Annotated in this window: 55 protein-coding genes and 1 tRNA gene (2 of these 56 running past the window's edge); 3 read left to right on the forward strand and 53 right to left on the reverse strand. The window is 34.4% G+C overall.

The features are described from left to right. The 14 genes from nadD to H8S00_RS08690 all read right to left on the reverse strand — a co-directional run. Positions 1–960, reverse strand: the 5' portion of a protein-coding gene (gene nadD, locus H8S00_RS13850; protein WP_118588607.1) for a nicotinate-nucleotide adenylyltransferase. Its footprint begins 243 nt before the window's first position; 960 of the gene's 1203 nt are visible here — the first part of the coding sequence; it begins with the start codon at positions 958–960; its stop codon lies beyond the left edge, outside the window. 15 nt (positions 961–975) lie between these two features. Next, on the reverse strand, positions 976–1269 hold the full coding sequence (yhbY, locus tag H8S00_RS08630; RefSeq protein WP_021953044.1) for a ribosome assembly RNA-binding protein YhbY: 294 nt from the start codon (positions 1267–1269) through the stop codon (positions 976–978). 12 nt (positions 1270–1281) lie between these two features. Continuing rightward, on the reverse strand, positions 1282–2565 hold the full coding sequence (gene obgE, locus H8S00_RS08635; RefSeq protein ID WP_118588606.1) for a GTPase ObgE: 1284 nt from the start codon (positions 2563–2565) through the stop codon (positions 1282–1284). 74 nt (positions 2566–2639) lie between these two features. Beyond that, a complete protein-coding gene (gene rpmA / locus H8S00_RS08640) occupies positions 2640–2924 on the reverse strand; it encodes a 50S ribosomal protein L27 (protein WP_118588605.1) in 285 nt (94 codons plus the stop codon). A 2-nt stretch (positions 2925–2926) separates the two neighbouring features. Continuing rightward, positions 2927–3250, reverse strand: coding sequence for a ribosomal-processing cysteine protease Prp (locus H8S00_RS08645; RefSeq protein WP_021953041.1), 324 nt, complete (start codon positions 3248–3250; stop codon positions 2927–2929). A gap of 14 nt (positions 3251–3264) precedes the next feature. Continuing rightward, positions 3265–3573 carry a 50S ribosomal protein L21 gene (gene rplU / locus H8S00_RS08650; protein ID WP_021953040.1) on the reverse strand — a complete coding sequence of 103 codons (309 nt, stop codon included), beginning with the start codon at positions 3571–3573 and terminating at the stop codon, positions 3265–3267. A gap of 151 nt (positions 3574–3724) precedes the next feature. After that, the gene (locus H8S00_RS08655) at positions 3725–4900 is read right to left on the reverse strand and encodes a DUF4317 domain-containing protein (protein ID WP_021953039.1); all 1176 of its coding nucleotides are present in this window, start codon (positions 4898–4900) and stop codon (positions 3725–3727) included. A 25-nt stretch (positions 4901–4925) separates the two neighbouring features. Continuing rightward, positions 4926–5657 (reverse strand): SanA/YdcF family protein, encoded by a 732-nt coding sequence (locus H8S00_RS08660; protein WP_243052978.1) that lies wholly within the window; start codon positions 5655–5657, stop codon positions 4926–4928. 19 nt (positions 5658–5676) lie between these two features. Next, positions 5677–7122, reverse strand: a complete 1446-nt coding sequence (locus H8S00_RS08665) for a response regulator transcription factor (RefSeq protein ID WP_021953037.1) — start codon at positions 7120–7122, stop codon at positions 5677–5679. Beyond that, entirely contained in the window at positions 7122–8798 is a 1677-nt protein-coding gene (locus H8S00_RS08670; RefSeq protein WP_158576781.1) for a sensor histidine kinase, read from the reverse strand. Before H8S00_RS08670 ends, H8S00_RS08665 begins: the two co-directional genes overlap by 1 nt. 117 nt (positions 8799–8915) lie before the next feature. Continuing rightward, entirely contained in the window at positions 8916–10496 is a 1581-nt protein-coding gene (locus tag H8S00_RS08675) for an extracellular solute-binding protein (RefSeq protein ID WP_118588603.1), read from the reverse strand. Next, a complete protein-coding gene (locus H8S00_RS08680; protein ID WP_118588602.1) occupies positions 10496–11623 on the reverse strand; it encodes a ribonuclease E/G in 1128 nt (375 codons plus the stop codon). Before H8S00_RS08680 ends, H8S00_RS08675 begins: the two co-directional genes overlap by 1 nt. Continuing rightward, the gene (locus tag H8S00_RS08685) at positions 11616–12296 is read right to left on the reverse strand and encodes a TIGR03936 family radical SAM-associated protein (RefSeq protein WP_118588601.1); all 681 of its coding nucleotides are present in this window, start codon (positions 12294–12296) and stop codon (positions 11616–11618) included. Before H8S00_RS08685 ends, H8S00_RS08680 begins: the two co-directional genes overlap by 8 nt. Next, positions 12286–14148, reverse strand: a complete 1863-nt coding sequence (locus H8S00_RS08690) for a TIGR03960 family B12-binding radical SAM protein (RefSeq protein ID WP_118588600.1) — start codon at positions 14146–14148, stop codon at positions 12286–12288. Before H8S00_RS08690 ends, H8S00_RS08685 begins: the two co-directional genes overlap by 11 nt. Before the next feature lie 180 nt (positions 14149–14328). Between H8S00_RS08690 and H8S00_RS08695 the strand changes: the two genes are divergently transcribed. Beyond that, the gene (locus tag H8S00_RS08695) at positions 14329–15000 is read left to right on the forward strand and encodes a PHP-associated domain-containing protein (protein ID WP_021953030.1); all 672 of its coding nucleotides are present in this window, start codon (positions 14329–14331) and stop codon (positions 14998–15000) included. Here H8S00_RS08695 and tnpB read toward each other — a convergent pair. The 21 genes from tnpB to H8S00_RS08800 form a co-directional block, all read right to left on the reverse strand. Further along, on the reverse strand, positions 14993–16015 hold the full coding sequence (gene tnpB / locus H8S00_RS08700; protein WP_243169568.1) for an IS200/IS605 family element RNA-guided endonuclease TnpB: 1023 nt from the start codon (positions 16013–16015) through the stop codon (positions 14993–14995). The two genes, H8S00_RS08695 and tnpB, sit on opposite strands and share 8 nt — an antisense overlap. Continuing rightward, positions 16015–16437: an IS200/IS605 family transposase gene (tnpA, locus tag H8S00_RS08705; protein WP_021953028.1), complete on the reverse strand. Its 423-nt coding sequence runs from the start codon at positions 16435–16437 to the stop codon at positions 16015–16017. Before tnpA ends, tnpB begins: the two co-directional genes overlap by 1 nt. 137 nt (positions 16438–16574) lie before the next feature. Further along, positions 16575–17807 (reverse strand): bifunctional phosphoribosyl-AMP cyclohydrolase/phosphoribosyl-ATP diphosphatase HisIE, encoded by a 1233-nt coding sequence (gene hisIE, locus H8S00_RS08710; protein ID WP_186840406.1) that lies wholly within the window; start codon positions 17805–17807, stop codon positions 16575–16577. Further along, positions 17807–18394 (reverse strand): imidazoleglycerol-phosphate dehydratase HisB, encoded by a 588-nt coding sequence (gene hisB / locus H8S00_RS08715; RefSeq protein WP_021953026.1) that lies wholly within the window; start codon positions 18392–18394, stop codon positions 17807–17809. Before hisB ends, hisIE begins: the two co-directional genes overlap by 1 nt. 13 nt (positions 18395–18407) lie before the next feature. Then, on the reverse strand, positions 18408–19721 hold the full coding sequence (hisD, locus tag H8S00_RS08720) for a histidinol dehydrogenase (protein ID WP_021953025.1): 1314 nt from the start codon (positions 19719–19721) through the stop codon (positions 18408–18410). A gap of 9 nt (positions 19722–19730) precedes the next feature. Continuing rightward, positions 19731–20372, reverse strand: coding sequence for an ATP phosphoribosyltransferase (hisG, locus tag H8S00_RS08725; RefSeq protein ID WP_021953024.1), 642 nt, complete (start codon positions 20370–20372; stop codon positions 19731–19733). Positions 20373–20380: 8 nt separating this feature from the next. Next, positions 20381–21586 (reverse strand): ATP phosphoribosyltransferase regulatory subunit, encoded by a 1206-nt coding sequence (gene hisZ, locus H8S00_RS08730; RefSeq protein ID WP_118588598.1) that lies wholly within the window; start codon positions 21584–21586, stop codon positions 20381–20383. 115 nt (positions 21587–21701) lie between these two features. Continuing rightward, the gene (locus H8S00_RS08735; protein ID WP_021953022.1) at positions 21702–22232 is read right to left on the reverse strand and encodes a Holliday junction resolvase RecU; all 531 of its coding nucleotides are present in this window, start codon (positions 22230–22232) and stop codon (positions 21702–21704) included. Continuing rightward, positions 22233–23222, reverse strand: coding sequence for an RluA family pseudouridine synthase (locus tag H8S00_RS08740; protein ID WP_186840407.1), 990 nt, complete (start codon positions 23220–23222; stop codon positions 22233–22235). An 18-nt stretch (positions 23223–23240) separates the two neighbouring features. Beyond that, positions 23241–23942: a pseudouridine synthase gene (locus H8S00_RS08745; RefSeq protein WP_118588596.1), complete on the reverse strand. Its 702-nt coding sequence runs from the start codon at positions 23940–23942 to the stop codon at positions 23241–23243. A gap of 16 nt (positions 23943–23958) precedes the next feature. Further along, positions 23959–24390, reverse strand: coding sequence for a cupin domain-containing protein (locus H8S00_RS08750; protein ID WP_021953019.1), 432 nt, complete (start codon positions 24388–24390; stop codon positions 23959–23961). Between the two features lie 16 nt (positions 24391–24406). Then, positions 24407–24778: a RidA family protein gene (locus tag H8S00_RS08755; protein ID WP_186840408.1), complete on the reverse strand. Its 372-nt coding sequence runs from the start codon at positions 24776–24778 to the stop codon at positions 24407–24409. A 68-nt stretch (positions 24779–24846) separates the two neighbouring features. Then, positions 24847–25686 carry a M23 family metallopeptidase gene (locus H8S00_RS08760; protein ID WP_243052977.1) on the reverse strand — a complete coding sequence of 280 codons (840 nt, stop codon included), beginning with the start codon at positions 25684–25686 and terminating at the stop codon, positions 24847–24849. A gap of 58 nt (positions 25687–25744) precedes the next feature. Further along, positions 25745–27667: an ABC transporter ATP-binding protein gene (locus H8S00_RS08765; protein ID WP_118588594.1), complete on the reverse strand. Its 1923-nt coding sequence runs from the start codon at positions 27665–27667 to the stop codon at positions 25745–25747. Further along, the gene (locus H8S00_RS08770; RefSeq protein WP_118588593.1) at positions 27667–29451 is read right to left on the reverse strand and encodes an ABC transporter ATP-binding protein; all 1785 of its coding nucleotides are present in this window, start codon (positions 29449–29451) and stop codon (positions 27667–27669) included. The genes H8S00_RS08765 and H8S00_RS08770 overlap by 1 nt, the downstream gene beginning before the upstream one ends. Next, complete coding sequence (locus tag H8S00_RS08775; protein WP_118588592.1) at positions 29444–29932, reverse strand: MarR family winged helix-turn-helix transcriptional regulator; 489 nt, start codon at positions 29930–29932, stop codon at positions 29444–29446. The genes H8S00_RS08770 and H8S00_RS08775 overlap by 8 nt, the downstream gene beginning before the upstream one ends. A 167-nt stretch (positions 29933–30099) precedes the next feature. Beyond that, positions 30100–30678, reverse strand: coding sequence for a dephospho-CoA kinase (coaE, locus tag H8S00_RS08780; RefSeq protein ID WP_158576780.1), 579 nt, complete (start codon positions 30676–30678; stop codon positions 30100–30102). Between the two features lie 19 nt (positions 30679–30697). Further along, the gene (polA, locus tag H8S00_RS08785; RefSeq protein WP_118588590.1) at positions 30698–33346 is read right to left on the reverse strand and encodes a DNA polymerase I; all 2649 of its coding nucleotides are present in this window, start codon (positions 33344–33346) and stop codon (positions 30698–30700) included. Between the two features lie 13 nt (positions 33347–33359). Continuing rightward, positions 33360–33713, reverse strand: coding sequence for a zf-HC2 domain-containing protein (locus tag H8S00_RS08790; protein ID WP_021953011.1), 354 nt, complete (start codon positions 33711–33713; stop codon positions 33360–33362). Positions 33714–33805: 92 nt separating this feature from the next. Continuing rightward, a complete protein-coding gene (locus H8S00_RS08795) occupies positions 33806–36331 on the reverse strand; it encodes a heavy metal translocating P-type ATPase (protein ID WP_186840409.1) in 2526 nt (841 codons plus the stop codon). 19 nt (positions 36332–36350) lie between these two features. Continuing rightward, positions 36351–36650 (reverse strand): metal-sensing transcriptional repressor, encoded by a 300-nt coding sequence (locus H8S00_RS08800; protein ID WP_021953009.1) that lies wholly within the window; start codon positions 36648–36650, stop codon positions 36351–36353. Between the two features lie 124 nt (positions 36651–36774). Here H8S00_RS08800 and H8S00_RS08805 point away from each other — a divergent pair. Next, positions 36775–36856 (forward strand) — tRNA-Leu (locus H8S00_RS08805). Between the two features lie 126 nt (positions 36857–36982). On the opposite strand, the gene H8S00_RS08810 is transcribed toward H8S00_RS08805, so the two are convergent. The 9 genes from H8S00_RS08810 to ruvA form a co-directional block, all read right to left on the reverse strand. Then, positions 36983–38584, reverse strand: a complete 1602-nt coding sequence (locus H8S00_RS08810; protein ID WP_186840410.1) for a chitobiase/beta-hexosaminidase C-terminal domain-containing protein — start codon at positions 38582–38584, stop codon at positions 36983–36985. A 1-nt stretch (position 38585) separates the two neighbouring features. Beyond that, positions 38586–39215 carry an epoxyqueuosine reductase QueH gene (locus H8S00_RS08815; RefSeq protein WP_186840411.1) on the reverse strand — a complete coding sequence of 210 codons (630 nt, stop codon included), beginning with the start codon at positions 39213–39215 and terminating at the stop codon, positions 38586–38588. Positions 39216–39280: 65 nt separating this feature from the next. After that, positions 39281–39703 carry an NUDIX hydrolase gene (locus H8S00_RS08820; protein ID WP_118588586.1) on the reverse strand — a complete coding sequence of 141 codons (423 nt, stop codon included), beginning with the start codon at positions 39701–39703 and terminating at the stop codon, positions 39281–39283. Positions 39704–39781: 78 nt separating this feature from the next. Further along, positions 39782–41137, reverse strand: a complete 1356-nt coding sequence (locus H8S00_RS08825) for a peptidoglycan D,D-transpeptidase FtsI family protein (RefSeq protein ID WP_186840412.1) — start codon at positions 41135–41137, stop codon at positions 39782–39784. 64 nt (positions 41138–41201) lie between these two features. Further along, the gene (locus tag H8S00_RS08830) at positions 41202–42659 is read right to left on the reverse strand and encodes an FtsW/RodA/SpoVE family cell cycle protein (protein ID WP_118588584.1); all 1458 of its coding nucleotides are present in this window, start codon (positions 42657–42659) and stop codon (positions 41202–41204) included. Between the two features lie 9 nt (positions 42660–42668). Next, positions 42669–44849, reverse strand: coding sequence for a U32 family peptidase (locus H8S00_RS08835; RefSeq protein WP_186840413.1), 2181 nt, complete (start codon positions 44847–44849; stop codon positions 42669–42671). Between the two features lie 64 nt (positions 44850–44913). After that, positions 44914–45312, reverse strand: a complete 399-nt coding sequence (locus H8S00_RS08840) for a cell division protein ZapA (protein ID WP_207721417.1) — start codon at positions 45310–45312, stop codon at positions 44914–44916. Positions 45313–45440: 128 nt separating this feature from the next. Then, positions 45441–46439, reverse strand: a complete 999-nt coding sequence (gene ruvB / locus H8S00_RS08845; RefSeq protein WP_118588581.1) for a Holliday junction branch migration DNA helicase RuvB — start codon at positions 46437–46439, stop codon at positions 45441–45443. 12 nt (positions 46440–46451) lie between these two features. Next, positions 46452–47042, reverse strand: coding sequence for a Holliday junction branch migration protein RuvA (ruvA, locus tag H8S00_RS08850; protein WP_186840414.1), 591 nt, complete (start codon positions 47040–47042; stop codon positions 46452–46454). Positions 47043–47219: 177 nt separating this feature from the next. Here ruvA and H8S00_RS08855 point away from each other — a divergent pair, with 177 nt between their 5' ends. Beyond that, positions 47220–48335, forward strand: a complete 1116-nt coding sequence (locus tag H8S00_RS08855; protein WP_186840415.1) for an FAD:protein FMN transferase — start codon at positions 47220–47222, stop codon at positions 48333–48335. A gap of 13 nt (positions 48336–48348) precedes the next feature. Here the strand turns inward: H8S00_RS08855 and H8S00_RS08860 are convergent, their stop codons facing one another. The 9 genes from H8S00_RS08860 to H8S00_RS08900 all read right to left on the reverse strand — a co-directional run. Then, on the reverse strand, positions 48349–49761 hold the full coding sequence (locus H8S00_RS08860; RefSeq protein ID WP_021952998.1) for a spore germination protein: 1413 nt from the start codon (positions 49759–49761) through the stop codon (positions 48349–48351). Positions 49762–49819: 58 nt separating this feature from the next. Continuing rightward, on the reverse strand, positions 49820–50635 hold the full coding sequence (locus H8S00_RS08865) for an RnfABCDGE type electron transport complex subunit B (protein WP_021952997.1): 816 nt from the start codon (positions 50633–50635) through the stop codon (positions 49820–49822). A gap of 10 nt (positions 50636–50645) precedes the next feature. After that, positions 50646–51221 (reverse strand): electron transport complex protein RnfA, encoded by a 576-nt coding sequence (locus H8S00_RS08870; protein ID WP_186840416.1) that lies wholly within the window; start codon positions 51219–51221, stop codon positions 50646–50648. Further along, positions 51222–51911 (reverse strand): electron transport complex subunit RsxE, encoded by a 690-nt coding sequence (gene rsxE, locus H8S00_RS08875; RefSeq protein ID WP_186840417.1) that lies wholly within the window; start codon positions 51909–51911, stop codon positions 51222–51224. Then, the gene (locus H8S00_RS08880; protein WP_186840418.1) at positions 51911–52552 is read right to left on the reverse strand and encodes an RnfABCDGE type electron transport complex subunit G; all 642 of its coding nucleotides are present in this window, start codon (positions 52550–52552) and stop codon (positions 51911–51913) included. Before H8S00_RS08880 ends, rsxE begins: the two co-directional genes overlap by 1 nt. A 1-nt stretch (position 52553) precedes the next feature. Further along, a complete protein-coding gene (locus tag H8S00_RS08885) occupies positions 52554–53528 on the reverse strand; it encodes an RnfABCDGE type electron transport complex subunit D (protein ID WP_186840419.1) in 975 nt (324 codons plus the stop codon). Between the two features lie 12 nt (positions 53529–53540). After that, positions 53541–54854, reverse strand: coding sequence for an electron transport complex subunit RsxC (gene rsxC, locus H8S00_RS08890; protein ID WP_186840420.1), 1314 nt, complete (start codon positions 54852–54854; stop codon positions 53541–53543). A gap of 154 nt (positions 54855–55008) precedes the next feature. Next, complete coding sequence (locus H8S00_RS08895; RefSeq protein ID WP_186840421.1) at positions 55009–55407, reverse strand: hypothetical protein; 399 nt, start codon at positions 55405–55407, stop codon at positions 55009–55011. Between the two features lie 139 nt (positions 55408–55546). Further along, a protein-coding gene (locus H8S00_RS08900; protein ID WP_186840422.1) for an autotransporter outer membrane beta-barrel domain-containing protein crosses the window boundary here: on the reverse strand, positions 55547–57671 show its 3' portion. It continues 812 nt past the right edge of the window; 2125 of the gene's 2937 nt are visible here — the last part of the coding sequence; its start codon lies beyond the right edge, outside the window; the stop codon is at positions 55547–55549.

Consider the following 57671-nt stretch of genomic DNA (forward strand, 5'->3'; position numbering starts at 1 on the left):
TTCCCTGCCTGTAGTATGCCAACGGATGGCAGATAATATTTCAGGGTCGGTAATATTATACTTCTTTTGGGCAATAAAAGCTCCTACCTTAGCATGTAACAAATCAGGCTTTTTCTTTTCTGAATCAGATACTTCTATATTGTTTTCATAACATATATTTAAAAGCTCAGAATCACTCATGTATTTGGCACAATCATGAAGAATACCTGCAAAATAAGCTTTGTTAGGGTTTAACTTAAAATGTTCCGCCATGGTTTTGGCTGTGTCTGCAACTCCTAAAATATGTTTAAAACGGGAAGGTTTCAATAAACTTTCCAAATCTTCCTTGATTTTATTAATGGACCATGCCTTATTTACATTGTTATTGTTGTTGTATAAATTATTTTCTACAATATATTCGTATACAGGTTCAGGGACCATGGATTTTATGGCTTCATAACTGTTGCAGCGGATATAACTTGAAGAAATATCAACTGCAGGCATGGAAAGAATACCAATATGAGTATTGTACTCCTTCTCTATTTCAGAAATATTAACATCCATTTTTTTTGAACTTTCGTCGTCACGCTTAACGGCAATAAGCTTAGCAAACTTTAATATAACGTCAGGTCTGTACCAGCTTTTAAAAGAGGCAATGGAATCACTTCCCATAATAAAATAATATTCATTTTCAGGGTGAAGCTCCTTTAACATATGAAGAGTGTCTGCTGTATATGTTACATCATGACTGTTAAGCTCAAAATCGGAAAATCTGATTTTGTCCAGTGAACCAATGGCAAGCTTAATCATATTTGCCCTGTGAAAATTGCCTGTTATTTTGTTCTTATCCTTATGAGGAGGATAAGGAGTTGGCATAATTAATATTTCATCAAGATTAAATTGCTTAAGCGCTTCTTTTGCAATTGTAATATGAGCATTATGAATGGGATCAAAAGTTCCTCCCAGTATACCGACTTTCATTACGCACTCCTTTAATTACGGTAAAATGATTTTTCTGTTCTTTTCTTCTTTTGCAGGTCTGTATAATACAATTTTACGACCAATAACATGAACCACTTCTGACTTTGTTCTTTCAGCTAAAACCTGAGCAACCTGATGGCAGTCATCAAAGCAGTTCTTTAATATGTTTATTTTAATTAATTCTCTTTTTTCCAAGGCTTCATCAATGGCTGATGTAAGTTCCGGTGTTACGGAGGACTTACCAACCTGAAATATAGGCTGTTCCATTGCTGAAATTTTTCTTAAATATGCTCGCTGTTTACTATTCATTTTTTTCTCCATTTATTTGTAATAATCAAACTGGTGACCATAAATTTTTACTGTATCACCGTCTTCTATACCGAGATTTTCCAATTCTTCCAATATGCCATTATCCTTCATAAAGTTCTGGAAGAACATAAATCCTTTTTCCGAATCAATATTTGTATAACCAAGCATACGTTCAATTCTAGGTCCCTCAACAGAATAAAGTCCGTCTTCGATTTTTTCTACCGTGTATGGTAATTCAATTCCTAACTGGTAATCTTCAGGGTTATATTCCTGTTCATATACTGTTGGGGCATCATCAAACTGATCAAGCATTTCCCTTACATAGAATAATAATTCTTTAAGTCCCTTACCGCTTACGGCAGATATTGGAAATACTTTAATTTCCGGTTCAAATTCTGCCTTGATTTTATCGATAACCTCGTTAGTGTCACCATATATAGCATCGATTTTGTTGGCAGCTATAACCTGAGGACGGGTAAGAAGTTCAGGGTTGTATGCTTCAAGCTCCTTATTAATAGCCTTAATATCAGCTATAGGATCACGTCCCTCTACGGAAGCTGCGTCTATCATATGAATGATTACTTTGGTTCTTTCAATATGCTTTAAGAATTTGTGACCTAATCCTACTCCTTCAGATGCCCCTTCAATTAATCCTGGAATATCTGCGATTACAAAACCCCTTCCACCATCTAAATCCACAACACCAAGGTTAGGATTTAATGTTGTAAAGTGATAGTTGGCAATTTTCGGGTCTGCATTGGTAACTCTTGATAAAAGAGTTGATTTACCTACATTTGGAAAACCTACAAGTCCTACATCGGCAATACTCTTTAATTCAAGGGTAACATTTAATTCCATGCTTTTCTGACCCGGCTGGGCATACTTTGGAACCTGCATTGTAGCTGTGGCGTAATGCTGATTTCCCTTACCACCACGTCCGCCTTTAAGTACAATGACACGTTGATTTTTGCCACTCATATCTGCAACAATTTTGCCGGTTTCAGCTTCTCTTATAATGGTACCTTCAGGAACTCTTATAATAAGGTCTGCACCATTCTTACCTGTTTTATTCTGTTTTCCGCCTTCCTGTCCCGGTTCCGCTTTGTAGTTATGTTTATGTCTGAATTCATAAAGAGTATTAAGTCCTTTATCAACTTCAAATATTACATCTCCACCTTTTCCGCCGTCGCCACCGTTTGGGCCACCGTTTGGTATATATAATTCTCTTCTAAATGAGACGTGTCCGTCTCCACCTTTTCCGGATTGGATAAAAATTTTAGCAAAATCTGCAAACATGATAAATCCTCCATTATTTAAAATAGGCTCCAAATCAAAACCTGATTTGAAGCCCAATACTGTTCGTGTATAAATTATTCAGCTACCGGATAAACAGAAACCTGTTTCTTGTCTCTGCCTTTTCTTTCAAATCTTACGATTCCATCAGCTGTAGCAAATAATGTATCGTCACCACCACGTCCTACGTTAACGCCCGGGTGAATCTTTGTTCCACGCTGTCTGTAAAGAATGTTTCCTGCTAAAACAAACTGTCCGTCTGCTCTTTTAGCACCAAGTCTCTTTGACTCTGAGTCTCTACCGTTCTTTGTAGAACCCATACCTTTTTTATGAGCGAAGAACTGAAGGTTCATCTTCATCATAGCTATACCTCCTTATAATCTAATGATATAAAATCTTTGTATTCTTTTTCCAAATCCCTAAGTCCTAAAACAAGAGATTTAAGTAAAATTTCTGCTTCCATGCCGGGCTTGTCGTCTAGCATATAATCAATAACGCCGTCATCCTCATGTTGAAAAACACTGAATCTTTCTTCAGTAAGTTCTTCAATGGAATTCATGCAGTTAATGGTTAAAGCAGAAATGCCTGCACATACAATGTCATATCCGGCTTCCGAATATCCGCTGTGTCCGCTTACACGAAAACCAACATAATCATTATTACTGCAATAAATAGTAATGTTTGTCATATCTTATACCTTCACTATGCATTGATCTTGTCAATCTTAAGCTCTGTATACTGCTGTCTATGACCATTCTTTTTATGATATCCGGTTTTTCTCTTGTACTTGTAAACGATAACTTTCTTAGCCTTGCCATCGCCAACAACTGTAGCTTCAACTGATGCACCGTCAACTGTTGGGTTACCAACCTTAACATCATCACCGCTAACCAAAAGAACCTGATCAAAAGTAAACTTGTTTCCAGCTTCAACGCCGAGCTTTTCAACTCTAACTGTTTCGCCTTCAGAAACCTTATACTGTTTACCACCTGTTGCTATAACTGCGTACATTATGGGCACCTCCTATTACTCATTACTCGCCAGCTTCGGTGACTGCATATGCAGTACTTATAACCACACTGAGCGGCATACCATTGTATAATAACATCATAAGATGTAGATGTCAATTGATTTTTGACGATATATTACATGATTTAGGTTATTAATTTATTTTTATACTGTCATTTTGAGATATTGGAATAACTAAATAGGTTTCACCGTCAATATCTTCCTGGCGTATAAGTTCACGCTTCTCATCGTTTACCTTAATTATTATATCACTTCCCTCTGTATCATAGGCCTGGGCAATTTTTCTGTTAAGCTCTTTTATTTCTTCTTTTAAAAGCACTTTTTCGTTATTGTCCTTTACTGCCTTTACTGCTTTATTAGGAATAATATCTCCTAAAAGAGGCAGTTCGTCTTTATCTATTGCAGTAATATATTCTTTACCGATTTTGTCGGCTTTATTCTCTTCTATTCCTGCATAAGTCAGGGCACTTTTTATATTTTCTTCGTTTACTACTGTTTCAGGCTCTGAATCAGAAATCTGCGCCAGTTCAATATTAACTGATTCCATAACCTCTTTTAAATCATCCTCAGAAGTTACATCAGATACCATATCGCAAAGTACGTTCTGCTTCTGGACAAAGGTAAGTTTCTCACGGCATCCCAGTATATCCTGAATTAACTCATTATGAGGATTCTTGCTGTCAGCCGTGTACATTAATACTGAATGAATGTCACTGCTTCTTTCGTTAAATGCCGGGAAAATAAATCCTGTTTCAGGCATTCCAACCATCCACTCCCTGTTAAGGGTTCCAATGCGCATATCGCTTTTGTTATATCCAAGTCCCGGCTTTGATAAAATCATAGGACAAATGGCACATATTATGTACTCATACACTTCTTCTGATTCATCAAGCTTGTTATTATCTGTTGTTTTAGTCATAACGTCATATACATCATGGAACAGTAAAATAAGATAGTTGCCTAAAGAGTCATATTTTTCTATAACCATGTCATAGAAAGCATCCAATAATCCCTGATCCTTTAAACCGCTTTTCTTAATTCCTAAAAGGAACTGCTGATGGCCTCCCGGCTGTTCTTCTTCAAGTGGGAAATCCAGTTCAAGTATATTATTTCCAACATTTGTGGATAAAACTTTTTTTGCAATTTCTAAATATTTATAATATTCTTCATCTTCCAAATTTAAAAATGTTTCATCTAATTTTATAACTTTATTTTTTGAATCATTTACATAACATCCACACATTTTTGTAAATGTGCAGCTGTCTTTCTTTAGTCTTCTTCGTAATTCACCAATAGATTTTTTATCCATTATAGCCTCCCTTGGTTGTTGTAGTTTATTTGTCGTTAGTTATGTCACCGCTACCCTTTAAGTCTATTTTATCACCTAAATATTTAGGTTCCGGACGGGCAATGCACTTGCCAAATGCCTTTATCCTTGCAATATATTCCCTAAACTGCCAATATATCATTTTTTTGCTGTAGTACCGTAAATCCGATGATACACCATAGGCATCAAGTCCTAAGCTTTTGGCAATATAAAGAGCCCTGTACAAATGATATTTCTGGGTAACAATAATCACTTTTCTGGCACCAAAAATTTCCTTTGCACGATACATTGAATCGTAGGTTTCAAAACCTGCGTGATCCATAAATATATCCTCTGAAGGAACACCTTCGTTAATTGCGTAATTTTTCATGGTATTTACTTCGTCATAATTTTCTCTGCCATGATCCCCTGACATAAGTATTTTACCGGCTGCATTGTCCTTATATAATCTGTCACCGATTATAATTCTATCTTCAAGCATATTAGTAGGTGAGCCGTCTTTTCTCACTCCGGCACCTAAAACAATAATGCAGTCAGCATCCATATCTTTAGCATCCTCTAATGAAATGACATTTTCGGATACAGAGTTAGTCATGTACAGATTTATACCAACAACTGCTAACAGTGTTACGAGACAAATAAAAAGTATCCATAGGAAAATTTTTATCAGCATTTTTTTAAATCCACCTTTTTGTTTCTTGTCCACTTTAGTACCTTTTTGGTCTTTGCACTTTTTCATTCTGCTTTCTCCTTTAGATTTAACCTAAATTATTACGGTACTGTGAAGGAGTAAGACCTGTAATACTTTTGAAGGTTTTCATAAAGTGTTTTTCATGGTCGTATCCTACAGCCTGAGAAATTTCATTTATTTTCATATCTGTTTCAGTAAGAAGTTTTTTTGCTTCTCCAACACGGATGTTTTTTAAGTAGTTGACAAAATTAGTTCCGGTATACTGCTTAAATGTATAAGAAAATAATGAATAATTCATGGATATATAATTAGAAACAACAGCCATATTCAAGTCTGTAGCATATTTTTCCTTTATATATTCAATAGCTTTTTGCATTTTTATATTAGTTTTGTGTTCGTCTATATCCTGACCTACAAGTTCGTTAAAATGGTTAATCCATTCTTTTATCACATCCATGTATACATCAATGGTTTCAAAGGCATATATATCAGCTAATTCATTAATGTCCTCTTCTTTGTTGGCTAAAACATTTTTATAAACCTTCATTGTGGTTCTTATAATTATTTTCATTTGCTCCTGAAACTCATTAATGTTGTATTTGCCGGACTTTACACCTTCTGAAAATGCAGTAAGCTGTGATATAGCTTCCTCTAACTTGTTTGAACAAATAAGATTGGCTGTCTGCATCATATATTTAACACCATATTCAAAGTCTTTAGGAAGTTCTTTGAAACCATCTGCATCTACTAACTTTTCGCATTTTTCAAAGGAAAATCTTCTCATTTGGGCAGCTTCGCAAAAAGCCTGTTTAACGTCAAAGAAATTTTCATATACTAAACTTACACCAACATAGTAATGCTGAAGTTTGGCTTTAACATCGTTAAAATATTGGGCATCAGTAATAATAAAGTTAAGAGAGTCACGCCCCTGAACATAGAAATACTTATCCTTTTCCGTAAATTCATTATCGTCTTCCTTTGCACTAAAACAAAATACTGCATACTTATCAAAAGGAATGTATTTGTGTATTATATGGCATGTGTTTTCAAGTTCTGCCACGGTAATATCATCGCAGAAAATCATATATTTAAGCTGCTGGAAGGCTACGTTACGCTCCTGCATGTATTTTTCCTGTTCTGCTTCATAGATGTCTTCAAACTTAACTAATGTTTCCGTGATTTTTTTTCTATCTACAGGTTTTAAAATATATTCCTGAACTCCGTTTTTAAGCATACCTACCGCATAGTCGAAATCATCAAATCCACTTACTGCGGCTATTAAAGGCTTCTTCTTAAATTCTGAAGCTTTGCTTACTAATGTAATTCCATCCATTTTAGGCATTCTAATATCTGTAAACATTACGTCCACTTCCTGATTTTTTAGAATTTCAAGAGCAGCTTCACCGTTGTTACATTCAATAATATTTTCTATTTCCACACCGCTTCTCTCAATCATAGAGCGAACGCCCTGCCTTATTAATTTCTCATCTTCAACTAAAAGTAAAGTTTTCATTATTGATTCTCCTTGTCAAGTGGTATTTTTATAAGCACTTTTGTGTATACGCCTTCTTTTGAAAAAATCTGTAAACCGTATTCGGCTCCAAAATACATTTTTAGTCGTTTAGAAACGTTATATAAAGCACGTCCGTGTTCCTTAGATTCATCAACTCCATCAGCGGCATTTATACGTTCTCTAAGTTCCTGTAATTTCTCTTCGGACATACCTGCACCGGCATCGGATACTTCTATATTGACTACATTATTTTCTTCAAATGCCTTAATATAAATATAAGTGTCTTCTGCCATATTTTCAATACCGTGGTATACGGAATTTTCTACTAAAGGCTGTAGAGACATTTTAGGTATTCTAAGTTTCATATATTTATCAGGTATATTAAGAGACAAATATATTTCGTAGTCAAATCTTAAATTTAGAAGATTTAAATAATTTTGTATGTAATGAATCTCCTCGCTTAATTCTACCATACCTGAGGTCCATTTCATACTATATCTGAACATTTGCCCCAGGGATGTAATGGCATCTGATATTTCAAACTCAGACTTAATTTCAGCCATCATTTTTATTGTTTCAAGAACATTATACATAAAATGAGCATTTATCTGATTTTGTAGGGATTTAATCTCTGCATTTTTTACCAGCAGCTGTTTTTGGGTATTTTCCCGGTTTAACTCATCAAGGGAAACAACCATTTTGTTTATTTGTTTACCAAGCTCTGATATTTCATCATTTCCTGATTCTGTAAGTTTAATGTTCTCGCCATTTTCAATTTGGGCAACTTCACTGGTTAGAATATTAAATCTTCTAAAAATATTTCTTATCATAAAAAATACAATAATTATGAATATTGCCGTTGAAATAAGCATAACGTACAAGTAAGGTATCTGGCTCATATAAAAGGAGTCAACGGTATCTTTTATTCCTTTTATATGTACAAAACATCCATTCATGGAAGGTAAATCAGATACAGAAACAATACAGCTTTGATTGTTAAAAGTTGCAAAAACTGACTTGTTTTTTAATTTATATGTAAATTCAAACAGTTTTTTTCTGTTTTTATCAAAAATCTTTTTGTTTTTGTCTGAAGAATAAATGCCACCGTTATTGTCCACAAAACAGCATAGTTCACTGTTATTTTCGTCAAAATATCCTGAAAACATATTTTCAAGAGGCGTTGATATTTCTAAAATAGCAAGGAGTCTGCCGTTGTCATCTTTTATCTGGCTTACTAAACCTATCAGGTGAGAGTTTTTATTTACACTATCAGGAAACACCTTATCTAAATAATCTATCTGCCATGGACTGTATTTATAAGTATCTGCCCAGTCCATATTTGAAAGACGGCTTATTTTGTAAAATGATGGTTTTTTCTCTGTAATGTCAGCGTTTACAAAAAGCCGCACCTGATATATGTAAGGATTAATAGTGGTCATGGTTTCAAGGGCAGACAGTTCTTTTTTGTAAAAATTGATTTTTTCAGAAGAACTTAATTCCTCACCTTTTTGTCTTAACTTTATATAATCCTTAATGGAGTCATTTTGTTCTATTGTCTGTTTGGCTAAATTACAAACTTCCTGTATATCATTGGCATTTTGCAAAAAAGTTTTCATATAAATTTTTTCGTCTTTTAATGCAATATCTTTGGCATTGCCGCTCATGTTTATAAACATAATAATAGTCCAGGAAACGGCACATAAAATTATAAATGTGGTAATTATAATAATTACTTTGCCGCTTAGGGAGTTTATATGCATTTTAAATTTGATTTTATTAGAAACACGTTTCATTTATTTATCTAAACCTAACTTTTCTATATTTTCCTGTATTTTTAATGTAAGGGCACTTAACACCCTTTCGTATCCCATCTGATATCTTTCTTTCATATAGTTGTTATAAATTTTATCAAATTCCCTGTCGGATTTTGATAGTAATAAAAGAGGTAAAACGTCACCCCATTTTTTTTCGGCTTTGTTTTTAATTTTTCCAACATCTGTTGAAGTGTCAAAAACAATGGTATATTGCCCAACGTATGTGGTATAAGGATATGACCATTTTTTTAGCTGGGTAACGGGATTATCAGGATCATCCTTAATCCACTGGGATGCCATGGCATCATTTTGCATCATCCAGTAACAGGAATCACCTCCATATATACTGTTGTATTTTTTACGGTCAGTGTATAGAAGCTTTCTAACGTCATCCTTTATTTCAGGAACACCATCTTTGTTGTAGTCCCACATCTCACCCTGGGTTCCTAACCATGTCATTTTCTGCCCTTCTTCACTTAAAAGGTATGTGAGAAGTTTTATGGCAGCCTTAGGGTTTTGGCACTTCTTTGAAATCATGGTTACAGTCCAGCCATTTACGCTTGTTCCCGGAAGAGTGTAGTCGTCACCGGAAAGATTTTTCGGACCGTCAACGGCAATGTATATGCTATCGGGATTGTTTTTATAAAGATTTTTTTCCTGATCAGATAAATCCGTATATTGATATATCATGCAGAAGTATTGTCCGTTATTAATTTTTTCAGATTTCTGGGTTCGACTCTCAACAAAAATTTCATCCTTTAAAAGACCTTCTCCGCCAAGTTTTCTAAAGGCTTTAAGCCATGTAATATAGTCCTTGTTTTTTAAACGGTCAATGGCATTCCCTTTTTTGTCAACGTAAGGAACTGCTAAGAAATCCAAAAGATAATTATCAAAGGAATCACAGCCTATATCGTTAAATTCAGTACAACCTACAGGAATCATTTCATTTCCGTCAATTGTAGGAAACATTTTGGCTGCTTTTTCTACTGCTTTAACAAAGCCTTCAGGTGTAGTCATATCAGGACTTCCAATGGCTTCGTAAATATCCTTTCTTACAAGAAAGGCTTCATTGGAAGCTAAATTATCATATTTTTCGTAATCTGACGGAGAACAGGCTGAATTTGGATAGCCGTATAAATGTCCGTTAGGTCGTGAGTGCCACTTTACAACCTGCTCATTTACAACGTTATAAAAGTAAGTATCGTATTCATCTGCAAGTTTATCCAGAGCATATACTTTCTTATCGTTTATCATTTCACTTATTTCAGGTTCCCACCATCCCAGAGTTATTAAATCAGGAAGGGAATCAGAGGCAATCATTGAATCCAGCTTCTCATTGGGATTGCCGGTTGGTGTAATAAAGCTGATGTTACACTTGGTTTTCCTGGTAATGGCCTTTGATACAATGTTATTACCCCAGTCTGTATTAAACCACGAAAAATTTATATACCATGACAAATCTGTATATTTTTCTGCTTTTTCTTTTTTTCCACAACTGCAAAACAGCGATAATGCCAGTGCAATGCATAACAATACACTAATTATCTGTTTATTTTTCATTACTTATCACCTACTATTTCCTTTAATGGCTTTTCTTTTTTTTGGCGGGAAATTTCCATTAAGCCTAAATGTGTCATTCCCCATATATTACATTTAACGTAATCACAGTCAACATATGATTTTAAGATATCTTCAAGATTTTGGCAACTTTCTTTTTTAGACATATTTATAAAATCTACAATTATAATTCCTGAAATATTACGAATCCTAAGCTGCTTAGAAATTTCAAGGGCTGCCTCAAGATTGATTTTTTCAAATGTTTTTTCTTTGTTATTATGAAATTCTGCTTTTCCCGTATTTACATCTATTACAGTTAACGCTTCTGTAACTTCAATTACCAGATAAGCTCCTGACTTAAGCCATACTTTTTTTGATAATGCATTTTTCAAATGTTTTCCTAAAGCATATTTGTTACATAAGCTTATGGAAGTATCTGTAAAATAAGTTGCAGATATCCGGCTATTTGTAAGAAATTTATAAACATTTTCATTGTCTGTTTTTATTTCTCCTGAATATTTATTTATAAATTCATTACATGCATTAACAATTTTGTTGTTTTCAAAAAGCAAAGCTTTAGAAGTTGAAAAATTAAATTTCCTTAATATATCTTCATATTGTTTCTTTAATAAATCAGCCTGAGCTAATATATCCTCCATGGAACAATCGGCTCCGGAAGTTCGTAAAATAAATCCATATTCCCCGGTGTCAAGAGAGGAAAGGGACGACTTTAACCGGTTGCGTGTGTCATTATCCGTGATTTTTCTTGATATGCTTATTCCACTGCCACCTACTACCATTACCAAATTATCAGAAGAAAGGTTTAGCTTTAAGGTAAGGGCATAGTCCTTGGTTTTTATTTTGTCTCCTGCAACCTGAACTAAAATTTTGCCCCCGGACTTTGGCTTTTTCTCTATATTTTTAAGGGAAAGAAATCCTTTTAAATTGTCCCCGAATTCCACGAAAGCTGCATCAATATTTTTTACAACATCCTTAACATATCCGCAATAGATATTACCTATTAATGAATTGTCACTGAAATTTTGAATACGATACAATTCATCATTAATAAAATAAAATCCAAGTAATATGTTATTATAAAAATCACTTATAATCAGCCTGTTATCCAATGTTTTCTCCTATATCACTACCAATATTATCTAAGGAAATGAGCTTGCCATCCTCAGTGCAATACATATCAAGACGCTCATAAATATATGAGGTATCACTTTTTTGTGTGAAATTTTCAAGGGCTGTAACTACTAATTCTGGTTTCAGATTTTGAGCACTTCCCTGGGCAAGCTTTATAAAAATGCCATTATCCTCTTTTTTGATGGAATATATCAATGGCTTTATATCTACTTCCTTCTCACTTTTCTTAGTCTTCTTAATTACATTGATGGAATCCTGATTTATAAAACCGGTAATATCATCGTCTGTAAATATATCTGTATATACAAAATAATCTGCAGCAGACATAACAGCCATGGCATTTTTGGCATTATCAGGAAGTAATTTATAGCTTAAAACTTTTACTCCTTCAACGTTTTGCTCGTTTATTCTTTCTATTGCCTCTTTAGTGGAAAGGGTGGAGTTTACTTCCATATCAAAGTATTCACCTTTACTTAAAACACCTACACTAAGAGGTGCTGCAAAAGACATTTTCTGGTGAGGTGAAAAACCTTCCGAATATGCCACATCAATTTCACCACGGCGCATTACTTTTTGAAAATATCTAACCATATCCAAATGACCTATAAATTTCATTTGTTCCTGTTTTGAAAAACGCACTCTAATTTTCATGGCAAATACCTCCTCCAAAAGATGCTGCTCCACATCCGGAACATTTCATACGACAGTTAGGAGTTACGGTTTCATTATGGGCATTATGCCATTCTCTAAGTAAGAAATTTTTAGTTACTCCTGTATCAATGAAATCCCAAGGGAAAATTTCATCTTCTTTTCTTTCTCTTGTTACATAAAAATCAACATCTATATTTGTTTCTTTAATGGCTTCCTGCCATAATTCTTCATTATGAAATTCTGACCAGGCATCATATATTCCACCTTTTTCATATACATAAAGAATGGTTTTTGCCAGTTTTCTGTCGCCTCTTGCCAGTAAACCTTCAAGTACACTTATATCTGACTCATGCCAATGATATTTAATACTTTTTCTGTTTAACAGAGTTTTTAATTTGTCATTAATTCTTCGTGCCTTATCCAGAAAATCTTTGGAGGTACACATAGGTGCCCACTGAAATGGTGTAAAAGGCTTAGGCACAAAGAAAGATGTGCTGGCAGTAATCTGGCATTTTCCGTTTCTCTTTTCTTTTGGCACTGTTTCATAATATAATTCAGCTATTTTTTCGCATAAATCCATTATTCCGTCAACATCGTCGTTAGTTTCAGTTGGCTGACCTAACATAAAATAAAGCTTTACTTTATTCCAGCCACCTTTAAATGCCTGTTCACATCCATTTAAAATATCCTCTTCCGTAAGTCCTTTATTAATAACGTTACGCATTCTTTGGGTACCTGCTTCCGGGGCAAAGGTTATGGAGCTTTTCTTTACATCCTGTACCTTGCTCATTACGTCTAAAGAAAAGGCATCAATTCTAAGAGAAGGCAGGGAAATATTTATATGTCGTGATTTACACTCTTCTATTAAGAAATCAATAAGCTCTTTTAAATGACTGTAGTCACTGGTGCTTAAGGAACTTAAGGAAATTTCTTCCTGCCCTGTGGTTTTTAGCATGGTTGTAGCTAAATATTTTAATTTTTCAAGGCTTTTTTCCCTTAACGGCTTATATACTGAACCTGCCTGACAAAAACGACACTCTCTTATACAGCCTCTTTGTACTTCAAGAACACATCTGTCCTGTGTTACCTTAATAAAGGGAACAAGAGGCTTTTCAGGGTATTCTACTTTGTCAAAATCAAGTACAATATCTTTTCTTACGCCACCTTTGGCATGAGGGTTATTAGGAACCATTTCTTTAATGGTGCAGTCTTCATTGTATATCACATCATAAAATGCCGGGACATACATACATGGAATTTCCGCAGCCATTTCCAAAAACTCTTTCCTTGTACCACCGTTTTTCTTGTTTTCTTTATATAAATCAAGGAGGTGATAAAATTCAGTTTCCCCTTCGCCCATATAAAAAATATCAAAAAAATCTGCTACCGGTTCCGGATTGTAAGAACATGGACCGCCACCCATAACAATAGGCTCATCCTCACCTCTGTCCTTTGAAAGTAAGGTCACCTGACTTAAATCAAGAAGCTGTAATATGTTAGTGTAACACATTTCGTATTGTAATGTTATGCCGATAAAATCAAAGTCCTTTACACTATCCTGGGATTCTAGGGCAAATAATGGGATATTTTTCTCACGCATTATTTTATCTAAATCAACCCATGGGGAGTATACTCTTTCACAGTACACATCATCTCTTTTATTTAATAAGTCATAAATAATCTGTATACCTAAATGGGACATACCTATATCATATACATCAGGAAAGCACATGGCGTATCTGATATCTACACTTTCAGGGTCTTTAACTACCATGTTTACTTCATTTCCAATGTAACGTGCAGGCTTTTCTATATTTAACAATATTTCATCTGATAAAGCTAATTTTCTCATATTTCTCCTAGACTTTTATATTAATTCTGTAGTTTTTGTGATATTAATGTGTTATACTATTTAGCTGTAAAAATAAGTTTCACATATGCTTTAATTTAGTATTATACCATTCCTTATAATACTATATAGAAATGTTTTTTACAATAAAAGCGAAATATTAACCCGGGAGATTTTAATAAAATGTACAAATACGAAACACACTTACATACAAAACACGGAAGCGCATGTGCTACTATTTCAGGAAAGGGACAGGCTTTAGAATACAAGCATGCAGGCTATACCGGAATTATTATTACCGAACATTTTTTTAGGGGAAATACCTGTATACCAAAGGATTTGCCATGGGAAGAAAGAATTAATCTGTTTTGCAGAGGATATGAGGAGGCAAAATACTATGGAGATAAAATAGGTCTTCAGGTATTCTTCGGATGGGAAGAAACATATGATGGACAGGATTTCTTAGTTTATGGACTTGATAAGGAATGGCTGCTTAATCACCCTGAAGTTGAACATTGGACAATAAAGGAGCAGTTTTTGGAGGTTTCAAAATATGGTGGAATGGTTATACATGCTCATCCTTTCAGAGACAGACCATATATACCAAAAATCAGACTTTTTCCTAAGCAGGTACACGGGGTGGAGGTGTACAATGCAGGAAATTATAACGAAGAAAATGAAAGAGCATATATGTATGCAAAACAATATAATCTTCCAATTACTGCCGGGGGTGACAGCCACCATCATGATATTACCTGCTCCGGCATTGGCGTGGAGGAAAGGTTTGAAAGTATTGTGGACTACATTAAATGTATTAAAGAAAATAAGCCAAAACAGTTGCTTTACATTAATTAAAAAATGGGGCTATCGCACAGCCCCATTTTTTTATTAATGGGTTTTTATACCCACAGCAAGAACAGGTCTGGCTGCTCGGGTAAAGTGTTGGCACTTTGATTACATCATTCCCATACCAGACAGACTTGTATGCAAGCATATCAAAAAACTTACTCCATGATGCTGAACCGATGTGCTGTGCCAGTTTATGATTACGCATCATATTTTTTACTTTCAAATCTTCGATGCAGATTGTTTGGTTTTCACGAATCAGCATGGTAGACTGTTTCTGCAGGAAGTCATTTCTCTGGTTTGTAATCCTTTCGTGGACTAAGGCAACCTTAATACGCTGTCTGTTGCGGTTATTGGAGTTTTTCTGTTTTCTTGACAGCTTACGCTGTTCACGGATCAGTTTACGCATTGATTTTTCAAGATATTTCGGATTTGACACACTACTTCCGTTACTGTCTGAGTAAAACTCTTTAATACCTACATCAATGCCTATGCAACCACCATTGTTCGGTCTTGGCTGTGGTTCAAATTCCACGTTAAGAACCGCAAAATACCTGCCTGCAGGAGTATGCTCAATCGTTACATTTTTGATTTTTCCAACTTCCATGGACTGACGTATTCTGACATAGCCAAGTTTAGGGAGTTTGATGTATTTACCTGCAATACGGATTTTACCACCCTGGTTTACGGTCCTGTATGACTGGTGGTGATTGTGTTTACTTTTGAATGTTGGGTGTGCTGCACGTTTCTGAAAAAAGTTTACAAACCCTCTGTCGAGGTCACGCAAAGACTGTTGTAACGCAATAGAATCCACCACTTTCAGGAAAGCAAAATCTTCACACTTTTTAAGTTCCGTCAGCATTGCGGAAGTCTGGGAATAGCCTATTTTACTTCCGTTCCTAAAGGCTTCATTACGCATGGCAAGTCCCTTGTTGTAGATTAGTCTGCAACAGCCAAGAGTCTGATTGATTAAATTCTGCTGTTCCCTGTTAGGGTAGATTCTAAATTTGATACCTTTTTGCATTATCCCATTTTACCTTTTTGTCTTTGCGATGTTTTCTGATTTTCAATATACTGCCTGATTATTTCCAGTGGAGCACCACCCACTGTAGATACAAAATAGCTGTTTGTCCAAAGAGTTGGCATTTTTGTTCTGAGATACGGAAATTCTTCTCTTAAAATTCTGGAAGTATATCCTTTTAAGGACTTTACTGCTTTGTGGATACCAAATTGCGGGTCTACTTCCATCAGTATGTGTACATGATCTGGCATTATTTCCATTTCCAGAATGTCTACAGAAAGATTTATGGCATGCTCAAGGAGTAATTCCTTTAATCTGACATCCACACCATTAATTAATACTTTTCGCCTATACTTTGGACACCATACCACATGGTATTTGCAGGAATAGACGACATTGTTATTGGATTTATATGTTGTATTCATGCCTGTATTATACTACCATTTTAAAGTTAATACAATCATATATTTGTCCATCTTCATTTACTTGCGTAAATTCGATGGACATGTCTTATATCCCCATAGCTAAAGCAAGGGGTTTTACGACACATTTGGATAAATTTTTATCGTCTGGAAAGTTCCTTTGTAATTTCTTTCCAGGTTACGCCTTTTTCTGCCATTAATACCATTACATGGTACAAAAAGTCAGAAATTTCATATTTAACTTCCTGTGGATCAGGATTTTTGGCGGCTATTACTATTTCAGTGGCCTCTTCTCCTACTTTTTTAAGAATTTTATCTATTCCTTTATCAAAAAGATAGTTGGTATAGGAGCCTTCCTTTGGATTTTTCTTTCTGTCAAGAATTACTTTATACACATCCTCAAAAACTTTTATGGGATTTGTGTTGTCATATTCTTTTTTTACAAGATTGTTAAAGAAGCAGGTATCTGCCCCTGTGTGGCACGGAACACCTATTTGTCTTACTTTAGCAAGCATTGTATCTAAATCACAATCCATGGATAATTCTTTTACAAACTGATAATGTCCGGAGGTTTCACCTTTAACCCACAGTTCATTACGGCTTCTGCTAAAATATGTCATACGACCGGTTTTTATGGTTAAATTAAAGGCTTCTTCGTTCATGTATGCTAACATAAGAACCTGACTGGTTTCGTAATCCTGAACAATAACAGGAATCATTCCGTCACTGTTGGTTTTAAAATCAGAAAACTTCATGTCAGTTTCAAAAGTGTTTACAGCTAATCCACTCTCCTTTAGCTTGTGCTTTAATTCCATAAAGTCAAAGTTTTCATTAAAGATATCTGAAGAAACACCATAGAGTGAATTATCAGGTGTAAGATTATATACATCATTACAATTAGTAAGTAATACTTTGTCATCTGTAGCTATTACTTTGTCTGAAATCACTAAAGAATAAAGTCCTTTGTTGCATGATAATTTTTCAATATCAGTATCTAGCAAAATTGATATATTTTCACTGCCAAAGCGCTCAGAGGCCTCTTTAATAAGCTCCTGATTATTTTTTAATGATAATATTGCTTTTTTAGCTCCTGTATATATATATTTCTTTACATCTTCTAATCTTTTTACATTTCCGCCTACAAGCATTGGAATGTCAACATTGTCTGCAATGTTAATTATGGTACTGATATTGGCTTCATGTTCCCTGTCGGTAGAGGAAATATCATAAATAAGAATTTCGTCAGCTCCGTTACTGTCAAAGCATAAGGCAATTCTTACGGCATCTCCGTCGCCTAACAGCGTTGCACCGCCTTCATCTACGGCTTTTCCTTTATATAAATATATTGTTGGTATTAATTTTATTTGGTTCATTATAGTGTTCCTTTCGTGGATAAAACATCATTTATTCTGCTATCGGTTAATGTTGCCTGATCAAGGGCTTTAGCGAAAGCCTTAAAAATACCTTCAATCATATGGTGGTTATTACCACTTTCAAGCATTTTTATATGAAGATTCATTCCTACGGCATAGGTAATTGCGTGGAAAAATTCCTTAACCATTTCAGTGTCAAAATATCCTACCCTGTCAGTTGTAAAATCTACATTAAAAACAAGATAAGGTCTTCCTGACAAATCAAGGGCACACAATACAAGGGACTCATCCATTGGAAGAATGGTATGTCCGTATCTTCTTATGGATTTTTTGTCTCCTAATGCCTTTCTAATGGCTATACCAAGGGCAATGCCGGTATCTTCTATTGTATGGTGACAATCCACATATAAATCTCCTGTAACTTTAACAGTTAAATCAAATAATCCGTGTTTTGCAAAGCTAATAAGCATATGGTCAAAGAAACCAATGCCTGTGTTGACTTCAGATTTTCCAGTACCATCAAGATTTATGGATACTTCTATCTGGGTTTCGCTGGTATTTCTTACACAATCGCCTGTTCTTGTCATAATATCCTCCCTTTTACTGACAGTTGTTGTCATCTTCCTCAAATCTTACTCTTATGGAGTTAGCATGAGCTGTAAGTCCTTCAGCCTTGGCAAATTTTTGAATATCATCACTAAGAGGCATAAGGGCTTCTCTTGAAAAACTGATTATGCTTGATTTTTTTATGAAATCATCAACACTAAGTGGTGAGAAGAATTTTGCCGTACCATTAGTTGGAAGTACGTGGTTTGGACCTGCAAAATAGTCTCCAAGAGGTTCGGAACTGTATTCTCCAAGGAAAATAGCTCCTGCATTTCTAACTCTTGTCATTGTGTCAAATGGATTTGTTGTTAAAATCTCTAAATGCTCAGATGCAATTTCATTAGCGATATCTATCACATCTTCCATATTATCTGCAACAAGTATATATCCGTAATTTTCTAATGATTTAGTTAAAATTTCATTTCTTTTTAATTTTGAAACAAAGAAGTCAACCCACTTTGAAACTTCATTAGCAAGTTCAGTGCTGGTAGTTACTAAAATAGCTGAAGCAAGTTCGTCATGTTCTGCCTGAGATAAAAGATCAGCAGCCACATATCGTGGATTGGCACTTTCATCAGCTATAACCATTATTTCACTTGGACCTGCAACAGAATCAATGCTTACATAACCAAAAACAGCTTTTTTGGCAAGGGCTACGTAAATATTTCCCGGTCCTACAATCTTGTCTACTTTCTTGATGGATTCGGTTCCGTAAGCAAGAGCTGCAATTGCCTGAGCACCGCCTACTTTATATATTACATCTACTCCTGCTTCGTTAGCTGCAACTAATGTATTAGGATTAACTTTTCCATCCTTTCCCGGAGGTGTAACCATAACTATTTCATCTACCCCTGCAACCTTTGCCGGAATAACGTTCATAAGTACAGATGACGGATAAGCAGCCTTACCTCCCGGTACATAAACACCAACACGGGCTAAGGCAGTAACCTTCTGACCTAAAATTGAACCATCTGTTTTGGAATCAAACCAGCTGTACTGCTTTTGTTTTTCATGATAGTCTTTAATATTTTTTAGGGATTTTTTAATAATATCCACTAATTCAGGGTTTTCTAAAGAATTATAAGCTTCTTCAATTTCTTCCTTAGTAACTTTAATGTTTTCTGCTGAAATGTCAGCTTTGTCAAATTTTAATGTGTAATCAAATAATGCCTTGTTACCGTTTTCCTTAACATTTTGAAGGATTTCATTTACACTGTCGGCATATTTATCATAATTATTTGGGCTCCTTTTTAAAAGGTCGTTTAAAATATTCTTTTTTGATGTGTCATCTAATTTAACTATTCTCATGGTTGCCTCCTAAAGATTTATATTTTGCTTTAAATCTGAAATAATTTTTCTGATTCGTTCGTCTTCCATTTTCATGCTTACCTGATTTACTACCATTCTGGCTGATAATGGACAAACTTCTTCTAATACTTCAAGACCGTTTTCTTTTAAGGTAGTTCCTGTTTCCACAATATCAACAATAACCTCTGATAAACCTACAATAGGAGCTAACTCAACAGAACCGTTTAATTTAATTATTTCAACAGTCTGATATTTTTTGTTATAGAAATAATCCTTTGCAATTTTGGGATACTTTGAAGCCACACGTATCATTTCGTGGTCTTTTAAAAGCTCCCTGGCAGATTTAGGACCACATACACACATGCGGCACTTTCCAAATCCTAAATCAAGTACTTCATATAATTTTCTGTCTTCTTCTAAAATTGTGTCTTTTCCTACAATTCCAATATCGGCAGCACCGTATTCCACATAAGTTGGAACATCACTTGCCTTGGCAAGGAAAAAGCGAAGCTTTAAATCTTCATTTACAAAAATAAGCTTTCGTGTTTTTTCATCTTTCATCTCCTCACATTCAATCCCAATATCTTCAAACATTTTCATGGCTGTTTTTGCCAGACGTCCTTTAGCTAATGCAAATGTTAAATATCTCATGTTGTCACCTACAATTCCACGGCACCATCATTAGAAACATATGTAATCTTTGATGCACCGTCCTCTTTCTTGAAATTAACGTATTCCTCAATGGCAATATCCGGCTTTTTTGGAATAAGCTCTGTTTTTATGCCGTTATTTCTTAAAACCTCTGCTAAAGATAGTGCAGATTTTCTAAATGCCGGTTCATATATAATAACCTGATATTCATAATCGGTTTTTCCGGTATATGATTTGGCATTTAATGCTACCATTATCTGGTCCATATAAATGGCAAAACCAATGGAAGCTGCATTTTTTCCAAACTGTGACAGTAATTTGTCATATCGGCCTCCCGCAACGATTTTGTCGCCGGTTCCATAGGTATATCCTTTAAAAATAATTCCGGTATAGTATCCGTAATTGCTGGATGTACCTAAATCAAAGCTTATATATTTTGATACCCCATAATCTTCTAAAATAGAATAAAGGGATTTAAGACGCTTAATGGCATCTAAAGCAGTTTTATTTGAAGTGAGCTGCTGTGCCTTATCTAATACTTCCACAGAACCAAACAGCTCCGGTAATTTAAGCATTGCTTCCTTTGCTTCACCTGTTACACCCTCACGGTTTAAAATTTCTTCAACACCAAAATCATTTTTGTTTTGAATGTAGTTATTAATTTCATTTTCCGTTTCTGCATCCAAACCACAGTCCTGAAGTATTCCGTTATAGAAATCCACATGACCGATTTCAACTAAAAACTCCTCTAATCCAGCGGCTTTTAAGGATTCCACAACTAAGGCAATCATTTCTGCATCCGCCTCTACGGAATCATCATTTATCAGCTCACAGCCAAGCTGTGTAATTTCTTTTAACTTTCCCTGAAGTTCGGAATTGTTAATGTATGTGTTGGCATTGTAGCACAATTTAATTGGAACATTAACATCCATATAATACTTTGCTGCAAGTCTTGCAATGGAAGGAGTAACGTCAGGTCTTAATACAAGAGTGTTTCCTTCCCTGTCAAAAAACTTGTACATATTTTTAGAGGCAACAGATCCTCTCTCCTTACTAAATATATCAAAAAATTCAAAGGTTGGTGTTTGAATATTATGAAATCCATATAAATTAAATAAATTGTTTATTTTGTTTTCAACTGTCATTTTTATGGCACATTCCTTACTGTAAATGTCCCTGACTCCCACCGGTGTATGTAATAATACCTTTTCCATAGTACCTCCTAAAATATTTAGTCAATCGCTTTAACGAATTAAAGTAGTAATTCACTACCTTATTATCAGAATGAAATTATATTACACTAATTTACATTTCTTGTCAATATTTGGATTATCTGTTTTGTAAATCTCTTTTTATTCCTTCAAGATAATGAACAACAGCTCCTGATGTGGAATTAATTTTGTAATTTTTATCTATTTCATCATATGTAAAACTTTTCCTGCCACCGTTTAAGCTTCTTTCATAGAAAAATTTGATATCTTTAAAGGGTATATAGTAAGTTTCATTTAAACTACTAAAAAATAACAGAATAAAGGAAATTCCACCCTGTTTTTCAAAATCTTCCATGAATTTAACCTGATGTTCATGAATGTTCATTATAGGAAAGGTTTTAACGGCACATTCCTTTGCATCAAAACAAACAGGTATTCCCTGTACGGCTCCTATGTAATCAACGGTACTTTGCTTCTCAAAATATGCCAATGTAATATGCCTTGTGCTTTGGTCAATTTCAACAGGAGTAATGGGTGTGGGAATTTTCTGAATTAATGCAAGCTTCTGCTGTCTGTAGTGTTCATTTGTCATATTTATCATATCTTCAAGGGTTGAGCCACGAAGCCCTCTTGACGACCATGTTCCCATTTAAACCTCCGTTGGTGTTTGAATATTTTCATCAATTATTTTTTTGAAAATTTCAGGAACAGCTGCCTTTATCGTTTGCTGGGATAAATCACATAAAGCTCCTTTGATTTCGGGAAAACTCATTATCCATGAATGTAGAAGCTGATCCTTTAATCCGTATTTTTCTTTGTATATATCATTAATTTTTTTATTTCCATATTTGTAATCACCAATGATTCCGTGACCAATTGAAGATAAATGGGCACGTATCTGGTGGGCGCGTCCTGTTACAAGTTTTACTTTTAATAATGTAAGGTTTTCTCCAAAACCAATAGGCTCATACTTTGTTTCAATATACTTTCCATCAGGTGTTTCTTTGTTTGAAATAGTAACCTTGTTAGTTTTTTTGTCTTTTTTTAAATAACCCTTTATAGTTGTGGTTTTATCAAGGTAACCTGAAACCAGTGTTAAATAAAACTTGTCCATGGAACGTTTTTTTATAATTTCAGACATTGTCTGTAGCCCGATTAAAGATTTTCCGGCTATAATTAATCCGCTGGTATTGCGGTCAAGACGGTTACAGACTCCCGGTTTAAAGGTCTTTAGTTGGGTAGCCGACAGACTTTTAGTTTCAACAAGGTACGAAATAATATATTCATTAATTGAAATGTCGTCTTTTTGGGCTTTTTGGCTTAAAATTCCTGATGGCTTATTTACAATGATAATATTTTCATCTTCATATACAACATCTAATGAAAAATGGGGAAGAGTTAAAACACTGCTGTTTCCTTTCCCTGTAAACTTATCAATGGTGTCATCTGTCATATAGATTTTCACACTGTCGTTAATATTTAATTTCTCTTTACCATTAGCTTTTTTGTTATTTAAAACTATATTTTTTTTACGAAGCATTTTATAAATGAAACTTCCCGGTGCTTCTTTGAAAAATTTAAAAAGAAACTTATCAAATCGCTGTCCGACTTCATTTTTGCCAATAATAATTTCCTGCATACATTCTTACCTATTGTTTTAGTTTGATTTTAAGTTGCTAATTTCTTCTTCAGTTAGTTTCCTGTATCCTCCGGACTTTAAGTTTTTATCCAATATAAGAGAACCCATGGAAATTCTTTTTAGGAATGTAACTGTAAGACCAATTGCCTGAAACATTCGCTTAACCTGATGATATTTTCCTTCAGTTATGGTTATATATGCCCTGTTTCTACCAGAAAGAATCTCTAACTTAGCAGGTTTAGTAATATTTTTTTCACCAATATCCAGTCCTTTAGCAAACAAATCTATATCGCTGTCTATTAATTCACCGTTTAATTCCACGTAATATGTTTTATTTACATGTTTTTTGGGAGATAACAGATTGTGGGATAATTCACCGTCATTAGTAATTAGTAACAACCCTTCGGTATCCTTATCTAAACGACCAACCGGGAAAAGTCCTTCTTTAGGAGTTACATCCATAATATCCATAACGGTTTTGTAATTATTATCCTTTACTGCCGTAAGGACTCCCGGAGGTTTGTTTAACATATAATAGTAAAATTTGTTATATTCTAAGTTTACTCCGTCAAGGGAAACTATATCATTATTTTCGTCAATATGTCTTTCAGGTTTATTTTCCAAAACATTATTCACAAATACTTTTTTTGATTTTATCAATGCCTTAACCTGACTTCTTGAACCGATTCCCTGATTTGTAAGGTATTTGTCTAATCTCATTAAAAACCTCGCAAAATTAATTTAAATCCCTGTAAAGAGTTTCAATAACTTTTTTCTGTTCTTTGGTAAGTTTGACCTTTGGTGAATTATCATCGCAGGTATTCCTATTTTCAACAATAAGAACAGTACAGTTTTTTTCAGGGGTGTGGGTGTGAAATGTACCTTTTTTTACATTGTAAAGCTTTAAGGGCTCAAGTTTTATGGCTTCTATTTTACCGATTTCAGAACCTTGTCCACCTAAAAACAAAGTAAAATCTCCATTTAGTAAGATAAACACTTCGTCAGATTCATTATGCTTTTGCATATCCTTTAGTTTATCCACTTCTAATTCTTCACAATATCTAAGCTCAGCAACACGCCAGCTTTCAAAATCAATAAGGGGAAGGTAGCCTTCTCCGTTAAAAGACGATATTTCTAAGTTATTGTTAAACATATAATCCTTTGTCATATTGTACTCCTAATTTTTAAATTTCTGCAATTACTTCTACTTCACACAATACATTCTTTGGAAGGGTTTTAACTGCCACACAGCTTCTTGCAGGTTTTCCTGTAAAATATTTTCCGTAGATTTCATTAAATGTAGCAAAGTCATTCATATCAGCTAAAAAACAAACTGTTTTTACGGCATTTTCGTATGTAACACCTGCTTCTTCAAGAATTGCTCCTAAATTCTTCATTACCTGTTCTGTCTGCTCGGTAATGGTTGCACCTACGATTTCACCTGTTGCAGGGTCAAGGGCAATCTGTCCTGATGTAAATAAAAGATTTCCTGTTTTAACTGCCTGTGAGTATGGTCCGATAGCTGCCGGAGCTTTGTTTGTACTTATTTTATTCATAATTTTGTACCTTCTTTCTAGTCAATATTCTTATATATTTTACACTTTTAAAGTTGTTATTACAAGAGTTAATAATCGGCAGCAAGGGTTTTAGTCTCAAGGTATTTTAAAACCGTATAGGGATTAACACTAAGCTCTGAATAATTTTTTGTGGCAATATATATTCCAAAATGAAGATGAACGGCAAAATTCCCGGAAGTTCCTTCTACTTTTCCGTAACCGGTATCTCCCATATATCCCAGCAATGTTCCGGCTTTAATTTTATCTCCCTTTTTTATCCCTGCGTAGCTGCTTAAATGGGCATAATAAAAATAACCGGAGGAATTACTTCTTATGCCAACCCGGTATCCTCCCTTTTCAAGCCAACCCATGTTTTCCACAACTCCATCAGTAACGCTGATTACCGGGTAGTATCCGCTAACATTATTTTCAGCCATAATATCAATACCTTCATGTTTGTATTTGCCATTATAATTTCTGTCCGCACCATAGGAATTATCATATGAAACCCAGTAGTCAGAAGAATTGCTTTTTAAAACAGGAAAAAACTTAATGTCATTATATATTGCAGCTAAGGCTTTACTGCATTCCTTATATTCGTAAGGATGTGAAAAGACAAATTGCTTTTTCATATTTTTAATATCTTTGTAGGTTTCGCTAAAATTACTTATGGAGCAGTTATTAAAAACGTAAAGGGGTGTAAGAATATCTGACAAGGTGCATTTCTCATTAGATGCGATTTCAGCAGCATTTGTAATAGCTTTTTCTGAAATGTTATTATTTCTGAATTTTTCAGATTCTACAATATTTACGGTAATATCATAGTAAGCGGAAAAAATCTCTGAAAATATATAATTATTTAAAACAGATAAAACTAAAATTAAAAAGATACAATAAGTTTTCTTCATAAAATAAGCGGCATATATTTTTTACTAATATATGCCGCAAAGTATTAAAATAAAACTTTTAACTTTGACTGCTTCCTGTTTGGAGACGATAATAGGTTCCCTTTTGCGCCATTAATTCATCATGGTTTCCTCTCTCAATAATTCTTCCGTTTTCAAGAACCATAATACAGTCGCTGTTTTTGATGGTTGATAATCTATGGGCAATAACAAAGGTAGTTCTTCCTTTCATTAATGCATCCATTCCTTCCTGAACTATACGTTCTGTTCTTGTATCTATGGAGGACGTAGCCTCGTCAAGAATTAATGCCGGTGGATTAGCAACTGCTGCTCTGGCTATGGCTAACAACTGACGCTGTCCCTGAGATAAATTACCACCATCTCCTATAAGCATTGTGTTATATCCATCAGGAAGTCTTCTAATGAAGCTGTCAGCATTGGCAAGCTTTGCTGCCGCAATTATTTCTTCATCTGTAGCATCTAGATTACCATAACGGATATTTTCCATAACTGTGGCAGAGAATAAATGAGTATCCTGAAGTACAATTCCAAGAGAGCGTCTTAAATCTGCCTTTTTAATTTTGTTTATGTTAATTCCGTCATATCTGATTTTACCATCCTGAATATCATAAAATCTGTTAATTAAATTAGTTATGGTTGTTTTGCCGGCACCGGTAGAACCAACAAAGGCAAGCTTCTGTCCCGGATTAGCATAAAGCTTTACATCATGAAGAACAATTTTGTCATCATTGTAGCCAAAATCAACACCGTCAAAAACAATTTCACCTTTCATAGGAACATAAGTTGTGGTGCCGTCTTCTTTATGATAATGCTTCCATGCCCAGGTTCCTGTTCTTTCGCTACATTCTACAATTTCACCTTTTTCATATTTTGAACGTACCAATGTAACATAACCTTCGTCAGTTTCAGGCTTTTCGGCTAACAGTTTAAAGATTCTGTCAGCTCCTGCTAATGCCATAACAATACTGTTCATCTGCATTGTTATCTGATTAATTGGCTGGGCAAACTGCTTATTATATGTTAAAAAGGTAATGAGCTTTCCGGGAGTCATGGTAAATCCTGCTATTCCGTTAATGGCAAGAACTGCACCTATACAGGCACATAATACATAACTTACATTGGAAAGCTGTGCATTACAAGGCCCCATAACATTGGCAAATTTATTGGCATTATTTGCTGAATGATATAACTTTTCGTTTAATTCGTTAAATTCATCAATGGCCTGATTCTCATGGCAGAAAACCTTAACAACTTTCTGTCCTTCCATCATTTCCTCTATATAGCCGTTTACTGCACCAATATCCTTTTGCTGGGAAAGAAAATAACGTCCTGAAAGACCGGTTAATTTCTTTGATACAAAAGATATTAAAGCAATCATAATTAATGTAATAATTGTAAGAGGAATACTTAATGCAAACATACATGCAAGAACACTTACAATAGTAATGGCACTGTTTAACATTTGAGGGAAAGACTGACTTATAAACTGTCTTAATGTATCAATGTCATTAGTATACATGGACATAATATCTCCATGGGAGTGAGTGTCAAAATATTTAATTGGAAGTCCCTGCATGTGGTCAAACATGGCATCCCTTAAGTGTTTAAGGGTACCCTGGGTTACAAAAACCATAAGTTCCGCCTGTATAAGTGATGTAAGAATACCTATAACATAAAAGCCGGCAACTTTGGTCATAGCTCCCACTAAAGGTGCGAAATCCGTACTTCCGGTTTTAACCATAGGGAGAATGTAGTCATCAACTAAAGCCTTCATAAACCATGTTCCCTGAACATTGGCGAAAACACTTCCTATAATACAAAGTAAAACTATAACAAGGTGTACTCCATAATACTTTCCAACAAATTTAATTATCTGTCCCAATATTTTGAAAGGATGATCAATTTTTTGTCTTGGTCCCATATTTCTTCTTCCGGGCCCTTTTACAACTTTTGCCTGAGCCATTATGCTTCCCCTCCTTTCTTGTCAAAATCACCATTGTCGTTAGACTGCTGCATATAAACTTCTCTGTAAATCTCATTATTTTCAAGAAGTTCATTATGGGTTCCGATACCATTTATCTTTCCGTCATCTAAAACAATAATTCTGTCTGCATCCATAATACTTGATATTCTCTGGGCAATAATAATTTTAGTTGTATCAGGTATTTCTTCTTTAAATGCCTTTCTTATCCTGCTGTCTGTTAAAGTATCAACTGCACTGGTGCTGTCATCTAAAATAAGAATTTTAGGCTTTTTAAGTAATGCGCGGGCAATACAAAGTCGTTGTTTCTGGCCACCTGATACATTAGCTCCACCCTGTTCAATGTGGGTGTTATATTTGTCAGGCATTTTTTCAATAAATTCATCTGCACATGCTAATTTGCAGGCTCTTATACATTCCTCTTCAGTGGCATTAGGATCACCCCATCTTAAATTATCCAAAATACTTCCTGAAAAGAGAACGTTCTTTTGTAATACAACACTAACTTCCTGTCTCAAGGTATCAAGGTCATAGCTTTTTACATCTTTTCCACCTACTAAAAGATAACTTTCGGTGTTTTCATCTGCAGGTGGCTCTATATCATACAATCTGCTAATAAGATTAACAAAGCTTGATTTGGCACTACCTGTTCCTCCCATAATTCCTATTGTTTCACCGGAATTAATATGAATATTAATATTTTCAAGAATAGGCTTTTCACTGGTTTGATTGTATCTGAAATTAACATTTTTAAATGTAATGCTTCCGTCAGGTACATCGTAATCAGGATTTGTCGGATTAACAATATCTGCCTTTTCATTTAAAACCTCTGCAATACGTTTACCACTGGATAAACTCATGGTAATCATAACAAATACCATTGAAAGCATCATAAGACTCATAAGTATATTCATGCAGTATGCAAGAAGAGATGTTAAGTTTCCTGTGGTAAGATTTGGAGGAAGATTTCCACCTGCCACAATTGCCTGGGCACTAAGCCAGCTGATTATCAATATACATGAATAAACTGTAGTCATCATAATAGGGGCATTAAGGGAAACAATTCCCTCAGCCTTTATAAACATTTTATATACGTTATAGCTTGCCTTGCTGAATTTCTTTCTCTCGTAATCTTCTCTTACATATGCCTTTACGACACGCATGGCAGTTACGTTTTCCTGTACACTTTCATTTAATTCATCGTATTTTTTAAATACCTGACTGAAATACTTAAATGCACCACCGGTAATAAATGCAAGGATAATACCTAAAATAATAACTGCTATAAGATAAACACTTGCCATTTTAGGTGATACGGAAAATGCCATAATCATGGCAACAATAAGGCTAAAAGGTGCTCTTACTGCCATTCTAAGTATCATCTGATAAGCATTTTGAATATTGGTTACATCCGTTGTAAGTCTTGTAACAAGACCTGCGGTGCTGAATTTATCAATGTTTGAAAAACTAAATGTCTGAATATTTGCAAACATTGCTTTTCTTAAGTTTTTGGCAAAGCCTGTTGAAGCCTTAGCACCGAATACTCCGCCACCAAAACCGGTAATGAGACCTGCAAGGGCAAGTAAAAGCATTATGGCTGATGTAATGTAAATTTTCTTTAAATCTCCGGTTCCTATGGAATCAATAATAACAGACATTAGCAATGGAATGAAATTTTCCACTACAACTTCCGCTAACATACACAGAGGTGTCAATATTGATGCCGTAATATAACCTTTAATATGTTTTCCCAGTGTTCTAATCATGGTTTCTCCTCTCAAATTCTTTTTTCAGACAGCAAATATCCTGTTCAGATATATCTGTGCCACTTACTAAATTACTATATAATCTTTCAAGATATGCACGAAGTCTTGTAGTTTCATCTGATGAAAAGCCTTTTAACAAAATGGATTCTGTTTCATCCCTTTGTGATGTCATTAATTCAATTTTTTCCATTGCTTTGTTTGTGAGAGTGATATTTTTAAATTTTTTGTTTTCTTCATCCACTGTTATTTCAATAAGGCTTTTTTCACTAAGACGACTAAGGATTCCTGCCATTGTTGAATGTTTGACTTCAAAATGATTTGCTAAATCCTTCTGGGTTATTTTATTGCCACTGTTACAATGCAGATGCAATAAAACGTGCATTTGTGTTGCAGTTATATCTAGCTGCTGTAAATTCTGATTCATTCTGATTTTAAATAACTGATCAATCCTTTTTATGATTGGTCCAAAATGTTCATCCATATTTCCTCCTTAAATAATATGAATATGGTAGTGCCTCTACCGTGGGTGTTGGCAATTGGTAGGACGCATCCTAAAAATGAATTTTAGTCATTTATGTTCCTACTCAAAAAAGATATGTAGCACGCTACATATCTTAACTCTTATAAGAAAATTAGTCAACAAAAAAATTAACAAATTTCCCTATTCATAATTAAATCAATTTGCTCCATTGTGGATGAAGGAGTTGAGGAATTATCAATATATTCATCGGCATAGAAATTGTACTCATCATCATCCGGCTGACTGTTTATTATATCAATTGCCTTTTGTCTTGAATATCCTCTTGAACTAATAAGTCTTCTTATCCGTTCTTCCCTTTCACAGTAAACAAACCAAAGCTCATGACATCGTTTTTCAATGCCTGAGCCTATAAGGATGGCTGACTCAACTACCGTAACATCAGATTTTGATATATCAATTAAACGGTTAATTTCATCAATTGTTCCCGGATGGGTTATGCTGTTTAACAGGTCTAATTTATCCTTGTCATTAAATACTATTTCAGCCAATTTTGTCCTGTCAATATTACCATTATCATTTACTTCAGGAAAGGTACTTAAAACTTTATGGTATACCTTATGACCCGGTGTCATAATATCTTTTGCCACTAAATCTGACTTGATAATGTTGGCATTATATTTTTCTTCAAGGTAGTCAAGAACAGTGGATTTACCACTTCCTACACCTCCAATTATTCCAATAATCATATGTTTCTTCTTTCTGTAGTTAATGTGCCTCGTCCCAATTGTTGCCCTCTTTAACATCAACATCCAAAGGAACATGTAAATTTGCTGCGCCTTCCATGTTTTTAACCAAAATATCCTGTACCGTGGAAATTTCATCTTTGTATGTTTCTACTAGAAGTTCATCGTGAACCTGTAAAACAATTCTTGATTTAAGGTTGTTCTTCCTTAATTCTCTTTCCACGTTAATCATGGCAATTTTCATAATATCCGCAGCAGTTCCCTGAATAGGTGAATTCATTGCCACACGTTCGCCAAATTGTCTCTGCATAAAATTTCCGGCTTTTAATTCAGGAATAGGTCTTCTTCTTCCGAACATGGTAGTTGAATATCCCTTTTCCTTTGCTTCCTTAACTGAATTATCCAGATAGTTCTTAATTCCCGGATAACTTTTAAAGTAGTCATCAATATATTTTTCAGCCTCTTTTTTGCTGATTGACAAATCCTGACTTAAGCCAAAGGAACTGATTCCGTATACAATACCAAAATTAACTGCTTTGGCATTGCTACGCTGGGTCTTTGTAACTTCATCTAAAGGCACATGAAATACCAAAGATGCCGTTGCCGCGTGTATGTCTTTTGATTCTCTGTAGGCTTCAATTAAATTTTCATCATCAGACATATGGGCAAGGATTCTAAGTTCAATCTGAGAATAATCTGCATCTAAAAATACACAATCATCCTTTGGAACAAAGACTTTTCTTATTTCCCGTCCTAAAGCCATTCTTACAGGAATGTTTTGAAGATTAGGCTCAGTGGAACTGATTCTTCCTGTGGCTGTTATGGTTTGATTAAATTTACCGTGAATACGGCTGTCGTCTCCAATATACACTGCCAAACCATCAGCATATGTGGATTTAAGCTTTGTAAGCTGTCTGTATTCAAGAATCTTTCTTACAAAAGGATACTCCGGCTCTAATTTCTCAAGAACTGATGCTGAGGTAGAATATCCTGTTTTGGTTTTCTTACCACCGGGAAGACCCATTTCTCCAAAAAGAATTTCTCCTAACTGTTTAGGGGAATTAATATTAAAATCATGACCTGCTTCGTCATATATTTCCTTTTCAAGAATTTTAATGTCTCCGTTTAATCTGTTGCCATATTCCTTTAGTTCTTCCGGTTTAATCATAATTCCGCACTTTTCCATAGAATATAAGGCATAAGTTAATGGAATTTCAATATTGCTATATACATCCCACATATCTGTTTCAATTAGCTTTGACTTTAAAACATCATAAGCCTTATAATTTACAAGGGCATTGTAGCAGCAATAATTAATAACGTTTTCTTCTATTTCATAAGGTGATACCTCACCTTTTTTTACTTTAGGAAAAATTTCTTCCATAGACGGTAATGTAATTCCTAAATAATCCCTTGCAATATCGTCGTAAAGATATGTGTTAGATAAAGGATTAATAAGGTATGCCGCTATTTCCACATCAAAAAGATTAGAATTTTCGTCATTTTCTAAAATAGTTTTATTAAATATATCGTTATTTTCTTTTATATTGGCAACAGAAATTATGCAATTGGAATTTACAATATCCCTGATATGGAATATAAGATATTCTTTAGTAATAAGTCCAAAAACAGGTAAAAAGTAAACTGCATCATCTTCTTTACATATGGAAATACCTGTAATGTCATTGTTTCCATAAATATAAAGTCCTATTTTATCTGCAGATTTAAGGTTATTAAATAATTCTTCAGCTTTATCAGGCTGGGAAATTTTAACAAAGGAATCCTCATATTTGTTTTCTAAGGTAACTCCTGAAAATCTCGGAATCATGCTTTTAAATTCCAGGTGTTTTATCATATCTAATGCATCGGCAGTGTATATATCTTCAAATACACAATCCTCAATCTTAGTTTCAACAGGTGATTTCCTGTTAATTGTGGCAAGAACCTTACTCATTTGTGCCATGTCGTAATGCTCTAATAACGCAGTTTTATTACGCTTGTTACTGATTTCTTCTGCGTGCTCATAGGCATTTTCAATAGAACCAAACTGTTCAATAATGTTTGTGGCACCCTTTTCGCCAATTCCCGGAACCCCCGGTATATTATCGGAAGAATCTCCCATCAATGCCTTAACATCAATAAATTCAACAGGAGTAACCTTATAAAGCTCTTTTACTTCTTCTGTTTTATATTTTTCAACGGTAGTCTGTCCCTTTTTTGTTTTAGGGATGCATATCATAACTTTGTCAGAGGCTAGCTGAAGCAAATCCCTGTCTCCTGAAAATACACATACATCCATTCCTGCATCTTCCCCTATTTTGGACATGGTTCCAATAACATCATCAGCTTCAAATCCCGGCAACTCTATGGTTGTTATATTCATTTTGTGCAGTAATTCCTTAATAACCGGTACCTGTTCTCTAAGTTCAGGAAGCATAGGCTTTCTTGTGCCTTTGTAATCCTTAAACATTTCATGTCTGAATGTAGGCTGGTGTACATCAAAAGCTATAGCCAGATAATCAGGCTTTTCATCATCAATTAATTTAAATAATATATTTAAGAAACCAAATACTGCATTGGTGTGTAATCCTTCTGAATTGGTAAAAAGAGGTACTCCGTAGAATGCCCTGTTTAATATGCTGTGTCCGTCAACTAATACTAATTTACTCATTATGCCTCCAAATTTAAATATAGCCATTTTCGTTTAAATAAACAAAAAGAATTGTACAACAAATCATAAAAAGAAAAATGATTATGGATATTTTTCCGGCTTTTTTCATTGTTTTCTGACGTTGAAAGTATTCATCATAAAAGCTTTTGATATTGTCTAATTCCTCTTCGGTATCAGCGCCTTCTTCACTGCCTTCCGGCGCAGGTATATCACCTAAACCTCTGTGGATGGTATAGTAAAGAGAAAGCTCTTCGTTACAACTTTTACATGTTTTTGCATGTTCTAAAAATTCTTTTAAATCGTCAGAATAATCAATTTTATCGAAAATAAAATCATTTATCAATTCCTGAAATCTTGTACAATCCATATAAATTCACCTGTTTTTTCACGTCATTATACTGCTATTATTTTACCAAATACACAATAAATGTAAACAGGCATTTTATTTAGAAGCATTTTTTATTTAATGGACTTTACTTTATAGTCCTTATCCTCTACTGCTTTTGTCAAAATATCATCACTTACTTCTTTATTAAGAGTTACAACGGCACGGTTCTTTTCATGGCTTACTTCTGCAGCCTCCACGCCATCTACTGCTTCTAAAGCATTTTTAACTGTTGCTTCACAGTGACCACACATCATTCCTTCAATTTCCATTTCTTTTTTTAATGAATTATCCATTTTAATTTCCTCCGTTAAATTAATTTTTGATTTATTTGTTTTTTTGATTTTATAAATATCTTTAAGATTAAGCCTTAAAGCATTGGTAACTACACAAAAGCTTGATAAGCTCATGGCAGCTGCACCAAATATAGGATTTAGGGTTATGCCAAACATCGGGTACCATACACCTGCCGCAAGGGGAATACCAATTATGTTGTATATAAATGCCCAGAAAAGGTTTTCATGAATGTTTTGCAAAACCTTTTTACTTAAATTAATTGCAGCAGGTACATCCTTTAAATTACTTTTCATAAGAACGATATCTGCGGCATCAATGGCAATGTCCGTACCGGCTCCAATAGCTACGCCTATGTCTGCCTTAGTGAGGGCAGGGGCATCGTTTATTCCGTCTCCTACCATGAGAGTATTTCCTTTTTGGGATAAATCACCAATTACACGTTCTTTTCCCTGAGGTAAAACACCGGCAATAACATTATCTACACCAGCTATTTTACCAATTGCCCTTGCAGTGTTTTCGTTATCTCCGGTAATCATTACAACATTAATCCCCATATCTTCTAATTCTTTTATTGCATATGCACTTTCATCTTTAATAACGTCGGCAATTGCAATAATCCCAAGAAGCATATTTTCATCAGAAACAAAAACAGGTGTTTTTCCCTGAGCTGCCAGCTCCTTTGATAGGGACAAGGATTTTTCGTCAACGTTGATTTTTTCGGAAATATACCTGGCATTTCCGGCGTAATATATTTTGTCCTGTATTTTTCCTAAAAGTCCGTTACCAATAACTGCACTAAATTCCGTCACGTCAGATTTCTCACAATTGTTCTCTTCACAGTATGCTATTACGGCTTTAGCCAGTGGATGTTCACTTTTACTTTCAAGGGAAAATGCAATATTTAAAAGATTTTCCTTTGATGTATCGCTGGTTGTGAAAACATCTGTAATCTGAGGCTTTCCTGATGTAATGGTTCCTGTTTTGTCTAAAGCAACTATTTTGGTTTTGCCTGCATTTTCAAGGGCTGTGGCGTTTTTAAATAAAATACCGCTTTTAGCACCAATTCCATTACCAACCATTATTGCCACAGGTGTTGCAAGTCCTAAAGCACAGGGACAACTGATTACAAGAACTGAAATACCCCTTGCTAAGGCAAATCCAATGTTTTTTCCTGCAATAAGCCATACAATAATAGTTACTAGGGCAATGGCAATAACAACAGGAACAAAAATTCCTGATACTTTATCTGCAATTTTGGCAATTGGTGCCTTAGATGAAGCTGCTTCACTAACCATGTTGATTATTTGGGAAAGAGTCGTATCTTCACCTACTCTTTTGGCACGGCATTTTAAAAAGCCTGAACGGTTAATTGTTGCAGAAGTAACTTCCGAACCTGATGTTTTATCAACAGGAATACTTTCACCGGTAATTGCCGATTCGTCTACTGCACTTTCACCTTCAATTACAATTCCGTCAACAGGAATGCTCTCACCCGGTCTTACTACAAATATACATCCTTTTTCTACCTGATCAATGGATACGGTTTCCACATATTCATTTCCATTTTCATCTGTTTTTATAATTGTAGCTGTTTTAGGAGCTAAGTCCATAAGACCTTTAAGCGCGTTGGTGGTTTTTCCCTTAGAATAGGATTCCAGCATTTTTCCAACGGTAATAAGGGTAACAATCATTGCAGCAGATTCAAAGTAGAAATCATGCATATAAGTCATAACCAAATCATTGTTATTTTTCATTACTGCATCAGTCATTAAAAATAGTATGCATGTACTGTAAATAAAGGATGCACCGGCACCAAGGGCAACTAAAGTATCCATGTTAGGGGATTTATTTATTACACCTTTTATTCCGTTAATAAAGAATTTCTGGTTAATTACCAGAATAAATAAAGTAATAAGCAACTGTATAAGTCCCATTGCCACGTGATTATTTGAAATAACTGCCGGGAGTGGCCAGCCAAACATCATATGCCCCATTGATATATACATAAGGGGAATAAGTAATACCAAAGAGGCAATCAGCCTTTTTTTGATTAATGGTGTCTGGGTATCTTCAATAGATGTTGAGTCAGATTTTGAACGTTTTCCACCGGCAGATGATATTCCGTAACCTGCTTTTTTTACTGCATCAAAAATATCCTTTTCATTGGCATTTCCTTCAACCTGCATGGAATTAGTTAAAAGACTGACAGAGACACTATCAACACCTGCTACCTTTGATACTGCTTTTTCAACACGATTTTGGCATGCGGCACAACTCATGCCGGTTATGTTATACTTGTTCATTGTCTACCTCCATACGCATTTATTTCATTAGTTTTTGAATTGTGGTAACTAATTCATCAACCACTTCCATATTTCCTGCCTTAATATTATCTGCCACACAGGTGGAAATATGGTTTGATAATAGAATTTTATTAAAACTGTTTAAGGCTGCTGTAATGGCACTAACCTGAATTAACACATCAGTACAATAGGCATCATTTTCAATCATTTTCTTAACGCCCCTCACCTGACCTTCAATTCGGTTTAAACGGTTTATTAAATCCTTATATTCTTTATCTTCTCTTATTTTAGTTTTTGCACAACAGCATTCTTTATCCATAATTATTCTCCCATTGATTTTCTATGAATTAGATTATATACCCCTATAGGGTATATGTCAAGAAAAGTTTTTGAATATTTCTATTGACAATAACAGGTTATAATGATAAACTTTTTATTGCTATGCGGATGTGGCGGAATGGCAGACGCAGCAGACTCAAAATCTGCCGCCCATAAAGCGTGCGGGTTCAAGTCCCGCCATCCGCACTTTTTATTTAATAATAATTATTATAGTCATCGGATAATCCGGTGATTTTTTTATTTAACGGAAATTAATGGCAAAAAAATAAAACCGGAAGATGTAATGTAGTATTACATTTCCCGGTTTTGCTTTTATTCTTCTGTTGTTGTATTTTCGCCGTTATCAGATGACAGTGAATAGGAATCACCACTACCTACTGCCTTACTGCTTGTCCCGTTTTCACAGGAAACAGCATATGTTTCTGAGGACTTTCGTCCACCTTTAGATGTTTCAATATCACATGTAATAATGTAATAATCCTGCTTATTAATTTCTATTGTTTTTTCATAGTTAAAATATGCCACATCACCGTTTTTAAAGGTTCCATCAGAATTTTCCAGTTTGCCGGAAGATACTAAACTGTTGGCAAGAGAATTAACTGCCTCATCATAAGAAATCTTAGTAGGCTGATAATTGTATGCTCTTGTAACTACGTTACTGACTACTCCCTCATCATCTATTGCTACAAAATAATAAACGTTATTTCCCTTAGGAATTTTTATTTCTTTTTTGTAAACCTTAGAGTCTTTAGTAGGCATTGTACCGTCTGTTGTGTAATATACCTTGCATCCCTCCGGTACGGTAACAGATATTTTTTGCTCAGATGTATAATTTCCACTTTGTGGCTCAACCTGTGGTGCATCTACCTTTTTGAAATCCAAAATATATTTAGCAGTCATTTCCTTACTGGATTTACCGTTTTTGTCAATGGAATATGCACGTAAGGTAAATGTGCCTTCTTCTTCTAATTTTACCGGTGTAATATATTCCTTCTTAGTTGAACTTTCCTTAGGGTTACTTCCGTCAATGGTATAGTATATTTTAACGCCTTCTTCTGCTTCTAAGCTTATTTCAAGAGGCTTATCATAAGTTCCTTCATCAACGCCGGCAACAGGTATTGTACCATCAAAGTTTTTTAACTTTTCCTGAAGGTTAGATGGTGCAGAATTAATAAGGGGCTGAATTTTGTTCTCCATGTCGTTATTTTGATAAAGAACAATTAAATCCTCGTAATAATTAATGTTTGTATCATCTGTGTCAATTAAAAGCTCTAAATATTTAATTTCTTCCTGATCATAGCCGCCAATTATCTCGTCTATTGTATATACCATTTCATATGCTTTAATTTTCTGCTCCTTGGTAAAGGCATTGTTTGATGCATTTATAAACTGAGTTTTGGCATCCTTGTAATTCTTTTCCGTATAGTATTTATTACCAATGGAATAGTATCTGTTGTATTTCTTAGTCATAGTAGATTCTTTAATGGCAAGAGTAACAAATACTGACGCCGTAACTAATACAATGGCAACAACTGCAATTATTGCTATTTTTTCCTTGGAACTTTTCTTTGATTTTTTTGTTTTCATGTTGTTACTAACATTGCCTGTACTTTGGTAAACAGCCTTGGAATTGACTTTTTTTACCTCGCGGCTTTCTTTATGCTGCTTTATTTTCTCCTGTGCCGGAGCAGACTTAGACTCTGATTTTGTGCTTTCATGCTCTCTTGCATAGTCTTTTTTATTTAAGTTAGTACTTTCCGGCTCTTTTGAAGAAATTCCACCTAAAATATTTTCAAAGGTATTATCAGGGGGAGTTGTAACTATATCATTTTCAAAAGAATTGATTTTTGTACCACATTTTGTACAAAACATCTGATTCTCATCACATTCACTTCCGCAATTTGGACAAATCATATTATTCTTCCTTTCTTAGGGATTCACGTTTGGAAAATACGCATCCGCAATAATTCTGTCTATATAAGTTATATTCCTTTGACAGTTCTATAGAACGTTTATATCCTTCTTTCTTTTTAAAATCAGAAAACAAATAAGGTATATTGTATTTATCTGATAATTCTTTTCCGATTTCGTTTAATTTAGCTGAATTTTTTAAGGGGCTGATGGATAATGTAGTTGTAAAGTAATCATAGTTTTTATTAGAAGCTATAGTTGCTGTTTTTTCTAATCTAAGTCTATAACACTTAAAACAACGGGCTCCACCTTCTAAACAATCCTCTAATCCTGTTACATTATTAAAAAATTCTTCCGGGCAGTAGTCACAAACTTTTACATCCACTTTGTTTATAAATTTTTTTTCACTAATAAACCTTCTTAGTTCCCGGGCTCTATGGTTATATTCTGACACACCGTCAATGTTAGGGTTATAGAATAATGCAGTAATATCAAAATATTGAGTTAAATATTCTAATACATAGCTGCTACATGGAGCACAGCACACATGAAGTAAAAGACGTGGTACTTTACCAGCCTTTGTAATTATATTTAGTTCTTTTTCTAATTCCTTCTGATAATTTATTTTATTCATAATACACAATACATTCATGCTTCAAAAAAGACAGGAATAAGCCTGTCCTTTTTAAGTCATAAACACTATTTAATTAATGACTTACTCATTAAATATGCTTTTTCTAATATATTTTTCTCATTCGGAAATTTTAGCAAGTGATATGCTTCAATATATTTATAATATCCCGAATCATAGAAAAACTCTTCACGTTGTGGTTTGCTATAATAACTGTCTGCTGTCATTAAATACCAGTATACTTCTTTATTGACTATACCTGAAGGTGTATTGAAAGAATATTCGCTTTTATCGATATAGTCTATAATCTTTCCGGTCACACCTGTTTCTTCACGTACTTCTCTAATGGCAGTTTCCCGGTGATTTTCACCTTTTTCAACGGTACCTTTTGGTAAAACCCATCCTTCGTATCTGTTTCGATAGTTTTTATATAACAGTAAAATCTTCTTACGATATATAACCACACCGCCACAACTAACCGCTTTTTCCATTGCGATTCCTCCTGTCTGTTAGTGTGCGCTTAGTGTAAGTATACAGTATGAACCAATGCATTTCAAGACAACCATGAATTATTTTTTATCAAAATAAGAGTCAAAAATTTCCTTTACACAATTAACGGCGGAATTGCTGCCCTCCGGCATATTTTCAATAACAACTGCAATGGCAATTTTTCTCTTTCCTTTTTTGGCATACCCGACAAACCATGAGTTGACATTATCTTTTTTGTCAACTTCTGCAGTTCCGGTTTTTCCGTAGGCACTGTAATCTGAATTTGTCATAATACGCCCTGTACCGTATTCACAAACAGCAGCCATATATTCCTGAAGCTGTTTTGCCTCGGCTTTAGTCATTAGTGTTTTGTATTTTTCATGTTTTGTGTAACTTACAACATTTCCACTACTGCTTTCAATATGGTCAACAATGTAAGGTTTCATTAAAACTCCGTCATTGGCAATGGCTGATGCAATCATAGCCATATGTGCCGGTGATATGGTAGTTTTTCCCTGACCAATACTGGTTTGGGTAATATCAAATTCAGTGGAATCCTTATCCAGTGGAAAAACACTTTGGTTGTAATCCATGTCCAAAGGAAGCTTCTGATTAAACATTAAATCTTCTGCTGTTTTCTTAAATTTACTTACCTTTAAACTGTTACCAATAGTTGAAAAGGCACTGTTGCAGGAATAAGCAAAGGCATCTTTTAATGTTTCACTTCCATGGGAATTACCGTTAAAACATTTAATGGAAAATCCACCAAAATTTGCCTGACCATTACAATTATAACTAAAATCATTATAATTTTTATTTTCCCTCATATATTCAAGAGTTGTTAAAATCTTAAATATTGAGCCCGGAATATACTTTCCCTGGGTGGCACGGTTTACAAGTCTTGAATCATTTGGGTCATTGGCAATCTGATCCCATATATCGTTTATTGTTGAAGGATCATATGAAGGAAGAGATACCATTGAGTAAATCTCTCCTGTTGTAGGATTCATTACAAAAGCCGCACCTTTATATCCCTTTAAACTGTTATAAGCTGTCTTTTGAATATTAACACTTAAGGTTGTATGCACGTCACAACCTTTCTCAGTGTTATCGGTAAAATCATCTACAATTTTTGAAATTACATTGGTCTGGGATGAAAGCAAATCATAGTTGCACATTTTTTCAAGACCATATTTACCATGGGTGGTTATACCTATGGCATGAGAGAAAACATTTCCATAAGGGTATTCTCTTGTGTCATCGGTTAAATCACTTTCAGTATTTTTAGTATCAGTATAGGCAAGCTTCTTGCCGTTTTTGCTGTAAATAGTTCCCCTTATAACCGTTGATGACTGACTGTCAATTCTGTGATTATATGGATTATTTAATATATCGTGGCTGTCTACTACAACAAAGTAAAGGTAATAACCTATCATAAATAAAAATATAAAGGAGATTACAAAGGTTGTAATTTTAGCCTGTTTATTCATTTTTTTTCGCTCAATGCCTGTTGATTCTGATTTCCTGCGTGTTGTGCGGCGATTTCCTGATTTTTGCCGTGTTTCTTGTTGCAACATTTCCTGTTCCCTCCATTGGCACTTTTCTTCTAACCGGTTTCTTTGCCGTAGTTGTACCTACTATGGCAAGTCCCTGAATTATGGCAAAGACAATTAATGTACTAAGTATTGAACTGCCACCATAACTTATAAGTGGTAGAGTTACTCCTGTTGAAGGAATCATTTTTATGGCACCTCCAACGGTTACAATTATCTGAACTGCGTACTGTATTCCAAGTCCAACGCATACTAATTTGTTAAACAGACTTACCTGCTGCATTCCCGTATTTAAAAATGCAATAAAGCAACTTAAACATACTAAAATAATAAGTACTGCAAAAATTGCTCCAAACTCTTCACCTATGGCTGAAAAAACAAAATCCTGATCCACAACGGGAACATCCGTAGGTCGTCCCTGATATAAACCTGTTCCTGTTAAGCCACCGTTACCTATTGCAAATAAGGATTGGGTTATCTGATAGCCGGTGTCAGCCGGATCAGACCACGGGTTCTGCCATGCAAAAACACGTTCCTGCACATGGTAAAAAATCTTATATGCCGCCACTGATGCAACGGAAAGACCGGTAAAGCCCACAAAAATATAACCGATATTTCTTGTTCCCACATATACCATGAATACATATATCATAAAGAATATTAAAGCACTTCCTAAATCCTTTGATACAACCAATATAATTACGTGGATTCCTGCCATTATGGCTGAAATTACTATCTGGCCGAATTTCGTTGATTTGGCAAGCATTCCAGCTATAAAAAATACAAATATTATTTTGACAAATTCTGACGGTTGGAAAGAAAAACTATTTCCAAATTTAATTGCAAGATTAGCACCGTTATCTTTTTTACCCAATACAAGAACTGATAACAACAATGCAACGCCTACAAAACAATATATCCACGTAAGGGATTTCCACATTTCATATTTGCTCATAAGATATGGCACAATAAGTGATGCTAATGATACTATGGCAACAATTATGAATTGTTTTATACTGTTTTGAAAACGAAGTCTTGCTAAAATTATAAATCCAACAGTTAAAAGCATACACATGTTACTTAAAATTGCTTTATTTATGTTTGGATAAATAATTGGGAAAATTCCCAACACTACTATAAGATAACACAGCTGCGCCCCACCTAAAACAATAATAACAATATCGGTATTATCACTAGGGTCTGAAGCCTTTAAGCCGGCATAGTGGGAATAAATTGTAAATATTCCCAGCAGATACGTGAGAAAAATAACCGCATTCTGACGTTGAAATATTCCTGCCAGTTTGTAGGGATTCTTGCATCTTAAGGCGCTGAAACATTCCCATGTGTAAAATAGCATTAACAAAATAAATAAATATTTAGTTACTACAACAATAAAAGTACCCATTTTTCTTTTCTACATTACTCCTCTGTTAAAATGTCCTCTTGTGGTAGTGTCATCTGCCACAACAGGTATCTTTCTGATAAAGGCATCTTCTGCCATTGACAATATATTATCTGTTTCCTTCCGTTTCTCAATTGTGAGATTTATTCGTACACTTTTTAAATTAAGACCTTCTATGTCTTTTTCATATTTAAAAAGTGATAAAGGCTTACAATTATACATAACATTATAACAATATTTACATACACATCTGGTTACAAATTCATTTTTTTTTGAATCTTTTAGTGTGTATACAGTGTTATTATGTGCGCATTTATCTGTTGTTTTTATGCAACATCCTGCTGAAATCATTACAGGCATATATCCATAAACAATAAATTCCTCATTATTGCATTTTCGTGCTTTCAACTGTCTTAAATTAAGCTCAGCCGGTACTGTAGTTACAACATTGTAATTATTTACATAAAAATTTTTGGCATAACCGTTATAGGAATAAACGTTATAGTCAAAAATGTATTCAGCTTCCGGATAATTTTCATGTAAGAAATAATATTGTTCTAAATTTCTTATAAGGAAACCGTCTATACATGTTTCGTTGTCTAATGTATCCTTATATTCCTGCAAAAATATATCCATATCCTTTAAACGACTTACATAAGGCATGGCAATGTATACCTGCCTATGGTTTTCATTTATAAAATCAAATGCTATTTTTATTCCTTTTTCATCGAAAAACTGAAGTTCAATATAAATTTTATTTATAAATTCTTTTGAAACAGCAACCTGTAATTGCTCATAAGTGCTTACCGATATATTAATACACATATCACCATGGTAATTATCTTTTATAACAGATACACATTCATTATCTTTATCTGAATTGCCATAGATATTTCTTTTATAAGAAGATAAAATTTCCTGATATATTAACTCTAAAAGCTGTCGTCTGACATTTTTTATTTCACCCACAGTTAAAAATAAACCATCATCTAAATCTAAAAACACAGGATTAAAACTAAAATCGGTATCACCTGTTTTTAAAACCTGCTTTAATATTGTATCCTTGTCTATCGGGCGTTTCTGTGCCTTGTCAGGAATTAAACCATAGGCTGTTATCTCCTTTCCATATACATTTGCACACATGGTAAAAGGCTTATTATTCTTACAGATTATTTTTACATCAAAGGTTTCCTTTAGCTTTTTGCCAATATATTTATTTTTAATATTGGATGTTAAGGCTTCATTTCCACTTCTAAAAGTAGGCTTTTTTAATGAAATCATTTCCTTTCCATTATGAACCTTATAATAACTTTCATTGAAACCGTTTCTGTTAAACAAATTATATAATATATCTATATCCCGGGAATCTACTTTATGACCGGATTTATTTTTTTGGTATAAATCTATATATTTTCTATATATACTTACAACTCCGGCAATATATTCAGTTTTCTTCATTCTTCCTTCTATCTTAAGGGAATGAACACCTGACTCAATAATATCAGGTAAAATATTCAAAGTACATATATCTTTTGGACTTAAAACATACTTTGAATCCCCCGGATTTAATACTTTTTCGTTCTGTATTACATCATATTCCATTCGGCACGGCTGGGCACATCTTCCACGGTTTCCACTTCTGCCACCTATGTAGCTGCTAAAAAAACACTGTCCTGAATAACAATAACATAGGGCACCGTGAACAAAACACTCTATTTCAATATTTACATTTTCATGAATATCCTTTATTTCTTTAAGGGACAATTCCCTTGGAAGAACAACCCTTGTGGCACCAAGTTCTTTTAATTCCTGTGCCGTGCGTTTGCCAAAGATGGTCATCTGGGTGCTGGCGTGAATGTGTAAATCAGGAAAATGTGTTCTGATATAATTAAAAACTCCCATATCCTGCACAATTACTGCGTCTAAACCATTTTCATATAATGGAAGAATATAATTATAGAGTTTTTCGTTAATTTCGTCATCACGCAAAAGTGTATTTACAGTTAAATAAAGCTTTCTATTATGTATGTGTGCATAATTAATGGCATCAATTAGCTGCTCTGTTGTCAAATTATCAGCATTTGCTCTTGCACCAAACATTTCGCCACCGGTATATACGGCATCCGCCCCTGCATTAAATGCAGCTATAACACTTTCATAGGAGCCACCCGGTGCTAAAAGTTCAATATCCATGTCACTCTCCAAAACCATCTTTCAAGAAACGACCAGGCTAAACCTGATCGCTATATTCCTTTAATTAATTTTTTAATTCTGTCTGTAATCTTACAATCTCTTTTTCAAGTTCCTTGATTTTATCTAAAGCTTCTTTTAATTCTTTTTCAGTAGCTTCTGCCTTTGAATCTGAGACAATTAATTCGTGCTTTAAATCATAAACTTCTTTTTCTTTGATTTCCAAATCATTTTCTAACAAATCAGCCTGTTTTTTAGCCTTGAAGTAATCATTGGCAATGTTGATTTCAAGTAAGATACGCTGCATATCCATTTTCTGCATACGGTAGTTTTCGTTTTGCTTAAATTCCATAATCATATTGTTTATGTATGAAGCTACCTTTTGTAAATATGCTTCACTTTCAAAACCACCGATATTGTATATTTTTCCATCTATAATTACATCTATATAATTCTTTGATGCCATAATTTTCTCCTAACTGTATAAAATACCTATATAAATACTGTACCTTAAAACTTCAATTATAATATCATAAATTACTGTTATGGTCAAAAGGTATTTGGTGTTATGGTTTTTTGGAAAAGTAATAAATCCTATTGCTCATAAGGAATACCTAAATGTTCATAGGCTGTAGGGGTTGCAATACGACCTCTTGGTGTACGCTGTATTAATCCATTTTGAATAAGGTAAGGCTCGTAAACATCCTCTAGAGTACCTGAATCCTCCCCTAAGGCAGCCGCTAATGTGTCTAAACCTACAGGGCCTCCGGCAAATTTGGAAATAATGGTATCTAAAATACTTCTGTCCCCTCTGTCTAAACCTAATTTGTCCACTTCTAAAAGATTAAGGGCGGTGTTTGCCACATCTTCCGTGATAACGCCGTCATATTTTACCTGGGCAAAATCCCTGACACGTTTTAAAAGGCGGTTGGCAAGTCTCGGAGTTCCTCTAGAACGCCTTGCCATTTCCTCGGCACCTTTATCATCTATTTCCACTCCTAAAATATCGGCGGATCTTATTATAATTTTTTTTAGTTCTGATATATTATAAAATTCTAATTTATTAATAACTCCAAATCTGTCTCTTAAAGGTGCAGTAAGAAGTCCTGCCCTTGTTGTGGCACCGATTAATGTAAATTTTGGTAAATCAAGCCTTATGGAGCGGGCAGCCTGTCCTTTCCCAATCATTATATCAATGGAATAATCTTCCATTGCCGGGTAAAGAACTTCTTCCACCTGTCTGTTTAATCTGTGGATTTCATCAATAAATAAAATATCATTTTCAGATAAGTTATTAAGGATTGCAGCCATTTCTCCCGGCTTTTCAATGGCAGGGCCGGAGGTTACCTTAATATTTACTCCCATTTCGTTGGCAATAATAGTGGAAAGGGTGGTTTTACCCAGTCCCGGAGGGCCATAAAGTAACACATGGTCTAAAGGTTCGTTTCTGGTTTTTGCTGCTTCTATGAAAATTTTTAAGTTATTTTTTGCTTTTTCCTGACCAATATACTGGTCTAATTTCTGAGGTCTCAGACCTTTTTCTATAACTGCGTCTTCCGAAACCATTTCTGTTTGAATAATTCTTTTATCCATATTTAATCCTCATTAAAAAATATATTTAAGTGCATTTTTCAGTAAATCTTCCACATCCATATTCTTAGCATTTGGCACCTTTTTAATGGCACTGTATGCATCTGATTTGGAGTATCCTAAAGAAACAAGAGCTTCTAGTGCATCATCAAAATCACCCTTTGCTGCCGGAATTTCTTCATAGTCTGTTCCACCGATTATACTATCCATATCAATTTTATCCTTAAGTTCAATAATAATCTTTTGAGCAGTTTTGTTTCCTATACCCTGAGCTTTTGCAATAGCCTTGGCATCTCCTGATATAATGGACATGGCTAGGGCATCACCGGGACATGCAGTTATAATGGCAAGTCCACCCTTAGGTCCTACTCCACTTACTCCAAGAAGCATTTTAAAAAAATTAAGTTCGTCTTTTGAAAGAAAACCATACAGCTGCATGGCATCTTCCTTTACACTTAAATAAGTATATATTTTTAATTCCTCTCCAATACCTATAGTGTCAAGTACATGCCCGGGCATAAAGATTCCGTAACCAATTCCGTTATTATCTATAATTACTTTGTCATTTTCAATATTCTCTACTATACCTTTTATATAAGAAATCATTTTAAATATCCTCATTAACAATAAATCTAATTGTTTCGTAAAATCAGTTATTTGTACGACCACATTATAATAGCATATATCAATTTTTTATACAAATCTATCTTATTTATTATCGAAATTTTAAGATAAATATGCTATATTAAATGAATGAATGAATAATGAATCGGAGATAAATTTATGAAAAAGGACAAACTTAAGAAATATTTAAAATCGTTTGTAATATTTACACTTGTTGCTTCGTTATCAGTATCAATATCAGGATGCAGTAAAAAAGAAGAGTTTCCCCTTTCTCTTACTAACTTTTGTTTTGATACTACTATTACAATTACCATTTATGAATACGCCGGGGAGTCGGAAGCCCAGGATATTATAAATGAATGTTTCGGGTTGTGTAATCATTATGATAAAATGTTTAGCACAACAAAAAAAGACAGTGATATTTCAAAAATTAACCAAAGCAAAACGAAGGGCTGCAAAGTTAATCATGTTGTATCGGATGTAATAAAGGACAGTATTAAGTACAGTAAAAAATCAAAAGGAGCATTTGATGTTACAATTGGAGAACTTTCAGATATGTGGAATGTAACAGGGGATAATCCTACAGTTCCTGATGATAAAAAAATTAAAGAAGCCATTAAACATGTAGGCTATAAAAACATAAAGTGTGAAGATGAAAAAGTAACTTTAAAAGATGGTGAAACCCGCCTTGATTTAGGAAGTATTGTTAAGGGATTTGTTGCTGACAAACTTAAAAGCTATATGATTTCAGAAGGGGTAAAATCAGGGATAATCGATTTAGGTGGTAACATACTTACCATAGGTGGAAAGTCTGATGATGAACCATTTGTAATAGGGATTAAGAATCCTTTTTATAATAATGACATAACACCAACAGTAAATGGCAATGAAGATTACATAAAAAATAACGATGAATATTGTCTTAAACTTGATGTATCAGATAAATCTGTAGTAACGTCAGGAATTTATGAGAGATATTTTAAAAAAGATGACAAAATATATCATCACATACTAGATACTTCTACCGGGTATCCTGTGGATAATGATTTAGCTTCGGTAACTATAATTTCAAATTCATCTGAGGCCGGGGATGCATTAAGTACAACAGCTTTTATTATGGGGCTTAAAGATGGAATGAATCTGATTAATAAAACCCAAAAAACTGAAGCAGTTTTTGTAACTAAAGGCGGAAAAATACATATGTCAAAAGGACTTGAACAAACAGAAGATGGTGATGTTATAATAGAAACAACTACTTCATCAGAAAAAGAATGAGACTGGGATGGTCTCATTCTTTCTTTTTTATTGACACCCTGAAAAAACGCAACATAAATTTCTTAAAGTCAAAGGGAAATAAAGGGTATATATAGCTTGTCTGGGCTATGGTTCTGTTCAAAGCAATAGTTAGTAATGTGAAAACACATCCTATTATCATTCCCCACAAATTAAATAACTGGGTAAGAATTAATATTATTATCCTTAAAAATTTAATGGAATATGCCAGCTCATAATTTTCATGGGTGAAATTGGCAATGGCAACCACTGCCATGTACAGCATGGTTTGCTGGTTAAACCATCCTGTATTTACTGCAAACTCACCGATTATTATGGCAGCAATTAAACTTAAAGGGGTATTTAATGTGCTGGGAGTATTTATTGCCGCTAATTTTAAACCATCAATAGCAAGCTCTAACAATAAAAGCTGCCAGAAAATGGGGACAAATTGTACATCTGTAATTTTGGTAAATTCAAGCCAGTCCGGTAACAGCCCCGGATTGTTTGCATATAGCAAATAAAGAGGGGTTAAAATTAATGACATAACTGTAATGAAGGCACGGGCAAGTCTTAAATAAGTCCCTGTAATTGGCGGAAAATAATAATCATCTGCTTCTTCTATTACATCAAAAATAGTTGTCGGTAAAATCATTGCGGCAGGGGAATTATCCACTAAAATACATATTTGTCCTTCTAATATTTCAGCAGCCACAGTATCCGGTCTTTCAGTATATCTGAATTTAGGAAACGGATTAAACCAATGACCTTTATGAATACATTCCGAAAGGCTTTCCTGATTCATAGGCAACGCGTCTGTTTTAATATTTTCAATTTGTGATTTTATTCTTTTTAGAAGTTTTTTATCAACCCTGTCTTTCATATAACAAAGGGCTATATCCGTTCTGGAACTTTTTCCGGCTCTAAGTATTTCACACATATATTCAGGATTTCTAATTCTCCTTCTTATAAGCGCTGTGTTTAATACTAATGTTTCCACAAAGCCATCCCGTGAACCTCTAAGAACCTTGTATTTTTCAGGCTCCTGAACATTTCTTGCAGGATATTTCCTTACGTCAATTAGCATTGCCTTATCATATCCGTCAATTAACAGGCATACCACTCCTGAAAGAAGCAATGTAAGAACATTATATTTATCGTCATATAAGTCTATTTGTATAAAAGGAATTTTATTATCAGCGAAATCTTCCACCGGTACATTTAAATCGGAAGGCTCAATACCTGTAAAAAACTCCTGGACTTTCTGTATTAAATCATTGTCGCAAAATCCGTTTATATAATACATTACGGCTTTCTTTCCACCAACAATAAAATTACGCTTTAAAATATCAAAGCTTTCATCAATATATAATATTTCATCAAAAGTATTAATGTTTTCAACAATATTTTTATTAATAAATTTTTCCATAAAAAACCTCACACCATTACTAGTGTGAGATTTTTTAGAAAATTTATTCAATTTTTAATTATAGTTTTTCAATAACTTTCTTTGGACACTTTTCGGCACATACACCACATTTTTTACATTTATCCTGCATAATTGTTGCCAGATTATATCCAAAATCAATAGCCTGCACAGGGCAGTTCTTTGCGCATAGTCCACAGCCAATGCAACCTGCACTACAAGCCTGCATTACATCCCTTCCTTTATCGTGGGAACTACATTTAACCATGTATTTAGTATCAGCAGGTATAATTGAAATTAAATTCTTAGGACATGCTGCAACACATTTGCCACAGGCCTTACATTTTTCGCTATCAACTATTGCCTTGCCGTTTACTACGTGTATGGCATCAAATTCACAGGCTTTTACACAGCTTCCAAGTCCTAAACAGCCATAACTACAGGCTTTTGCACCTCCACCGGGAATGTTTGCAGCATCCTGACATGACATATTTCCATAATAGTTATATTTATCTTTGGCTTTTTCACAGTCACCGGAACAGGCAACATAAGCCACTTTTTTAACTACGTTAGCTTCAACTCCCATTATGTCTGCTATTATCTTTGCAGTGCTTTCGCCACCTACAGGACAGGCTGACGGATCACATTCTCCTTTGGCAATGGCTGATGCTAAGGCATCACATCCGGCATATCCACAACCACCGCAATTGTTACCGGGTAATGCTTCTCTTATGGCAACTTCTTTTTCATCTACTTCTACTGATAAGAATTTGCCGGCGATACCCAGTGCTATACCAATAATTAATCCTACGCCACCAACAATGGCAACGGCATATAAAATTCCTGTCATTGTTGTACTTAATGCTAAAATTTCCATATATGCCTCCTTATACAACACCGGTAAATCCGGTAAATGCTATAGCCATAAGTCCTGCTGAAATAAGTACAATAGGTGTACCTCTAAAAGGTTTTGGAATATTATTGTTTTCTGATTTTTCTCTTATTCCTGCAAGAATTACAATTGAGATTAAAAATCCAAAGGATGTACCAAAGGAACATGCCATGCTTTCACCAAAATTATAACCGTTATCTATGTTTGAAATTGCTACACCAAGTACGGCACAGTTGGTTGTAATTAATGGCAAATATACCCCAAGTGCCTGATATAATGGTTTAACAAATTTCTTTAATATCATTTCAACTAACTGAACTAAAGCTGCAATTACAAGAATAAATACAATGGTTTGTAAGTATTCAAGATTAAGGGGTGTAAGTATAGCGTAATAAACACCATAGGTAACTGCTGATGCAATCATAATTACAAAGATTACTGCAGCTCCCATTCCCGCAGCAGTATCAGTTTTTTTAGAAACCCCGAGGAATGGACACAAACCTAAAAACTGACTTAATACAACGTTATTTACCAGTGCAGCTCCCACTGCAATTAACATACAATTAACCATTTATGCCTCCTCCTTTTCATCTTTAGTGCAATTGGTAAAATCACTGCCACAGCCTGTGCATCCTGCACACCCCTGTTCACATTGGAGTTTTCGTGGCTTCTTTCCATGGCTGATTCTTATCTGGTTCTGAATGGCAATAAGGGCAGCTAAAATAAAGAATGCTCCCGGTGCCATAACGAAAATACCTATACCGTCCCATCTAGGAATATTAATTCCAAGAATAGTTCCTGCACCAATTATTTCTCTAAAACCTCCAAGAAGTGACAAGGCTATTGTAAATCCAAGTCCCATTCCCAAGCCGTCAAATAATGCCGGTATAGGAGGATTTTTTGAAGCATAGCTTTCTGCTCTTCCTAAAATAATACAGTTAACAACAATCAGTGGTATGTAAATACCAAGAGACTGGTTAAGAGATGGAAGATATGCTTCAAGAAGAAACTGTAATATAGTTACAAAACTAGCTACAATAACAATAAATGCCGGTACTCTCACTCCGTTAGGAATGATTTTTCTAAGAAGTGAAATCACGAAGTTTGACAAAACAAGAACTGCCATTGTACTAAGTCCCATTCCTGCTCCGTTTATCATGGAAGATGTAACAGCCAGTGTCGGACACATTCCAAGAATAAGAACAAAAGTAGGATTTTCCTTAATAATACCGTTATATAAACGCTCAACACATCTGTTCATTAATTAGCACCTCCTGTAATATTTTTCACACAGGCAATTGCAGCATTTACACCATGTGTTACCGCATTTGTGGTTATTGTTGCACTGCTTATGGCATTAATTTCATTATCAGCAGAAGCTCCTGCCTTATTATATTTGAAATAATCAACTTTTTTGTTTTTAAACTGGGACATAAATGAATCTTCTTTCGCTTTCATTCCAAGTCCCGGTGTTTCACTTAATGAAAGGAACGAAATTCCAGTAACGGTTCCGTCTGTTTTTATGCCTACCGTAATTTGAAGGGAACTGCCATAAGCTTCATTATCCGTAACCGTAACAATATATCCTAAATCATTACCGCTATCATCTGTTGCTTTAACAACATTATCAATGGTGGCATTATAAGCCTTAATTGTGGAAATTCCATTTTCCTTTTCAGTGTTTTTGATTTCCTTAGAAATGGTGTCATTTAATTTTGAATCAAAATCCACAGTATCATATTTAGAAAGTCCCGGCATTACAGCTTCATATGCCTCAACCATAGTTTTTTCTTCCTGCTTTGCCCTTGCATCTGATGTAACATTGTAAACAAAGCCAAGTCCCAAACCGGAAATTAAAGTTATAACAAATAATATTAATGTATCTTTAAATATTTTGTTCATATTATCTGCCTCCCTTCTGTTTTACAATACCAAAAGCTCTAGGTATTGTATATTTTTCAATAAGAGGAACAAGAAGGTTACAGAATATAATGGCAAAAGATACACCTTCTGCATTAGCACCAAAAGTTCTGAATATAGCAGTTAAAAGTCCAAGACATATGCCATAAATATACCTGCCGCCCTTTGTAATAGGTGATGTAACATAATCAGTTGCCATAAAGAAGGCACCAAATATTAAACCGCCACCGCAAAGCTGCTGGGCTAAAAATACAGGGTCAGATGACTGATTAAATAACATAATACATACAGCAAATACAGCAATATATGTAAGAGGTATTCTTACGTCAATTATTTTTCTGATAACTAAGTAAGCTGCACCAATTAAAAGTGCAATAATACTTGTTTCACCAATGGTTCCTGCATGATTACCGATAAACATGTCAATAAGTGATGCAGAGCTTTCACCTGCATTTTTTAATGCTGTAAGTGGTGTTGCACTGGTGGCAGCATCAATTTCCTTAATATCCTTAGGATAAAATGCTGTCATGTCACCGGCAAAGGATAAAACAAGGAAACATCTGGCACCTAATGCCGGGTTCATAAAGTTTTGACCTAAACCACCAAAAAGCTGTTTTACAATAATTATTGCAAAAACTCCACCTAATGCCGCTTTCCAATATGGAAACGTGCATGGTAAATTAAGCGCCAGTATCATACCTGTTACTACGGCACTTAAATCAAAAATCGTTATTTTCTGATCTGTTATTGTTGTGTAAATATATTCCGCCGCAACACAGGAAATAACTGTAATTAATATAAGTAATGCTGAATGAATGCCATATTTGATTCCAAAAAGATTGGTATAGTTATATATGCCAAAAGCTGATGTAGGAATCATAGCAATAATAACATCTCTCATTATACTTTTGGTTGTCATTTTAGCCTTTACGTGAGGGCTTGATGATACGTTATACATTATTTGTCACACTTACCCTTTCCTACGTGCTGCCTGCACTTTTCTTTTCATTGTTCTAACTGACTGCGTAATATTTCTATTGGCAGGACAGTTGTAGTTACATGTTCCACATTCTATACATTCCATGCCATGCATTTTTACAAATGCTTCCATATCGTTTGCATCTGCCGCATGGGCAAGCTTGGCACAAATAAGACCTTCCGGACAAACCATGGCGCATTTACCACAGTTTAAACAGTTAGTCATTGTTGCTCTTGAAATTTCATCCTGTTTGAATGCTAACAGAGCTGAAGAACCTTTTATAACAGGAACTTCTAAAGAAAACATCGCCTGTCCCATCATAGGCCCGCCGGAAATGATTTTTTCAACGTTTTCATCCATTCCTCCGGCTTCCTTAACTAACTGTGCGTGACTGGTTCCAAATGGTACCTCCAGGTTGCATGGGCTGTTAATTCCGTCTCCTGAAACGGTAACAATACGTTCCGTAAGAGGTTTGTTGAATTTAACTGCACGATAAATATTATATATTGTATCAACATTATCTACTATACAGCCTGCATCAGCAGGAAGCATTGAGGAATTAATTTTCCTTTTGGTAACAGCATATATAATATGTCTCTCAGAACCCTGGGGGTATTTTGTTTTTAATTCTGCTACACTGATTTTGTCTTCTTTTTCAGTAAGCTTCTTTAAATTTTCTATAACATCAGGTTTATTGTTTTCCACAGCAATAACACCTTTTGCATTTTCAAAAAGCTTAAGTACGATTTTTAAGCCCTCAATTACCTCTGACGGCTGTTCTACAAGTCTTCTATAGTCGGAAGTTATGTATGGCTCGCACTCAGCTGCATTTACAATTACATAATCAATGGAGTTATCATCCTTAGGAGTAAGCTTTACATGAGTAGGAAAGCACGCACCTCCAAGTCCGACTACGCCACAGTCTTTTACAGCTTTTCTAATAGTATCTTTTGACCAGGGTTCATTATTTGGTTCATAATTATATTCTTCATATAAATTGTCATTTTCGATAATGATAGAAAGAACCTTGCTTCCGTTAGGAACTAATCGTTTTTCGATTTTCTTAACAGTACCTGAAACAGATGAATGAATGTTAGCTGATACAAATCCATCTGCACCGGCAATAAGCTGTCCCTTAAGAACTCTCTCTCCCACTTCTACAACAGGTTTCGCCGGTGCACCAATGTGTTGTGATACCGGAAAAACAAGTTCACCTTCAGGGAGAATTTTTCTTACGGCAACATCTTTAGACAATTCTTTTCCATCATATGGATGAACTCCGCCCTTAAATGTTAGAATAGACATTTTTTTACCTCTCTTTGCCATGTTTAAAATAATGATTTAAATATCTAAAATGGTCCTAAAATAATAAAAACCAATAATAAATATAATAATACTTTTTCACGTTATATTCAATGAAAAAGGACTTTAAAATATTACTTTTAAAATATAACAAAGGTTATTCTCCAACCAGCATACAGAAATTAATATAAATAAATCTTTGTAATATATGTAATAACAATGCGTATAAGAATGAAACAACTATTACTATAACAATATTTGTTAATTTATTATACGAATGGACTACTTTCTTTTTTATGTATATAGTGGATAAGTATGTTCCATATCCAATAAATATCAGGCTTGTTACTAACATACCCATAAGGCTGATTTTTGAAAGCATGGGACTTGCAGAATTGTAATATAAATAACTATATTCCGGTTCACCATGTATGTATACCTTATGTAATTTACTTCCTTCCTTTGCCAGTTGATATTCCAATCCGTCTGAGCGATATATATATGTAAATATCATATATATAATAAAATCTAAAGACCAAAGTATTTTATTTTTCAAAGCTTAAATCCTCCTGCTTTTTCCTATAACGGATAATTGATGAAATATAAATATTATTTTAATCATAACATATTTTGGGTTAAGTAAAAATACAAAGGGACATATCACATTAGCGATAGTCCCTCTAAAAGTATTTTAACTATTTAATTTTCACAATTCGCTTTGACCATTTTCCATATATCTTTTTACCATTTACAACATTATATGTACGAATGATAATTATATATTTTTTGCCTTTCTTAACTCCTTTTATTGTTGACTTAACAATAGTGTTCTTTTTAAGGAGTTTTACCTTGGCATGTTTTGAATTTTTGCTTGTCCAGTATTTAATCTGATAACCGGTTGCCTTCTTATTTTTCTGCCATGATAATTTAATACTCTTTTTAGCTTTCTTTGCCTTAAACTTTTTAACAACTAATTTCTTATATTTGCCATCAATTGCTTTAGATGTTGGTGTAACCTTTGATGTTGTAGTTGTTTCAGAAGGCTTTTCGGTAGTAGGTTCTGCTGTAGTTGGCTCTTCACCCTTTTCTCCTATAACATTTAATTCTACTAAAACTTTCTGATTAGCAAGTTGTGCGAAGATTTTTCCGTATACAGGATCATCGGCATATCTTTTAGCATAATTTTCATATATTTCATGAGAAATTACTGCACCTACTGTAACCTTAGTATTATAAACCGGTATTGTTACCCTTAAAGTCTCATCATTAATAATGTTTTTGTTTGATGATATCCAGTATCTCTGATGGTCAGGAATTTCTTCTTCCGGATTTACAATTCTTGCAATAATTCCGTTATTATCTGGCTTTGAAACATAGTTTGATGAATAAACATTTCCATTTTCATCCTGATATATGCCGTAAAATACCTTCAAATCTCCTGTAATATTATTTGCATCGCTGTTTTCATTTTTTATAAACTCAAAGAAGTTTTCTTTTGCACTATTCATAAAATTAACAGCATTAGTTATTTCTTCTTCTGTTAAAGGTATAACTGTTACATCAAACTTAGTTGAAGCAGAAATATCGGTATTTTCCTTGTTGGTAATTGTTACTGTTAATGTAATTGTTTTTTTATCTTCTCCCGGAAGTGGTCTGTATGTGTATGTACGATAGCCATAAATTTCCATTACAGATGTATCGCTGCTTTCAACCTTGAAATCGTAATACTTACCATCAAGACCTAACTTTTTAGGGATAACTAACTGTATGTCATCTTTCACATTACTTAAATCAATATCTCCACCTGTAGTGAAATTTGAAAGATTATCTTTATATGTGTCAACCTTTTCCTGTAATGCCTTTGTCTGCTCTAATACTTCGTTATATGCTAAAACTTTAACAGGTATTTCACGTTTAATGGTTTCAGTAACCTGATCTTCACCTGAATTATATCTGCCAAATGTAAATTCAGCTGTTATAACAACATTTTGATCCTCTGATTTTCTATTTACCTTTGCTGTATAGTACATGTTAGTAAAGTCACTGTCCCATTCAGCAGAGTTACTAATTGAAATTACACTGCTATCTGAGGATGTATACTTTACTTTTACCCATTTAACATTTTTATCTGAGCCATTGTGACTGACATTTGGATTAGCAGGAAGCATTAAGTTTTCTGTTACACTTTGTAAATCTTCGTTTTTGTCTAAAATCTGATTATCAATGTATTCATCCCTTACTGCTTCAAGGTCTTTTTTTACCTTGTCTAAATCCCAATAGAAATTAACACATCTTGGTGCATATTCCACTGTAACATTATTTAATGTTAAATTAAATGTAACATCTGCCTGTCCCATATATCTGTATGCATATCCGGCATCAAATAAATTAATGTAAAAATAACGTATTGTTCCATCTTCATCAATGTATGTTGCACCATCAGAAAATCTGTTTTCAACATTCTTTATTGATACTTTTATGCCTTTATTGGCGTAAGCTTCTTTGGATTCAATGAGATTTGATAAATATGTATTAATATTTTTGTCTGTATTAAATTTCGGAGAAATAACTCCTGATGGAAGTTCATTTACAAGTGCATCAAGGGTTGCCTTATCTTCCACATCAGTGTTTGCAGCCTTAATCTGCCATTTTAAAACAGGATAACCATTATTTATGCTGCTGTCTGTTACAAATGCTTCTCCTAAATCAGATGCAATACCTTTTAATTCATCTGATGATAATTTTGTAACATCAGGTTCATCTGCATCAGAGATTTTAAAGCCATAAACATTTGAATTTATCCCTTCAAGATAATAGCAT

Origin of the sequence: Eubacterium segne (assembly GCF_014287775.1) — a bacterium.
Taxonomy (GTDB): domain Bacteria; phylum Bacillota; class Clostridia; order Lachnospirales; family Lachnospiraceae; genus Eubacterium_G; species Eubacterium_G segne.

Bases quoted from the DNA above. Each gene is read 5' to 3' on its own strand.
- hisB (WP_021953026.1), bottom strand. From the start codon at position 18,394: ATGACAAGAACAGGCGATTGTGTAAGAAATACCAGCGAAACCCAGATA.
- hisIE (WP_186840406.1), bottom strand. From the start codon at position 17,807: ATGAACCAAATAAAATTAATACCAACAATATATTTATATAAAGGAAAA.
- coaE (WP_158576780.1), bottom strand. From the start codon at position 30,678: ATGATTATTGGAATAATTGGAGGTGTAGGAAGTGGTAAATCCACTGTT.
- H8S00_RS08765 (WP_118588594.1), bottom strand. From the start codon at position 27,667: ATGGCTCAGGCAAAAGTTGTAAAAGGGCCCGGAAGAAGAAATATGGGA.
- H8S00_RS08880 (WP_186840418.1), bottom strand. From the start codon at position 52,552: ATGAACAAAATATTTAAAGATACATTAATATTATTTGTTATAACTTTA.
- H8S00_RS08645 (WP_021953041.1), bottom strand. From the start codon at position 3,250: ATGACAAACATTACTATTTATTGCAGTAATAATGATTATGTTGGTTTT.
- H8S00_RS08810 (WP_186840410.1), bottom strand. From the start codon at position 38,584: ATGATTTGTCCAAATTGCGGAAGTGAATGTGATGAGAATCAGATGTTT.
- H8S00_RS08825 (WP_186840412.1), bottom strand. From the start codon at position 41,137: ATGATAGGTTATTACCTTTACTTTGTTGTAGTAGACAGCCACGATATA.
- H8S00_RS08660 (WP_243052978.1), bottom strand. From the start codon at position 5,657: ATGAAAAAGTGCAAAGACCAAAAAGGTACTAAAGTGGACAAGAAACAA.
- H8S00_RS08760 (WP_243052977.1), bottom strand. From the start codon at position 25,686: ATGAAGAAAACTTATTGTATCTTTTTAATTTTAGTTTTATCTGTTTTA.
- H8S00_RS08885 (WP_186840419.1), bottom strand. From the start codon at position 53,528: ATGTATAACGTATCATCAAGCCCTCACGTAAAGGCTAAAATGACAACC.
- H8S00_RS08815 (WP_186840411.1), bottom strand. From the start codon at position 39,215: ATGAATAAAATAAATTATCAGAAGGAATTAGAAAAAGAACTAAATATA.
- ruvA (WP_186840414.1), bottom strand. From the start codon at position 47,042: ATGATTTCTTATATAAAAGGTATAGTAGAGAATATTGAAAATGACAAA.
- polA (WP_118588590.1), bottom strand. From the start codon at position 33,346: ATGAGTAAATTAGTATTAGTTGACGGACACAGCATATTAAACAGGGCA.
- H8S00_RS08790 (WP_021953011.1), bottom strand. From the start codon at position 33,713: ATGGATTGTACAAGATTTCAGGAATTGATAAATGATTTTATTTTCGAT.
- H8S00_RS08755 (WP_186840408.1), bottom strand. From the start codon at position 24,778: ATGAATAAAATAAGTACAAACAAAGCTCCGGCAGCTATCGGACCATAC.
- H8S00_RS08830 (WP_118588584.1), bottom strand. From the start codon at position 42,659: ATGGGTACTTTTATTGTTGTAGTAACTAAATATTTATTTATTTTGTTA.
- H8S00_RS08740 (WP_186840407.1), bottom strand. From the start codon at position 23,222: ATGCAGGAAATTATTATTGGCAAAAATGAAGTCGGACAGCGATTTGAT.
- hisD (WP_021953025.1), bottom strand. From the start codon at position 19,721: ATGAGAATAGTTAAATTAGATGACACATCAAAAAAGAATATTTTAAAC.
- hisG (WP_021953024.1), bottom strand. From the start codon at position 20,372: ATGAGATATTTAACATTTGCATTAGCTAAAGGACGTCTGGCAAAAACA.
- rsxC (WP_186840420.1), bottom strand. From the start codon at position 54,854: ATGTCTATTCTAACATTTAAGGGCGGAGTTCATCCATATGATGGAAAA.
- H8S00_RS08735 (WP_021953022.1), bottom strand. From the start codon at position 22,232: ATGGGAACATGGTCGTCAAGAGGGCTTCGTGGCTCAACCCTTGAAGAT.
- obgE (WP_118588606.1), bottom strand. From the start codon at position 2,565: ATGTTTGCAGATTTTGCTAAAATTTTTATCCAATCCGGAAAAGGTGGA.
- H8S00_RS08865 (WP_021952997.1), bottom strand. From the start codon at position 50,635: ATGGAAATTTTAGCATTAAGTACAACAATGACAGGAATTTTATATGCC.
- ruvB (WP_118588581.1), bottom strand. From the start codon at position 46,439: ATGGATAAAAGAATTATTCAAACAGAAATGGTTTCGGAAGACGCAGTT.
- H8S00_RS08695 (WP_021953030.1), top strand. From the start codon at position 14,329: ATGTACAAATACGAAACACACTTACATACAAAACACGGAAGCGCATGT.
- H8S00_RS08855 (WP_186840415.1), top strand. From the start codon at position 47,220: ATGAAAAAGGACAAACTTAAGAAATATTTAAAATCGTTTGTAATATTT.
- tnpB (WP_243169568.1), bottom strand. From the start codon at position 16,015: ATGCAAAAAGGTATCAAATTTAGAATCTACCCTAACAGGGAACAGCAG.
- H8S00_RS08835 (WP_186840413.1), bottom strand. From the start codon at position 44,849: ATGGATATTGAACTTTTAGCACCGGGTGGCTCCTATGAAAGTGTTATA.
- H8S00_RS08655 (WP_021953039.1), bottom strand. From the start codon at position 4,900: ATGGATAAAAAATCTATTGGTGAATTACGAAGAAGACTAAAGAAAGAC.
- H8S00_RS08745 (WP_118588596.1), bottom strand. From the start codon at position 23,942: ATGAGATTAGACAAATACCTTACAAATCAGGGAATCGGTTCAAGAAGT.
- rsxE (WP_186840417.1), bottom strand. From the start codon at position 51,911: ATGAACAGATGTGTTGAGCGTTTATATAACGGTATTATTAAGGAAAAT.
- H8S00_RS08775 (WP_118588592.1), bottom strand. From the start codon at position 29,932: ATGGATGAACATTTTGGACCAATCATAAAAAGGATTGATCAGTTATTT.
- H8S00_RS08840 (WP_207721417.1), bottom strand. From the start codon at position 45,312: ATGGCATCAAAGAATTATATAGATGTAATTATAGATGGAAAAATATAC.
- H8S00_RS08770 (WP_118588593.1), bottom strand. From the start codon at position 29,451: ATGATTAGAACACTGGGAAAACATATTAAAGGTTATATTACGGCATCA.
- H8S00_RS08670 (WP_158576781.1), bottom strand. From the start codon at position 8,798: ATGTTTATAAACATGAGCGGCAATGCCAAAGATATTGCATTAAAAGAC.
- H8S00_RS08795 (WP_186840409.1), bottom strand. From the start codon at position 36,331: ATGAACAAGTATAACATAACCGGCATGAGTTGTGCCGCATGCCAAAAT.
- hisZ (WP_118588598.1), bottom strand. From the start codon at position 21,586: ATGGAAAAGGTATTATTACATACACCGGTGGGAGTCAGGGACATTTAC.
- H8S00_RS08750 (WP_021953019.1), bottom strand. From the start codon at position 24,390: ATGACAAAGGATTATATGTTTAACAATAACTTAGAAATATCGTCTTTT.
- H8S00_RS08870 (WP_186840416.1), bottom strand. From the start codon at position 51,221: ATGGTTAATTGTATGTTAATTGCAGTGGGAGCTGCACTGGTAAATAAC.
- H8S00_RS08665 (WP_021953037.1), bottom strand. From the start codon at position 7,122: ATGAAAACTTTACTTTTAGTTGAAGATGAGAAATTAATAAGGCAGGGC.
- H8S00_RS08675 (WP_118588603.1), bottom strand. From the start codon at position 10,496: ATGAAAAATAAACAGATAATTAGTGTATTGTTATGCATTGCACTGGCA.
- yhbY (WP_021953044.1), bottom strand. From the start codon at position 1,269: ATGAATAGTAAACAGCGAGCATATTTAAGAAAAATTTCAGCAATGGAA.
- H8S00_RS08690 (WP_118588600.1), bottom strand. From the start codon at position 14,148: ATGAGAAAATTAGCTTTATCAGATGAAATATTGTTAAATATAGAAAAG.
- H8S00_RS08800 (WP_021953009.1), bottom strand. From the start codon at position 36,650: ATGGATAAAGAATGCTGTTGTGCAAAAACTAAAATAAGAGAAGATAAA.
- H8S00_RS08685 (WP_118588601.1), bottom strand. From the start codon at position 12,296: ATGAAAATTAGAGTGCGTTTTTCAAAACAGGAACAAATGAAATTTATA.
- tnpA (WP_021953028.1), bottom strand. From the start codon at position 16,437: ATGAATACAACATATAAATCCAATAACAATGTCGTCTATTCCTGCAAA.
- H8S00_RS08860 (WP_021952998.1), bottom strand. From the start codon at position 49,761: ATGGAAAAATTTATTAATAAAAATATTGTTGAAAACATTAATACTTTT.
- rpmA (WP_118588605.1), bottom strand. From the start codon at position 2,924: ATGATGAAGATGAACCTTCAGTTCTTCGCTCATAAAAAAGGTATGGGT.
- rplU (WP_021953040.1), bottom strand. From the start codon at position 3,573: ATGTACGCAGTTATAGCAACAGGTGGTAAACAGTATAAGGTTTCTGAA.
- H8S00_RS08820 (WP_118588586.1), bottom strand. From the start codon at position 39,703: ATGGAAAAAGCGGTTAGTTGTGGCGGTGTGGTTATATATCGTAAGAAG.